The organism is Streptomyces griseicoloratus (genome assembly GCF_014534645.1).
GTDB classification, from domain to species: domain Bacteria; phylum Actinomycetota; class Actinomycetes; order Streptomycetales; family Streptomycetaceae; genus Streptomyces; species Streptomyces griseicoloratus.
This window is the reverse complement of record NZ_JACVQF010000191.1, coordinates 113,285-163,140: the sequence shown is the minus strand read 5'-3', so window position 1 is coordinate 163,140 and position 49,856 is coordinate 113,285. Positions and strand designations below refer to the sequence as shown.

Sequence of the window (49,856 nt, the reverse complement as noted above, 5' to 3'; positions counted from 1 at the left end):
CACCCTCTCGGGCTTTCCTCCGGGCGCTTCCCTTCGGTCTTGCGTTTCCGACTCTATCAGATCCTTTTCGGATCCGATTCCCTGTCGGCGGGGTTTGTCGTCGGCTTTCTGGCTTCCGCCCGTCGGCCTTTCGACATTCACTACGTTAGCCGATTTCTCCGGCGACTCATAATCGAGTCTCGCGAGTTCGAATTCGGGCATGCGGGCACGCCGAAAACGTTCCCGCTGAGGGGAAGTCGTAGGTAGTGGGTTGGCCGCTTCCGGCTGCAGGCGATTGCCGTACCCGGTTCAAGCGGCTCGGGCTACGTTACGCGTCCCGCAAGTGCGAGTCAACTTCGGCGTCGCCTCGGCGTGTGGGCCCGATACGGGCTCACCGTGGGGTCGTCGGCGACCCAGTAGCGCCACGGGTGGACGCCGCCGTCCCCGGCCACGCCCGTGCGCGGACCGTTGCGTACCTGGTCAGGGGGTACGGGGACTCCGCTGAGGATGCGCAGGGGCGTGGCTCCGGAGGCGCAGGCGTCCGTGCCGTTCAGGGCGCGGTCCACGCCCAGGGCGGTGGCCAGTCGGGCGGGGCCTTTGGCCAGTTCCTTGTCGTTGCGGGCCGAGAGTCGACGGGTGCGGGCCAGTTCGGCGCCCTCGATGATCTCGCCGGCACGGAGCAGGACGGCGCTCGCCCTGCCTTCGGGACCGCACACGAGGTTCATGCAGAACCACATGCCGTAGGTGAAGTAGACGTACACGTGTCCGGGGGGACCGAACATCACGTCGTTGCGGGATGTGCGACCGCGGTAGGCGTGGGAGCCGGGGTCGTTCTCACCGTCGTAGGCCTCGACCTCGGTCAGGCGGAGCGCGATCGGACCGTCCGGGGTGGTGCGCACGAGGATGCGGCCCAGGAGGTCGGGGGCCACCTCGAGGATGGGGCGGTCGAAGAAGTTCCTGGGCAGGGGCGTACGGTCGGGGGTCGCGATCATGCCGTCCGAGCGTAACGCAGGTGGACGGGCGCGCGGGGTGGTCAGGGGGCGCCCGCCTTGCCAGGGTGAGGGGCGCGGAACCGGCCACGGCCGGATCGCGTTTGTAGGGATCAAGGGTTCACACGTCCTGGAGAGGGAGAGACATGGCGTTCAAGAAGCTGCTCGCGAGCCTGGGAGCCGGCGGGGCTTCGGTGGAGACGGTCCTCAACGAGGTCAACGTCGTGCCGGGCGGTGTCGTCCAGGGTGAGGTGCGGATCCAGGGCGGCTCCGTCGACCAGCAGATCGAGGGCCTGTCGGTCGGTCTCCAGGCCAAGGTCGAGGTGGAGAGCGGCGACCAGGAGTACAAGCAGGACATCGAGTTCACGAAGGTGCGGCTCGGCGGTGCCTTCGGGCTGAAGGCCGGTGCCGTGCACGCGGTGCAGTTCGGGCTGGAGATCCCGTGGGAGACGCCGATCACGATGATCGACGGGCAGGCGCTGCGCGGGATGAACATCGGGGTGACCACCGAGCTGGAGATCGCTCGCGCGGTGGACTCCGGTGACCTGGACCCGATCAACGTGCACCCGCTGCCGGCGCAGAAGGCGATCCTGGACGCGTTCATCCAGCTGGGCTTCCGCTTCAAGAGCGCGGACATGGAGCGCGGCCACATCCGGGGCACTCGGCAGAAGCTGCCGTTCTACCAGGAGATCGAGTTCCTCCCGCCGCAGCAGTACCGGGGGCTGAACCAGGTCGAGCTGAGCTTCGTGGCCGACGAGCAGGCGATGGACGTCGTCCTGGAGATGGACAAGAAGCCGGGGCTGTTCAGCGAGGGCAGCGACACGTTCCGGTCGTTCAAGGTGGGGCTGAACGACTACCAGGGGACCGACTGGGCGGCTTACCTCAACCAGTGGCTGTCCGAGGTCGGCAGCAAGCGCAACTGGTTCTAGGCTCGGTCACCACTGCACCGATCGATCAGGAGGTACCGAGGTGACCGAGCTCAAGCGGCGTCCGCTCCCCCATGACTTCCACCCGCCCGTGCCGTCGTTCACGGTCACGAGCGAGGACGTCCAGGAGGGGGCGACGCTCAAGGACGCTCAGGTCTACGCGGCCGGCAACACCTCGCCGCAGCTGCGGTGGGAGGGCTTCCCGGCCGAGACCAGGAGCTTCGCCGTGACGTGCTACGACCCGGACGCCCCGACGGGGAGCGGGTTCTGGCACTGGGTGGTGTTCGACATCCCCGCCTCGGTCACCGAGCTGCCGGCGGGCGCGGGCAGCGGCAAGTTCGAGGGCCTGCCGGAGGGTGCCGTACAGGTGCGCAACGACTACGGCACCAAGGACTTCGGCGGTGCCGCGCCCCCCGCCGGGGACGGGCCGCACCGGTACGTGTTCACGGTGTACGCCGTGGACCAGGAGAAGCTGGGTCCGGACGCGGAGGCCACTCCGGCGTTCGTCGGCTTCAACCTGCGGTTCCACACGATCGCGCGTGCGCAGCTGATCGGTGAGTACGAGGTGCCCGCCGAGGGCTGAGTGTTCCGAGCGTTCACGGAGCGTTTGCCCGCCCCTGGTCATGGAAGTGATCAGAGGCGGGCATTTTTGTTGCCGGGGGGCCACGGGGAGTTCCCCTCGTGGTGGCAGCGGATATTGCGTTGTCCATCCCGGCGTGCCCGGCCAGAGTTGACCCCAGCCCGCCAGGGGGTGGGCCGGTGCACACGGGAGGTGGGCTGGTATGCGGGACACGCTGGTACTGAACGCGAGCTTCGAGCCGTTGTCGACGGTGACGCTGAACCGAGCCGTCGTTCTGGTGCTTCAGGACAAGGCCGTCGTCGAGCAGGCCCACCCCGAACTGCGGATGCGCGGAGCCGCGGTCGACATACCGGCGCCCCGGGTGATCAGGCTCTGCCAGTACGTACGGGTGCCCTTCCGAAGACGTGCCCCGTGGTCGCGGCGGGGGGTGCTGGTCAGGGACCGGCACAGGTGCGCGTACTGCGGCAGGCGGGCGACGACCGTGGACCACGTGGTGCCGCGGTCGCACGGCGGGCAGGACACATGGCTGAACACGGTGGCCTCGTGCGCGGAGGACAACCACCGCAAGGCGAACCGGACTCCGGAGCAGGCGGGGATGCCGCTGCTGCGGGAGCCGTTCGAGCCGACGCCCGCCGACGCGATGCTGCTCGCGCTGGGGCAGGACGACTTCGACGCGCTGCCGGAGTGGCTCGCGCAGTCGGCGGCCTAGCGCCGGTTACGGGAACGGGGCTCACCTCCGCGTGGAGGTGAGCCCCGTTCCCGCGTGATCCGGCTGCTCAGTCGATGGTCGGCTTCTCGCGGCGCTCCTGGGCGGGGACGGTGCCCGCGGTGCTGCCGCCGCTTCCCGAACCGCCGCCCATCGGGCCGAAGTTGCCGATGGCACCGGACAGGCCCTTGAGGGCGTCGCCGATCTCGCTGGGGACGATCCAGAGCTTGTTGGCGTCGCCTTCGGCGATCTTCGGGAGCATCTGGAGGTACTGGTAGGAGAGCAGCTTCTGGTCCGGGTCGCCGGCGTGGATGGACTCGAAGACCGTGCGGATGGCCTGGGCCTCGCCCTCGGCGCGCAGGGCCGCGGCCTTCGCCTCGCCCTCGGCGCGCAGGATCTGGGACTGCTTCTCGCCCTCGGCGCGCAGGATTTCGGACTGCCGGACACCTTCGGCCTGGAGGATCGCGGCGCGCTTGTCGCGGTCGGCGCGCATCTGCTTCTCCATCGAGTCCTGGATGGAGGTGGGCGGTTCGATGGCCTTGAGCTCGACGCGGTTGACGCGGATGCCCCACTTGCCGGTGGCCTCGTCGAGGACGCCGCGCAGGGCCGCGTTGATCTCCTCGCGGGAGGTCAGGGTGCGTTCCAGGTCCATGCCGCCGATGATGTTGCGCAGGGTGGTGACGGTGAGCTGCTCGATGGCCTGGATGTAGCTGGCGACCTCGTAGGTCGCGGCGCGCGCGTCGGTCACCTGGTAGTAGATGACGGTGTCGATGTTGACGACCAGGTTGTCCTGGGTGATGACCGGCTGCGGCGGGAAGGGGACGACCTGTTCGCGGAGGTCGATGCGGTTGCGGATGGTGTCGATGAACGGGACCACGATGTTGAGGCCCGCGTTCAGCGTCCGTGTGTAGCGGCCGAAGCGCTCCACGATGGCGGCGCTCGCCTGGGGGATGACCTGGATGGTCTTGATCAGGGCGATGAAGACCAACACCACCAGGATGATCAAGACGATGATGACCGGTTCCATCGTCGTTCCCGTACCCTTCTCCGCCTCGGCGCTTTCGGCAGAACCTTGATGACTGCAGATCTTACGGATGTTGAAGATCTTGCTGGTCGAGTCTGACAGACCGTCGCGTACCTCGGGGGGCGTTCGCTCCAGTTGCGGCGGACGCGGTCACAGGATGATCGCCGTGGCCCCCTCGATGTCCACGACGTCCACTTCCTGGCCTGGTTCGTAGGCTCGGCCGGCGTCGAGGGCGCGGGCCGACCAGATCTCCCCGGCGAGCTTGATCCGGCCGCCGGAGCCGTCGACGCGCTCCAGGACGACGGCCTGCTTGCCCTTCAACGCATCGACGCCTGTGGCGAGTTGGGGTCGCTGGGCGCGGTGCCGGGCGGCGACGGGCCGTACGACGGCGATGAGGGCGACCGAGACGACGACGAAGACGAGTACCTGGACGACGAGGCCGGCGCCGACCCCGGAGGCGATGGCGGCGGCGACGGCGCCGACGGCGAGCATTCCGAACTCCGGCATCGCGGTCACGACGAGCGGGATTCCGAGCGCTGCCGCGGCGACGAGCCACCACACCCATGCGTCGATGTCGTTCACATGGTCATGGTAGGTCCGTGGGACGTACCGGGGACAGGGCGCACAGGGGGCGGGTCAGGACAGGGGAAGGCCCTGGGCGGTCCAGCGGTCGCCGACCTGCTCGACGACGAGCGGGAGGCCGAAGCAGAGGGAGAGGTTGCGGGAGGTGAGTTCGAGCTCCAGCGGGCCGGCGGCCAGCACCTTGCCCTGACGGATCATCAGGACGTGGGTGAAGCCGGGGGCGATCTCCTCGACGTGGTGGGTGACCATGATCATCGAGGGGGCGATCGGGTCGCGGGCGAGGCGGCCGAGGCGGCGGACGAGGTCCTCGCGGCCGCCGAGGTCGAGGCCGGCGGCGGGCTCGTCCAGGAGCAGCAGCTCGGGGTCGGTCATCAGGGCGCGGGCGATGAGGGTGCGCTTGCGTTCGCCCTCGGAGAGGGTGCCGAACTTCCGGTCGAGGTACTCGGTCATGCCGAGGCGGTCGAGGAAGGCGCGGGCGCGCTGCTCGTCGATGTCCTCGTAGTCCTCGTGCCAGCCGGCCGTCATGCCGTACGCGGCGGTCAGCACGGTCTGCAGGACGGTCTGGCGCTTGGGCAGCTTCTCGGCCATGGCGATGCCGGCCATGCCGATGCGCGGGCGCAGCTCGAAGACGTCGGTTCCGGGCTTGCCGAGGGTCTCGCCGAGGATGGTCGCGGTGCCCTTGCTCGGGTAGACGTAGCTGGACGCGACATTGAGGAGGGTGGTCTTGCCGGCACCGTTGGGTCCCAGGATGACCCAGCGCTCGCCCTCCTTGACCGACCAGGAGACCTGGTCCACCAGAGCCCGGCCCTCGCGGACCACGGATACGTCCTGAAGCTCCAGAACATCGCTCATGAGCGCGTTGTCTCCCCTTGCAGTGTGGCCGGTCTCGGCTGTCGCGTACGCCTGTGGCTCGGGCCGCCGCCGGTGGGCGCAGCCCTCTAGGAAATCTACGCCACCGGTCGGCTCCACCATTCCATCGGTCCGGTCCTTAGGGTGGAGACATGCTCTCGGAACCACGTGCAGGACGCCTTGCCTCCTGGGGAAATGCCCTTATTGCCGGACTTGTCTCGCCTGATGACGCTGTGCTCGCGATCGTCGCCGAGGACGCGGTGCACCGGGTGGAGGGGCTGCCGGACGAGTCGGCGCCGGTCGGTCTCACGCTCGCGCTGGGCCGGCTGCGGGCGCTCGGGGTGACCGGGCTGCGGGTCGCGCTGCCCGCGCCCGGGCATCCGCTGGGGCTGAGCGGGCCGCCGGAGTTCAACGCGCGGGCACTGGAGGCGGAGGAGGCGGTGGTCTGTCACGGCGCCGCGTTCGGGCTGGTGCCGGAGGTCTACGAGGCCGGGCCCGAGGGTGATGTGCACGTCGAGGTCGTCTGGCACTGCCTGCCCGTGCGGGAGGCGCCGCCGGCCGATGTGCCGTCGCTGGGTGAGGCGGAGCGTGAGCTGGCGGAGGCGCTGAGGGAGGCGACCGAGGTGCTGACGCGGCTGGACGTCGCCGGGTCGGGGCCGGTGGCCGAGGCGGCGGTGGCGGCGTACCGGGCGCGGGCCGAGCGGGGGCGGGAGGTGTTGGCGCCGGGGTATCCGCCGCGGGCGGTGCGGGTGCTGGAGCTGGCGCAGCGGGTGGGGGCGTTGATCTCGCTGGCGTACGAGAACGGGCACGGGGGTGCGGTGAGCGCGTCCGAGATGGCGGCGCGGGGGGCTGCGTTGCGGCCGGTGGAGCGGACGGCTCGGCGGGCGCAGGTCGCTGCGTACAACTCCGTTGTGGAGGAGCGGGAGCGGGGGGTGAGGTGACGTCGCCTTGTTCCCTTGGTGTGCGGGGGCGGCGTCGGTGTGGTGACGTCTCTCGGGGTGGGGAACGGCGTTCGTGCTGGCCGGGGGTGGGTGGCGCGGCCCGGCGCTGACGGGGTGCCGCCCGCGCCCACCCGTGCCGCCCCAGGCGGCACGACTGCCCGCGGTGACGACGGGTCGGCCGCCCGCGGTGACGACGGCGCGGCCGCGCGCGGTTACGACGGTGCGGTCGCCCGCGGCTGGGCGGGGCCGGCTGCCTGCGGTGACGACGGCCTGGCCGCCCGCGGTTACGGCGGGGCGGCTGCCTGCGGTGACGACGGGGCGGCTGCCCGCGGTGACGACGGGGCGGCTGCCCGCGGTGGCAATGGCACGGCTGCTCGCGGTTGGGTGAGGTCGGCCGCCCGCGGTTGCGGCGGGCTGGTGGCCCGCGGTGACGGCGGGCCAGCCGCTCGCGGCTGGGCGGGGCGGCTGCTCGCGGTCGCGGGGGCGTGTGCTCGCGGTCGCGGGGGCGTGTGCTCGCGGTGGTGGTGGTGGGGGGGGCTGGTCGCGGTTGCGTGGTGGGGTGTGGGCGGTCTCCCGGGTGGGGGCCCGGGAGGCCGTGGTCACCTAGCGGTCTTCGACCGGGGTCAGTCGTTGATGCCGAGGTTGCCGAAGGCGGGGTTCAGCACACCGATGACGTTCACGCTGTTGCCGACGGCGTTCACCGGGATGTGCACCGGTGCCTGGACGACGTTGCCGGAGGCGACGCCCGGGGAGGCGACGGCCTTGCCGTGGGCGGCGGCGCCGTCGGTGGCGGAGGCCACGCCCGCGCCGACGGCGATCAGCCCGCCGGCCACCATCGTCACGGCCGCTGCCTTCTTCAGGTTCTTCACTTACAAGCCCTCCTTGCGATTGCCGCGGCAGTCGCCGCGGCACGCACTGGAGAACGGCCGGGCACGACGAAGGATGCGCCGTGTGGGGGACATTCCCACGACGGTATGAATCTCCGACCGGAACGGAACCCTCCGGGTTGCCGACGCGTAGCAGTCAGCCGGCCACTCCATGGCGCACGGCCCACAGGGCGGCCTGGGTGCGGTCCGCGAGGTCGAGCTTCATCAGGATGTTGGAGACGTGGGTCTTGACGGTCTTCTCGGAGAGCACCAGCGCACGGGCGATCTCCCGGTTGGAACGGCCGTCCGCTATCAGGCCCAGCACCTCGCGCTCACGTTCGGTGAGGGCGCCTGCTCTCCCCTGGCCGGAGTTGCCCTCCTCCTGCGAGAGCAGGGCACCGGCGACCTCGGGCTGGAGCAGGATGTGCCCGGCGTGGACGGAACGTATGGCACCGGCCAGCGCGTCCGGGTCGACGTCCTTGTACACGTAGCCGGCGGCGCCCGCGCGCAGGGCCGGGACCACCGTGCGCTGCTCTGTGAAGCTGGTGACGATCAGCACACGCGCGGGGTTGTCCAGCTCGCGGAGCCTGCGCAGCGCCTCGACGCCGTCCATGCCCGGCATCTTGACGTCCATGAGGATCACGTCGGGCCGCAGTTCCTCGGCGCGCTCGACTCCCTCGGCGCCGTCCGCGGCCTCGCCCACGACCTCGATGTCGTCCTGCACCTCCAGGAACGTGCGCAGCCCGCGGCGGACGACCTGGTGGTCGTCGACGAGCAGCACCTTGATTGCGTCAGCCACCGGGGACCTCCATCTCGATCGTGGTGCCCTTGCCGGGCGCCGACTCCACCGCCAGCCGGCCACCGACCCCGCCGGCCCGGTCGCGCATCGAGACCAGGCCGAGATGACGTCCCGCGCGGCGCACCGCCCGCGGGTCGAAGCCGCTGCCGTCGTCGGTGACCCGCAGGACGGCTCCGGCGCCGCGCCGGTCGAGCGTCACGTCGACGTGTTCCGCGCCGGAGTGCCGGAGGGCGTTGTGCAGCGCCTCCTGGGCGACGCGCAGCACGGCCTCCTCCTGGGCGGCGGGCAGTGCCCTGACCCGGTGCCCGCTGAAGGTCACCCGCGCGCTGTGGGCGCGGTCGAGGACCTGGATCTGGGTGCGGAGGGTGGCGACGAGGCCGTCCTCGTCGAGGGCGGCGGGGCGCAGCTCGACCACGGCGGCGCGCAGCTCGTCGGCGGCCTCCGCGGCGAGCCCGGCGACCTGCTGCATCTCGCCCTTGGCGCGGGCAGGGTCGCGGTCGATCAGGGCGGCGGCGGCCTGGGCGGTCAGGCGCAGGGAGAACAGCTTCTGGCTGACCGCGTCGTGAAGTTCGTGGGCGAGGCGGGAGCGCTCCTCGGCGATGGTCAGCTCCCGGCTGCGCTCGTACAGGCGGGCGTTGGTGAGGGCGATCGCGGCGTGCTGGGCGAGGATGCCGAGCAGTTCCTCGTCCTCCTCGGTGAAGCCGCAGCCGCCCTCGGGCTTCTGACAGTTCTTGTTCGCGAGGAACAGGGCACCGATGACCTCGTCGCCGTCCCGGATGGGCAGGCCGAGGAAGTCGGCCAGGTCGGGGTGGGCGGACGGCCAGCCCTCGAAGCGGGGGTCCTTGCGGACGTCGGCGAGGCGCTCGGGTTTCGCGTCGTGCAGCATCGCGGCGAGGATGCCGTGCTGGCGGGGCAGGGGGCCGATGGCCTTCCACTGCTCGTCGCTGACGCCGTCGACCACGAACTGGGCGAAGCCGCCGTGGTCGTCGGGGACGCCGAGGGCGGCGTACTGGGCGTCGAGCAGCTCGCGGGCGGAGGCGACGATCGTCTTGAGGACGTCGCGCACCTCCAGGTGCCTGCTCATGGCCAGCAGCGCGGAGCTCACCGCGGCGAGGCCGGACCGGGGGCCGTGACTCATGTCCTCACGGTACCGGCGGGCACCGACAGCGCGGATGGGACCTGTGACGGCCGCCGCCTAGGGCGGTGGGCCTAGGCCGGAGGTCCGGCCCGTGGGACCTAGGGCGAAGGCCCCGCCGGGTTGCGGCCCGTGCCCGAGGCGCCCCGGCCGTCCCTGTTCCTACGTTGAGGCACACGCCGATCAGGAGGCGCGGACGACGAGGGGACGTGTGTCATGCCGGTAGCGATCATCACGGGGGCGTCGAAGGGGCTGGGCCGGGCGCTCGCCGATGCCCTGGCCGCGCGGGGCTGGGACCTGGTGCTCGACGCCAGGACGCCGGAGGTGCTGGGGGAGACGGCGCGGGCCCTGGAGCCGTACGGCACGCGCGTGGCGGCGCTGCCCGGGGATGTCACGGACGCCGGGCACCGGGCCGCGCTGGTGGCGCAGGCGTGGCGGTTCGGCGGTGTCGACCTGCTTGTGAGCAATGCGAGCGCGCTGGGCGCGGAGCCGCTGGTGCGGCTGGAGGAGCTGCCCCTGGAGGGGCTGCGGCGGGCGCTGGAGGTGAACGCGGTGGCGGCGCTGGGCCTGGTGCAGGAGGCGCTGCCGCTGCTGCGTGCGGCCGCCGCGGGCGCCGTGATCGCGGTCAGCTCGGACGCCGCCGCCGAGCCGTACGAGACGTGGGGCGGTTACGGGGCGTCCAAGGCGGCCCTGGACCACCTGGCGGCGGTGCTGGCCGTGGAGGAGCCGGGGCTGCGGGTCTGGGCGGTGGATCCCGGGGACATGGCGACGGACCTGTACGCGGCCGCCGTACCGGACGACGACGGTCCGCGGCCCGCTCCGGACAGTGTCGTCCCGGCGTTCCTGAGGCTGCTGGACGAGCGTCCGGCGAGCGGTCGCTACGGGGCGCCGGCACTGCTGGAGGGACGGCGATGACGTCGTCGGCGACGGGGACCGCCCCGCGCGGGCCGGTCCGGGCGTGGGGGAAGGTGCCGCGGGAGCTGTCGGCGCGGGTGCCGGCCGAGCAGCGGGGTCCCGGGCTGGACCGGAGCGCCGTACGGCTGCTGGTGTCGCGCGGGGTGGAGGTGTCGCACCACACCTTCGGGGAGCTGCCGCGGCTGCTGCGGGCCGGGGATCTGCTGGTGGTCAACACCTCGGCCACGCTCGCGGCGGCCGTCGACGGGCGGATCGGGCACGCGCGCGTGGTGGTGCATTTCTCCACGCGCGGGGACGACGGCCGGTGGGCGGTGGAGCTGCGGGCCCCCGACGGAAGGGGCACCACGCGCGCGCGTGCGGGGGCGTACGCGGGGATGGAGGTGGGGTTGCCCGGCGGCGCGGGGCTGGTGCTGGAGGAGCCGCTGAGCGCGCGCGGTGAGCGGTTGTGGTGGGCGCGGGTGACGGAGGAGGACGTGCCCGCGTTCCTGCGGGTGCACGGCCGGCCGATTCGCTACTCCTATACGGAGCGGGACCAGCCGCTGTCCGTGTACCAGACCGTGTTCGCGTTGCCGTCCGCCGACGGGGCGGGCAGCGCGGAGATGCCGAGTGCGGCGCGGCCCTTCACCGCCGGGCTGGTGGCGGAGCTGGTGAGCCGGGGGGTGCAGTTCGCGCCGGTGTCGCTGCACACAGGGGTGGCCTCGGCGGAGGCGCACGAGCCGCCGTATCCGGAGCGGTTCGCGGTGCCGGAGGCGTCGGCACGGCTGATCAACGCGGCGCGGGCCGGGGACGGCCGGGTACTGGCGGTGGGGACGACCGCCGTACGGGCCGTGGAGTCGGCGGCCGGTGCCGGCGGGGTCGTACGGGCGCGGGAGGGGTGGACCGATCTGGTGGTCACCCCGGAGCGCGGGGTGCGGGTGGTGGACGGGCTGCTGACGGGGTTCCACGAGCCGGAGGCCTCGCATCTGCTGATGCTGGACGCGGTGGCGGGGCGGGCTGCGGTCGACCGCGGTTACGAGGAAGCGGTGCGCCGGCGCTACCTGTGGCACGAGTTCGGGGACGTCCATCTCCTCCTGCGGTAGACGGCCCTCACCCACCGCATTGCTTCAGCAACCACGGGTGAGAAGCCCGGGCGGTCGGTGTGAGCCCGCACATAGGGCCCAGATCACGTACGAAGGGGAGTAGGAGAGCGACTCGTCCGTTTTGACCGGGGCGGATGGTCCATTCTGCCCCGTTTCGCCCTTCCCTGATCCACTACCCGGGATAGTACGTCACACCTTTGCCTCCGGATTTTGCGGCCGCTAAGAATTGCTCTCGTCGCTCAGCGCCGTGGGTTCCAGCCCGCGGCGTTTGTGCAGGAAGCACCCCTGTCCGCACCGGACGCGAGCGACCTCCGCGCTATTCGAAGAGGTCTGTCCCGCATGCTCAAGAACATCCTCACCCGTGCTCATAGTCGTCCCCTGACCCGCACCCACAAGATCGCGGTTGCCGGTGTCGGCACGCTCGGCGCAGCCGCCGTCGCCTTCAGCGCGGTGCCGGCCAGCGGTCAGACGGCCACGAGCGAGGTCGCCGCTCCCACGGCCAAGGTCGCGTACAGCACCGAGCAGATCAAGGACGTCCACGCCGGCGTCACCGACCAGCTCGCCGGTGCCAGCCAGAAGGTCGCCGCCATCGAGGCGAAGAAGCAGGCGGCCGCCGAGGCCGCCGCGAAGCAGAAGGCCGCCACCGCCGCGAAGAAGGCCGCCGCCCAGAAGGCCGCGCAGAAGCGCGAGGCCCAGCAGGCCGCGAGCCGGTCGGCCCAGCGCGCCGAGGTCAAGCAGGTCTCGGTGAAGAGCTACCCCAACAACCTCGACGGCTGGATCCGCGAGTCCCTCGCCATCATGAAGAAGCACGGCATCCCGGGCTCCTACCAGGGCATCCACCGCAACATCATGCGTGAGTCCTCGGGCAACCCGATGGCGATCAACAACTGGGACATCAACGCCCGCAACGGCATCCCGTCCAAGGGCCTGCTGCAGGTGATCCCGCCGACGTTCGAGGCGTACCACGTCCCGGGCACCCCGAAGAACATCTACGACCCGGTCGCCAACATCACCGCCGCCTGCAACTACGCGGCCGACCGCTACGGCTCGATGGACAACGTCAACAGCGCGTACTGAGGCCGGCGCGGACCTCTTCCCTCGCGGACGTACGCGAACGCACGCCGAACGCCGAAGGGCGGCACCCTCCTGACGGGGTGCCGCCCTTCGGGGCCTCACGGCAGCGTCACTTGCGCATGACCTCGGGCTCGTGGCGGCGCAGGAAGCGGGCCACGAAGAAGCCGCAGATCACGCCGAGGGCGATCAGCGCGGCCATGTCCATGCCCCAGGCGCCGACGGAGTGCTCCCACAGCGGGTCCGTCTCGGCGCCCTGCTCGGGCGGGCTGATCTTGTTGAAGTCCAGCGTGGCGCCCGCGGCGGCGACCGCCCACCGCGACGGCATCAGGTACGAGAACTCGTTGACGCCGACCGCACCGTGCAGGGTGAACAGACAGCCCGTGAACACCACCTGGATGATCGCGAACATCACCAGCAGCGGCATGGTCTTCTCGGCGGTCTTCACCAGCGACGAGATGATCAGGCCGAACATCATCGAGGTGAAGCCCAGCGCCATGATCGGCAGGGACATCTCGACCATCACGGCCCCGCCGAGGATCAGGCCCTCCTCCGGGATCTCCCGGCTGGCGAAGCCGATCACGCCGACCATCAGACCCTGCAGCACGGTGATCAGGCCGAGCACGAACACCTTGGACATCAGGTACGCCGAGCGCGACAGGCCGGTCGCGCGCTCCCGCTCGTAGATGACCCGTTCCTTGATCAGCTCACGGACGGAGTTGGCGGCGCCCGCGAAGCAGGCGCCGACCGCGAGGATCAGCAGGACCGTGGTGGCGGTGCCGTTCGGGATGATCCGGCCGGTCTGCGGGTTGGCCGGGTTGGGCAGCAGGCCCTTGTCCGAGTCGATCAGCAGGCTCACCGCGCCCAGCACGGCCGGCAGGATCACCATCAGGGCGAGGAAGCCCTTGTCGGAGGCGATCACCGAGACATAGCGGCGCACCAGCGTGCCGAACTGCGACAGCCAGCCCTGCGGCTTGGGCGGCTTCATCGCCTGCATCGGCGGGATCTGCACGGACTGCGGGGCGACGGCGTCGATGTCCGCGGCGTACATCTGGTAGTGCTGCGAGCCCTTCCAGCGGCCCGCCCAGTCGTAGTCGCGGTAGTTCTCGAAGGCGGAGAAGACATCGGCCCAGGTGTCGTAGCCGAAGAAGTTCAGCGCCTCCTCGGGCGGGCCGAAGTAGGCGACCGAACCGCCCGGGGCCATCACCAGCAGCTTGTCGCACAGGGCCAGCTCGGCCACCGAGTGGGTGACGACGAGGACCGTGCGGCCGTCGTCGGCCAGGCCGCGCAGCAGCTGCATGACGTCGCGGTCCATGCCCGGGTCGAGGCCGCTGGTCGGCTCGTCCAGGAAGATCAGCGACGGCTTGGTCAGCAGCTCCAGGGCGACGGACACGCGCTTGCGCTGGCCGCCGGACAGGGAGGTGACCTTCTTGTCCTTGTGGATGTCGAGCTTGAGCTCGCGCAGCACCTCGTCGATGCGGGCCTCGCGCTCGGCCGCCGTGGTGTCGGCGGGGAAACGGAGCTTGGCCGCGTACTTGAGGGCCTTCTTGACGGTCAGCTCCTTGTGCAGGATGTCGTCCTGCGGGACCAGACCGATGCGCTGACGCAGCTCGGCGAACTGCTTGTAGAGGTTCCGGTTGTCGTACAGCACCTCGCCCTCGTTGGCGGGGCGGTAGCCGGTCAGCGCCTTGAGCAGGGTCGACTTGCCGGAGCCGGACGGGCCGATGACCGCGATCAGCGACTTCTCGGGGACGCCGAAGGAGACGTCCTTGAGGATCTGCTTGCCGCCGTCGACCGTGACGGTCAGGTGGCGGGCGGAGAAGGACACCTCACCGGTGTCGACGAACTCCTCCAGCCGGTCGCCGACGATCCGGAACGTCGAGTGGCCGACGCCCACGATGTCGGTCGGGCCGAGCAGTTGGGAGCCGCCCTTGGGGATCGGCTGGCCGTTGACGTACGTGCCGTTGTGCGAGCCCAGGTCGCGGATCTCCATGCGGCCGTCGGGCGTCGCGTGGAACTCGGCGTGGTTGCGGGAGACCTGGAGGTCGGAGACGACCAGGTCGTTCTCCAGCGCACGGCCGATGCGCATCACGCGGCCGAGCGAGAACTGGTGGAACGTGGTCGGGCTGCGGTCGCCGTAGACCGGCGGCGCCCCCGCCGCGCCGCCGGGTCCCTGCTGGTGGGGGAAGTGCGGCGCGCTCTGCTGCTGCGGCGCGCTCTGCTGCGGTCCGCTCTGCTGCTGCGGCACGCTCTGCTGCGGCTGCTGCCAGCCGGCCTGTGGGGCCTGCTGCTGCGGGACCTGCTGCTGAGGCTGCTGCGGCGGCTGCTGGGCGGGGGCCTGCTGGGCCCAGCCCGGGTTCGCGCTCTGCGCGGCGTACGGCTGCTGCTGGGGCTGGGCCTGCGGCGTGCCGGCGGCGGCCGCGGAGCCGGTGAGGTTCAGCCGCGGTCCGTCGGTCGCGTTGCCCAGGTGCACCGCCATGCCGGGACCCAGCTCCAGCTGGTGGATCCGCCGGCCCTCCACGAACGTGCCGTTGGTGCTGCCGTGGTCCTCGATGACCCAACTGCGGCCGTTGAAACTGACCGTGGCGTGCCGCCAGGAGACCCTGGCGTCGTCGAACACGACCTCTCCCTGAGGATCGCGCCCGAGCGCATAAGACCTGGACGGATCGAGCGTCCAGGTCCGTCCATTACATTCCAGTACGAGTTCCGGCACTCCATGCCCCACTGAGTTGTCCCCCGAGTTACCCCCGTCGCGGGGAGTCTAGGGATGTCGAACATCGGGGGGAACTATTTCAGGCTCGGCCCCCTGACCGAAAGTCGGGCCTTGTGAAGAGTGCGTACGCGCGCACCGACGGTTTCCGTTGACGGGGTTGAAACCTGCCCGGAGAGTGGTAATCCACGCGAGGGGGACATGCGCGGCAACCCTGCCGCGCAGCGGATCGGGGGGTCTGCCATGAGCGCGTCCACGAGCGTCGGGACCGAGGAGTACGGCACGAAGGTGCCGTGGGTGGACGTCGTGCTGTCCGCGATCGCATCGGTGAGCTGGGCGTTGATCGGGATGGCGGGGACGGCGGCGCTCGGGCTGCACCTGCTGGGGGCGGGCGCGGCCGGTTCGCTGGGGCCGATGACCGCGGCGGTCGTGGCCCTCGGTGCGGGAGGGTCGGTCACACCGTCCGGTGACGTGTCGGCGTTCGGGCTGGAGAGCGCCCGGGCGAGCACCGCCATCGAGATCACGCCATTGGGGGTGGGGCTGGTCGGTGCGCTGCTGCTGTCGTTCTTCTTCCTGCGGTCGTTGCGGGCGGCGGGAGTTGTGGTCCCGCCCGCCGAACTCCTCGCGCGTGCGGGCGCGGTGGTCGCCCTCTTCGTGGCGATGCTGGGCGGACTGGCCTGGGCGGGCCACGACGTCATCACCATCGACGGCGGCTCGCTCGGGCTCGACGACCTGCCCGGCGGCGGTGGAGGCGGCGGTGTCGAGATTCCGGGACTCGGCGACATCGGGGACATCGGCGGACTGCTGCCCGACCGGATCGGCGACCTCGTCGACGCCGACGCGGCGGTCGGCTTCACCGTCGACACCGCGCCGACGTTGCTGGGCGGGCTGGGCTGGTCCGCCGGAATTCTGCTGATCGCGCTGCTGGCCTCGCGCCGCACTCCCCTGCCGCGCGGGTGGGAGGTCCTGCACCGGGTGGTGCGGCCCGCGGTGTCCGCGCTGGTCACGGTGCTGGTCACGGCGGTGGCGGCCGGGTACGCGGCGGCGGCGTACGCGGCGATCGGCGACGACCGTCCCGGGCGGATCGCGGGCGCCGCGCTGCTGGGCGCGCCCAACGGGGTCTGGCTCGGCCTGCCGATCGGCCTGTTCGTGCCGTGGGACGGGCGGGCGACGGGCGAGCTGGCCGGGCTCCTTCCGGATCCGCTGGACGAACTGCTGCGCGTGAGCGCCGACGAGCCGGTCACGCTGGGACGGCTGGCGGAGCTGGACGGGCGGGTGTGGCTGCTCGGGGTGGCGGCGGCGCTGTCGATGCTGCTTGCGGGCGTGCTGACGGCCGTGCGGACGCCCGTGGGGGCCGACGAGCGCGCCGTGGGCTTCGCGGGGCGGTGTGCGGTGCGGCTGGGGGTGGCGACCGCGTCGGCGCTGCCGCTGCTGGCCTGGCTGACGGAGGTGTCCGTGGACGCCTCGCTCTCGGTGCTCGGCTTCGACGCCTTCGGGGCCGGGATCGACCTGCGCGGACACCTCGGTACGGCCCTGCTGCTGGGCGCCGTGTGGGGGGCGGGGGCTGGGGCCGCGGGGGCACTGCTGGCGTGGGCGAGCGGGGCGGCGGGCCGGCGGGCGGCGCCGCTGGCACTGGGTGCCGGGGCGCCGGGAGCGCGGCGGGCGCCCGGTGCGGCCGGGAGTGCGCCCGGCGCGGTCGAGGGTGCGGACGGTGCGGTCGAGGATGCGGACGGTACGGTCAGGGGTGCGGACGGTGGGTCGTACGCGGCGCCGTCGTCCGGGCCGTACCTGCCCGGGCGGCCGCACCGGCCGCCCGACCCGGACACCAATCCCTATCTGCGACCGCTGGACGAGCCGCGAGGTCCCGACGACGACGTGTCCGGCGCGCCCACGGTGGCCGGGCCGCTGGAGCCGCCTCCGCGCGGGCCCGGGCGGCCTCCGGGGTCCGGCGAACGGTCCGGGAACCGGCCGCCGTCCCGGTGGGGCGAGCTCCCTCCTCCCCCGCCGCCCCCGCCTCCGGCACCGCCGCGACGGCCGAGGGACGGACAGTGATCCGGCCCGGGTCCGGGCCACATCGCCGCCCGCGATCCGGCCTGCCTCCGAGCCGGGGCGCGGCCTCTCATCCTGATCCGGCCTGCGGGGGAACGGCCCGGGAACCGGCCACCGTACCGGTGGGGAGCTCCCTCCTCCCCCACCACCCCGCCTCCGGCACCGCCGCGACGGCCGGTGGACGGGCAGTGATCCGGCCCGGGTCCAGGTCGTAGCGCGGCCAGTGGTCCGGCTGCCGTCCGAGCTGCGGCGCAAGCGCTGTCCGGGCCGCTGCGCAACCCGTGGGCCGGGCCCGTAGTGCGGCCTTCTCGTCCGGGACGTGCTCCGGGGTGCCCGTGGGCTCCGTGAATCCCGGCCCTTCAGGGAAACGCAAGGTCCGCGTCATCCGTGCGCCACCGAGTGTTCCGTGTCCGCCAGCCGGACCTGGCGGGCGGAAGGCACCGCGTGCCGGATACGGTGGGAACACCATGAGCGCTTCGCAGACTGACGTTCCCACTCTCCTCGTCAAGATCTTCGGCAAGGACCGTCCGGGCATCACGGCCGGCCTGTTCGACACCCTCGCCGCCTACTCCGTCGACGTGGTCGACATCGAGCAGGTCGTCACCCGTGGCCGGATCGTGCTGTGCGCGCTCGTGACCGAGCCGCCCCGGGGGCTGGAGGGCGATCTGCGGGCCACCGTCCACAGCTGGGCGGAGTCGATGAAGCTGCAGGCGGAGATCATCTCCGGCATCGGCGACAACCGGCCGCGCGGTCTCGGCCGCTCCCTGGTCACCGTGCTCGGACACCCGCTGACCGCGGAGGCCACGGCCGCCATAGCGGCCCGGATCACCGAGACCGGCAGCAACATCGACCGTATCTTCCGGCTCGCCAAGTACCCCGTGACCGCCGTCGAGTTCGCGGTGTCCGGCGTGGAGACCGAGCCGCTGCGCACCGCCCTGGCCACCGAGTCCGCGGCGCTCGGCGTCGACGTCGCGGTCGTCTCCGCCGGGCTGCACCGGCGGGCGCAGCGCCTGGTCGTCATGGACGTGGACTCCACGCTCATCCAGGACGAGGTCATCGAGCTCTTCGCCGCGCACGCCGGCTGCGAGGACAAGGTCGCCGAGGTGACGGCGGCCGCGATGCGCGGAGAGCTGGACTTCGAGCAGTCGCTGCACGCGCGCGTGGCGCTGCTGGAGGGGCTGGACGCCTCGGTGGTGGAGAAGGTGCGCAGCGAGGTGCGGCTGACGCCCGGTGCCCGCACCCTGATCCGTACGCTGAAGCGGCTCGGCTACCAGGTGGGGGTGGTCTCCGGCGGGTTCACCCAGGTCACCGACGACCTCAAGGACCGGCTCGGCCTGGACTTCGCCCAGGCCAACACGCTGGAGATAGTCGACGGCAGGCTGACCGGCCGGGTCACCGGGGAGATCGTGGACCGGGCGGGCAAGGCGCGGCTGCTGCGCCGCTTCGCCGCCGAGGCCGGGGTGCCGCTGTCGCAGACCGTGGCGATCGGTGACGGCGCCAATGATCTGGACATGCTGAACGCGGCCGGGCTCGGGGTCGCCTTCAACGCCAAGCCGGTGGTGCGCGAGGCGGCGCACACGGCGGTGAACGTGCCGTTCCTGGACACGGTGCTGTACCTGCTGGGCATCACCCGCGAGGAGGTCGAGGCGGCGGACACGCTGGACCAGCACCTCGGCCGGGACGTCGAGCTGCACTGAGCGTCGGTCGGGCGTCGGTCCTCCGCACGGCGAGGGCCCGGTACCGCCTGGGTGCCGGGCCCTGTCGCGTGGGTCGGGGTCAGTCGGTCGGCACCCAGTAGTCGACGAGCGAGGCGGCCCCGGGCTCCACGTCCTTCCAGGTGCCGGTGAACGTCAGGACGGCGAAGGCGGCGGCCGGGAAGCCGCGCCGGCCCATCAGCTCGCGGGCCTCGTCCTCGGCCGACCCGGCCAGGACGTCGGCGAGCCCCTGCATCCCCGGGTTGTGGCCGATCACCAGGACGTTGTGCAGGTCGTCGGGGGTCTCGTTGAGCACGGCGATCAGTTCGCCGGGCGATGCCTCGTAGATCCGCTCCTCATAGACGGTTTTCGGCCGCTGCGGGAACTCCTGAACGGCGAGCTTCCAGGTCTCGCGGGTCCGGGTCGCGGTGGAGCACAGGGCCAGGTCGAAGGGGATGCCGGTGTCGGCCAGCCGGCGTCCGGCCTCAGCGGCCTCCTTGCGGCCCCGGTCGGCGAGCGGCCGCTCGTGGTCGGACACCTGGGGCCAGTCGGCTTTCGCATGCCGGAAGAGGACAATCCTGCGGGGTTCTGCGACGCTCATGCAACCCAGCTTCGCATGAAACAGGCCATGGGGCGCAGGGAGTTGACATGCGCGTTCGGGCCGCCGGGAAGCGCGGTCGGGGCGTCCCGTCGGGCCTCGCGCCCCCGGGCCTCGCCGGGCTAGCCCGCGGTCAGCTGCCGCACCCGCTCCAGGAACCGGGTCAGCCCGGGGTCGCCCGCGGCCGCGTGGGCGTCCGCGGGGTGGAGTATCAGCAGGAGCAGGGTGACGAAGGCGAGCGTGGGGAGGGCGAGGGCCCACCAGGGCAGCCGGAAGTCGACGCCGCCCCGGGTCGCCGGGTGGGGCCGGGTGTGCGTTCGGGCCGGCATGTGCGCCTCCGCTGGTCTTCGGGTCCCTGTCCGTGCTCCGCGATCCGCCCGTCGCGGTCACATCTCGACGTTAGGGAATCCGCGGGCCTCAACCCATCCGGAGGTCCACCCACTTGACCCTGAGCCTCACCCCCTAGGGGACAGGGGGGACAACCCCACCATCGGCCCGGACGGGCCGGGCCGTGGTGGGGTCAGGGCGCGGCGATCGTGGCGATGACGCCGATGATCACGAAGATCGCGAGGAAGCCGCCGAAGACGAGCAGCATCTTCTTCTGGCCTTGCTGGGGGTTCGGGTCCAGGACTGGCATACGGAAAGTCTCGCATCCCCCGCGCGGGCCGGGGTCAGCGGGCCGCCTCCTCCTCCACGGTGCGGTTGCGCCCGGCCAGGACGCCCACCACCATCTGCGGCACCATCAGGGCGCTCATCAGCGCGATCGGCAGTCCCCAGCCGCCGCTGTGCTGGTAGAGCACGCCGACCAGGAGCGGGCCCGGGATGGAGATCAGATAGCCGGTGCTCTGTGCGAAGGCGGACAGCTGGGCGACGCCGGCGCCGGTCCTGGCCCGCATGCCGACCATGGTGAGGGCGAGCGGGAAGGCGCAGTTGGAGACGCCGAGCAGCAGGGCCCAGGCCCATGCGCCACCGGCCGGGGCGAAGTACAGGCCGGCGTACCCGGCGAGGCCGCACACGCCCAGCACCAGCACGATGGGGCCCTGGTTGGGCAGCCGGGTGGCCACGCGCGGGATGACGAAGGCCAGCGGGACGCCCATCACCATGGTGACGGCCAGCAGCAGTCCGGCGGTGCCGGCGGCCACGCCCGCGTCCCGGAAGATCTGCGCCATCCAGCCCATGGTGATGTAGGCGGCGGTGGCCTGGAGGCCGAAGAAGACGGCGAGCGCCCAGGCCGTACGGCTGCGGGTGATCCGCAGCGCGGGCTGCTCGGCCGGCCGGTTCTTGGCCGCGGCCGCGCTCTCGGCGGGGGCGGTGGAGGCGTCGCCGCCGGGCGCCGGCACGGACGGCGACGCGGACGCGGCTCCCCGGTCCTTCACGAAGGGGATCCACGGCAGGACGGCCGCCGCCCCCAGCGCGGCCCACACGGCGAGGCCGGGCTGCCAGTCGCCGCCCAGCGCGTTCGTCACCGGCACGGTCGCCGCGGCGGCGATCGAGGTGCCGAAGGCGAGGGCCATCGAGTACACGCCGGTCATGGAGCCGACCCGCTCGGGGAACCAGCGCTTGACGATGACCGGCATCAGGACGTTGCTGACCGCGATGCCCATGAGCGCGAGGGCGGTGGCGGCCAGGAAGCCCGCCGTGCCACCGGCGAACGGACGTATCAGCAGGCCCGCCGTGATGGCGGCCATGCCCGCGCACACCACCGCCCCGGGTCCGAAGCGGCGGGCGAGCCGCGGGGCGGTGACGCCGAAGACGGCGAAGCAGAGCGGGGGCACGGAGGTGAGCAGTCCGGCGACGCTGCCGCTCATGCCGAGCCCGTCGCGGACCTCCTCCAGGAGCGCGCCGAGGCTGGTGATGGCCGGGCGGAGGTTGAGGGCGGCCAGGACGATACCGAGGACGAGCAAACGTGTCGTCCATGCCGTCCACGCGCGCGTGTCGGACGGCTGCCCGGACTCCCCGGGTTCGGGTGCCCGGGCGTCGCGCGCGGCCGGGTTGCTGACGGTCGTGGAGTTCAGCGTCCGGGTTTCCTCACTAGCCATGAGGCCCATCATAGAATCATGGGATGATTGGCTGTCCACTGTGCGGTTGCCCGCCGCCGGAATCCGTGTGCAAAGGTGAGCCATGCCCCTGAGCCATCCCCACCGCTCGGCGCTTTCCGAGCAGGTCATCGCCGCGCTGCGGCAGCAGATCACCTCGGGCGAGTGGCCGGTCGGCTCCCGCATTCCGACCGAGCCCGAGCTGGTCGAGCAGCTGGGCGTCGCGCGGAACACGGTCCGCGAGGCGGTCCGCGCGCTGGCGCACAACGGGCTGCTGGACATCCGCCAGGGTTCGGGCACCTACGTCGTGGCGACCAGCGAGCTGGCGGGCGTCATGCACCGCCGCTTCGCCGACGCCGACCCCCGGCACATCGCCGAGCTGCGCTCCACGCTGGAGTCGGCCGCCGCGCGCATGGCCGCCGAGCGGCGCACGGAGAAGGACCTCAAGCAGCTCGACGCACTGCTGGTACGCCGCGAGGAGGCGTGGGAGTCGGGCGACACGGAGGCGTTCGTGACGGCGGACGCGACGTTCCACCTGGCCGTGGTGGCCGCCTCGCACAACGACGTGATGACCGCGATGTACGCCGACCTGGGCGAGGTGATGCGGGACTGGCTGCGGGAGGACGTCGGCGAGGAGCTGACGCCGGAGACGCACATGGACCACACGCGGCTGGTCGACGCGATCCGCACGGGTGACGCCGAGACGGCCCAGGAGGAGGCGGCGGGTTATCCGTTCCTGTGCCGGCCCGGCCGGTTCAGCTCACCCGACCGTGGCTGACCCAGGCCGACGCGACCTCTTTCCAGCAGCGTCCGGTCAGCCGTACGGTCTGCGCGGGCAGGGCCTCCACCGCGGCGCCGTCGGTGTCGAGGTCCCACCAGCGGGCGCATTCGACGTGCAGGCTCACCCGGTCGGTCTCCGGGTACGGGTTGTGGCAGTACGCAGTCACCCGGGAGCCGTCGACGCGGACGCGGCACGCGGCGCCGAAGTCCTCCGCCGGCGTGTCCGCGGTCGCCACGCGCGCGTGGGACATCGCCTCGTACGGCAGGAGCAGCACGCACACGACGGCGAGGGGCGCTGCGGCCAGGACGCGGGAGAAGCGCACAAGGGACCTCCTCGCCGTGCTGGGGAGGGAAGCGCGTGGTGAACTCGTTCTCCAGCGTGCGTGGCCGGGGTCCGCGCCGCGCGGCCGGCTGGGCCGGACGGGTGACATGCGCCGGACGGGTGACATGCGCCGGAGGGGTGACATGCGCCGGAGGGGTGACATGCCGAGGGCCCGCGTCCCGAAGGACACGGGCCCCGGCGGGCGCTCGGTCAGGCGCCGATGGCGTGCAGACCGCCGTCGACGTGGATGATCTCGCCCGTGGTCTTCGGGAACCAGTCGCTCAGCAGCGCGACGATGCCGCGGCCGGCCGGCTCCGGGTCCTTGAGGTCCCACTCCAGCGGCGAGCGGCTGTCCCACACGGAGGCCAGCTCGCTGAAGCCCGGGATGGACTTGGCGGCCATGGAGCCGATGGGGCCCGCGGAGATGAGGTTGCAGCGGATGTTCTGCTTGCCCAGGTCGCGCGCCATGTAGCGGTTGGTGGCCTCCAGGGCGGCCTTGGCCGGGCCCATCCAGTCGTACTGCGGCCAGGCGTACTGCGCGTCGAAGGTCAGGCCGACGACGGAGCCGCCGTTCTGCATCAGCGGCAGGCACGCCATGGTCAGCGACTTCAGGGAGTACGCCGAGACGTGCATGGCCGTGGCGACCGACTCGAACGGCGTGTTCAGGAAGTTGCCGCCGAGCGCGTCCTGCGGCGCGAAGCCGATGGAGTGCACGACGCCGTCGAGGCCGCCGAGCTCCTCGCCGACGATGTCCGCGAGGCGGCCGAGGTGCTCGTCGTTGGTGACGTCGAGCTCGATGACCTTGGTGGGCTTGGGCAGCTTCCGGGCGATGCGCTCGGTCAGCGTGGGCCGCGGGAACGCGGTCAGGATGATCTCGGCGCCCTGCTCCTGGGCCAGCTTGGCGGCGTGGAAGGCGATGGAGGACTCCATCAGCACACCGGTGATCAGGACGCGCTTGCCCTCGAGGATTCCACTCATGGTGTTCAGTGACCCATTCCCAGTCCGCCGTCAACGGGGATGACGGCTCCAGTGATGTACGAGGCGTCGTCCGAGGCGAGGAACCGCACCGTCGCGGCGATCTCCTCCGGCTGCGCGTACCGGGCGAGCGGCACCTGCGACACGATGTTCGCCCGCTGCTCGTCGGTGAGCGCCTTCGTCATGTCGGTGTCGACGAAGCCGGGTGCGACGACGTTGAAGGTGATGTTGCGCGAGCCCAGTTCGCGGGCGAGGGAACGCGCGAAGCCGACCAGGGCCGCCTTGGAGGCCGCGTAGTTCGCCTGCCCGGCGGAGCCGAGCAGCCCGACCACCGACGAGATCAGCACGACACGGCCCTTCTTGGCGCGCAGCATGCCGCGGTTGGCGCGCTTGACGACGCGGAAGGTGCCGGTGAGGTTGGTGTCGACGACCGAGGTGAAGTCCTCCTCGGACATGCGCATCAGGAGCTGGTCCTTGGTCACGCCGGCGTTGGCGATGAGGACCTCGACCGGGCCGTGCTCGGCCTCGATCTCCTTGTAGGCCTGCTCCACCTGCTCGGAGTCGGTGATGTCGCACTTGACGGCGAGGCAGCCCAGTTCCGTCAGGGCGGCCGGCGGCTCCCCCGAGCGGTACGTGATCGCGACCTTGTCGCCGGCTTCGGCGAATGCGCGGGCGATGGCGAGGCCGATGCCCCGGTTGCCTCCGGTGACGAGAACCGAGCGGCTCAACGGATCACCCTTTCCCTAGCGGTCTGGTACTCCGCCCGAACACCCGGATGACCGGCGAAGATGAACAGGCGGCTTCCTCGAAAACCTATCGGTCCCCACCCGTCCTCGGACAATCGGGCACCCACAGTGGCTTACGGAGCTGACTGTCGGGTCCCTACAGAAAGTGGCGGACGCCGGTCGCAAAAGTGTGGTCCGCGGAGGGACGGCGCGACATGATCGGGGCAACCACCGGCCGTGGCCACCACCACCGGCCACGTCGACAGAAAGAGACGCAGGTGCCTCATACGATCGACGAAGCCTTCACAGCCCTTCCCCTGCGCGCCCTCGCCGACGCCGCCCTCGCACGCGCGCGGGCGCTCGGTGCCGAGCACGCGGACTTCCGGCTGGAGCGGGTGCGCAGCGCCTCCTGGCGGCTGCGGGACGCCAAGCCCGCCGGGTCGTCGGACACCACCGACCTCGGGTACGCGGTGCGCGTGGTGCACGGCGGCACCTGGGGCTTCGCGTCAGGTGTGGACCTCACCCTCGACGCCGCCGCCAAGGTCGCCTCGCAGGCGGTGGCGATGGCGAAGCTGTCCGCGCAGGTGATCAAGGCGGCCGGGTCGAAGGAGCGCGTGGAGCTCGCCGCCGAGCCCGTGCACGCCGACCGTACGTGGGTCTCGTCGTACGAGATCGATCCGTTCACCGTGCCGGACGCGGAGAAGGCCGGGCTGCTGGCCGACTTCAGCGAGCGGCTGCTGGCGGCCGACGGGGTCGATCACGTCGACGCCTCGCTGCTCACCGTGCACGAGAACAAGTTCTACGCCGACACCGCGGGGACCGTGACCACGCAGCAGCGGGTGCGGCTGCATCCGGTGCTCACGGCGGTGTCGGTGGACGATTCCAGCGGCGAGTTCGACTCCATGCGTACGCTCGCGCCGCCCGTGGGGCGCGGCTGGGAGTACCTGACCGGCACCGGCTGGGACTGGGACGCCGAGCTGGCCGAGATCCCGGAGCTGCTGGCCGAGAAGATGCGCGCGCCGAGCGTCGAGCCGGGCCTGTACGACCTGGTCGTCGACCCGTCCAACCTGTGGCTGACCATCCACGAGTCGATCGGCCACGCCACCGAGCTGGACCGGGCGCTCGGCTACGAGGCCGCCTACGCCGGCACCTCCTTCGCCACCTTCGACCAGCTCGGCAAGCTGCGCTACGGCTCGGAGCTGATGAACGTCACCGGGGACCGCACCGCCGAGCACGGCCTGGCCACCGTCGGCTACGACGACGAGGGCGTCGAGGCCCAGTCGTGGGACCTGGTCAAGGACGGCACGCTGGTGGGCTACCAGCTCGACCGGCGCATCGCGCGCCTCACCGGGTTCGAGCGGTCCAACGGGTGCGCCTACGCCGACTCCCCCGCCCACGTGCCCGTGCAGCGCATGGCCAACGTGTCGCTGCGGCCGGATCCCGGCGGGCTGTCCACCGAGGATCTGATCGGGGGCGTGGACCGGGGCATCTACGTCGTAGGCGACCGTTCCTGGTCAATCGATATGCAAAGGTACAACTTCCAATTCACCGGGCAGCGGTTCTTCCGGATCGAGAACGGGCGGCTCGCCGGGCAGCTGAAGGATGTCGCCTACCAGGCGACCACCACCGACTTCTGGGGGTCCATGGCGGCCGTCGGCGGGCCGCAGACCTATGTCCTCGGCGGTGCCTTCAACTGCGGCAAGGCCCAGCCGGGACAGGTCGCGTCCGTGTCGCACGGCTGCCCGTCCGCCCTGTTCAAGGGAGTCACCATCCTCAACACCACCCAGGAGGCCGGTCGATGAGCGCGCCTACGGCCAAGCCGCACGAGATCGTCGAGCGGGCGCTGGAGCTGTCCCGGGCGGACGGGTGCGTCGTCATCGCCGACGAGCACTCCACCGCCAACCTGCGCTGGGCGGGCAACGCGCTCACCACCAACGGCGTCACCCGCGGGCGCACGCTCACGGTCGTCGCCACCGTCGACGGCCGGGAGGGCACGGCGTCCGGGGTGGTGTCGCGCTCGGCGGTGACCGCCGAGGAGCTGGAGCCCCTGGTGCGTGCCGCCGAGGCGGCAGCGCGCGGCGCCGGGCCCGCGGAGGACGCGCAGCCGCTGGTCACCGGCGTACCGGTGTCGCCCGACTTCACCGACGCGCCCGCCGAGACGTCGTCGGCCGTCTTCGCCGACTTCGCGCCCGCCCTCGGTGAGGCGTTCGCACGCGCGCGTGCGGGCGGCCGCGAGTTGTACGGCTTCGCCAATCACGAGCTGGTCTCGACCTACCTCGGTACGTCGACGGGGCTGCGGCTGCGCCACGACCAGCCCACCGGGACGCTGGAGCTGAACGCCAAGTCGCCGGACCGCACCCGGTCGGCCTGGGCGGGGCGCGCCACGCGGGACTTCAAGGACGTCGACCCGGCGGCGCTGGACGCGGAGCTGGCCGTACGGCTGGGCTGGGCCGAGCGGCGCGTGGAGCTGCCCGCCGGCCGGTACGAGACGCTGCTTCCGCCGACCGCGGTCGCGGACCTGCTGATCTACCAGCTGTGGTCGGCCTCGGGGCGGGACGCGGCCGAGGGGCGCACGGTGTTCTCGAAGCCGGGCGGCGGCACGCGCGTCGGCGAGCGGCTCGGCGAGCTGCCGCTGACCCTGCGCAGCGATCCGAACGAGCCCGGCCTGGAGACCCCGCCCTTCGTGATCGCGCACTCCTCCGGCGCCGATCAGTCGGTGTTCGACAACGGGCTGCCGGTGGCGGCCACCGACTGGATCCGCGAGGGCGAGCTGACCCATCTGACGACCACCCGGCACAGCGCCGGCCTGACGGGGCTGCCGGTGGCACCGGTGATCGGCAATCTGATCCTGGAGGGCGGCGACGACCGCTCCCTGGAGGAGATGGTCGCGGACACCGGCCGCGGGCTGCTGCTGACCTGCCTGTGGTACATCCGCGAGGTCGACCCGGCGACGCTGCTGCTCACCGGGCTCACCCGGGACGGGGTCTACCTGGTCGAGAACGGCGAGGTGACCGGCGAGGTGAACAACTTCCGGTTCAACGAGTCGCCGGTGGACCTGCTGGGCCGCGCCACGGAGGCCGGGCGTACGGAGAGGACGCTGCCGAGGGAGTGGAGCGACTGGTTCACCAGGGCGGCGATGCCGGCGCTGCGCGTTCCGGATTTCAATATGAGCTCTGTCAGCCAGGGCGTATAACCTCGTAGGCGTCGCAGTCGGCCGTCACCCGACCGGCCGAAGACCATCGGGCACCATCACCTAGGAGACACGAGAACCGTGACGGACATCGTCGACGAGCTGAAGTGGCGTGGGCTGTTCGCCCAGTCCACTGACGAGGACGCTTTGCGCAAGGCGCTCGCGGACGGTCCCGTCACGTTCTATTGCGGCTTCGACCCGACCGCGCCGTCGCTGCACGTGGGGCACCTGGTGCAGGTGCTCACCGTGCGCCGGCTGCAGATGGCCGGTCACCGGCCGCTGGCGCTGGTCGGCGGGGCCACGGGCCAGATCGGCGACCCGCGCCCGACCGCGGAGCGCACGCTGAACTCGCCGGAGACGGTCGCCGGCTGGGTCGAGCGGCTGCGCGGCCAGATCGAGCCGTTCCTGTCCTTCGAGGGCGAGAACGCGGCCGTGATGGTCAACAACCTCGACTGGACGCAGAACCTCTCCGCGATCGAGTTCCTGCGGGACATCGGCAAGCACTTCCGCGTCAACAAGATGCTGACGAAGGACTCCGTCGCGCGGCGCCTGGAGTCCTCCGAGGGCATCAGCTACACGGAGTTCAGCTACCAGCTGCTGCAGGCGATGGACTTCCTCCAGCTCTACCGGCGCTACGGCTGCACGATGCAGCAGGGCGGCAGCGACCAGTGGGGCAACCTCACGGCCGGCCTGGACCTGCTCCACCGGCTGGAGCCGGACGCCTCCGTCCACGCCTACGCGACGCCGCTGATGACGAAGGCGGACGGCACCAAGTTCGGCAAGACCGAGGGCGGCGCCGTGTGGCTCGACCCGGAGATGACGACGCCGTACGCGTTCTACCAGTTCTGGCTGAACGTGGACGACCGGGACATCTCGGGTTACATGCGGATTCTGTCCTTCAAGTCCCGCGAGGAGCTGGAGGAGCTGGAGCGGCAGACGCAGGAGCGTCCGCAGGCCCGGGCGGCGCAGCGCGCGCTGGCCGAGGAGCTGACGACGCTGGTGCACGGCGCCGACCAGACGGCCGCCGTGATCGCCGCGTCCAAGGCGCTGTTCGGCCAGGGCGACCTGGCGGAGCTGGACGACAGGACGCTGGCCGCGGCCCTGTCGGAGGTGCCGCACATCCGGGTCGCCGAGCTGGGCCCGGTCGTCGACCTGTTCGCCGAGGTCGGCCTGGTCGCCAGCAAGTCCGCCGCGCGCCGCACGGTCAAGGAGGGCGGCGCCTACGTGAACAACGCCAAGGTCACCGGCGAGGACGCGGTCCCCGCCAAGGAGGACCTGCTGCACGGGCGCTGGCTGGTGCTGCGCCGCGGCAAGAAGAACCTGGCCGCGGTGGAGGTCAGGGGCGCCTGAGCGCGCTCACGAGGGGGCGGTTCCCGGCGCCGGGGCGTGTCGGGAACCGCCCCCTCGACGCATGTCCCGCCGGTCAGATCCGCTGCCGTCGCCGATTGCCCCGTACCGCCATGTAGGCCGCGTCGCCGAGGGCCACGATGATGATCGCGGCCACGAGCTGGAAGAGGTGCCGCCACCAGTCGATGCCGGAGGTCGCCGCGACGCCGACCGCCCGGGCGATCGCGTTGCCGGCGATGGCGCCGAGCATGCCGAAGATGGTGGTCAGCCACAGGGGACTGTGCTGCTTGCCCGGAATGACCGCCTTGGCGATCAGGCCCAGCACGAATCCGACGATGATCGCCCACAACCAGCCCATGGATGCCTCCTCGTACGGCTCTACGTGAGCATTACGGCCAGTGTCCGGCGCTACCACGTACGGCGCATCCCGGCTACGGCCGTACGGGTGACGGCCCTACGGGGTGCGGCGCACGCCGTCCGCGCAGGCCGGGGGTGCCCCGGTCTCGTGGCCGTCGCAGGTGCGGCGTAACGTGGGAGCTGTCCGGGACCGGTGTTCCCCGAACGGCCGCGGACGGGAACGGGGCGGGGAGAGTCCGATGCGGGCGGATGGTGGAACGTGATGCGGAAGCGGAGTGCCGGCGGCAGCGCCCAGGTGTTCCGGATCACCGGAGCCCGGGCGGGCCTGCAGGAGGACGTGCGCGGGCGGCAGCGCCGCTACGTCATCTCGATGTCGATCCGCACGCTGGCGGTGATCCTCGCGGCCTGCCTGTGGAACGTGGAGCAGCACGTCGCGATCGTGGCCCTGGTGCTCGGGGCGGTCCTGCCGTACATCGCGGTGGTGATCGCCAACGCCGGGCGGGAGAACGCGCCGTCGCTGCCGTCGACGTTCGTGACGGCGCCGACGCCGCCGATGATCATGCCGCCGCGTCCGGACGACGGCTCGGCGGAATCCGTCCCGGAAGACGCCGTGACCGATCCGGTGGCCGGCGCGCGAAGCGAGTCGCACGACCGGCCGTGACCGGTGGGGACCGGCCGCGGGCGGACGGCGCCCGTGCGTCAGCTCAAGAAAAGCTCAGATCAATCATGTTGTTCCGGTGCCGGGCGGCGGGTGAGCCGTGACATACTTCGTACGCGCTCCGCATCCCCCGTCGGAGCGACGGACCGACGCCGGGCAGCTCCCCCCGTGGCTGCTCGGCGTCGCCTTTTTCCGTGGTCTTTCCGTAGTTGTGAGACGAACCTGTGAGTGACGAGACGACCCCGATCTGCTCCGCCAAGGGCTGCCGGACCGCCGCCGTGTGGGTGCTGGCCTGGAACAACCCGAAGATCCACACTCCGGAGCGCCGCAAGACGTGGCTCGCGTGCGAGGAGCACCGGGAGCATCTGTCCCAGTTCCTCGGAGTGCGGGGGTTCCTGAAGGACGTGGTGAGGTTCGAGGACTGGCGGGCGGCCGAGGGCGCCCGGGACCGGTCCTAGGCGCAGGGCCCGAAGCGGGCTAGCCGCCGATCGCCGACATCGGGCGGTCGGGCTGGACGAACGACGGGTCGTCGAGGCCGGCCCCGGCCTTCTTGCCCCACATGGCCAGGCGCCAGATGCGGGCGATCTCCTCGTCGGGGGCGCCGGAGCGCAGGGCGGCGCGCAGGTCGGTCTCCTCGCGGGCGAACAGGCAGGTGCGCACCTGGCCGTCGGCGGTCAGGCGGGTGCGGTCGCAGGCGGCGCAGAACGGGCGGGTGACGGAGGCGATGACCCCGACGCGGTGCGGGCCGCCGTCCACGATCCAGCGCTCGGCCGGGGCGGAGCCGCGCTCCTCGGCGCCCTCGGGGGTCAGCTCGAAGCGGGTGCGCAGGGAGGCGAGGATGTCGCCGGCGGTGACCATGCCGTCGCGCTTCCAGCCGTGCTGGGCGTCCAGCGGCATCTGCTCGATGAAGCGCAGCTCGTAGTCGTGCTCGACGGCCCAGGCCAGCAGGTCGGGGGCCTCGTCGTCGTTGAGCCCCGGCATCAGGACGGAGTTGACCTTCACCGGGGTCAGGCCGGCCTCGCGGGCGGCGTGGAGTCCTTCGAGGACGTCCTTGTGGCGGTCCCGGCGGGTGAGGGTCTTGAAGACGTCCGGGCGGAGCGTGTCGAGGGAGACGTTCACCCGGTCCAGGCCGGCGGCCTTCAGGGCCGGTGCCGTGCGCTTCAGGCCGATGCCGTTGGTGGTCAGGGACGTCTGCGGGCGCGGGTCGAGGGCGGCGACGCGCTCCACGATGCCGACCAGGCCGGGCCGCAGCAGCGGCTCGCCGCCGGTGAAGCGGACCTCCGTGACGCCCAGGGAGGTGACGGCGATGTCGATGAGGCGGACGATCTCGTCGTCCGTCAGCAGGTCGGGCTTGGCCAGCCACTGCAGGCCCTCCTCGGGCATGCAGTAGGTGCAGCGCAGGTTGCACCGGTCGGTCAGCGAGACCCTCAGGTCGGTGGCCACTCGGCCGTAGGTGTCGATGAGCACGTGGCCCCCTCCCTCGACGCGGATCGGCGGAGTACTCATCTCCACCGACATCTGTGAGCCTACGTGACGCCGCCGACATCGACAGCGGCCCGATCCCACGACGTGGGGCGCGGCCGCGTCGTAGGGATCTACGAGCGGCCGCGTCCGGGGGTGGCTCAGTGGGCTCCGGTGCCGGTCAGGGACCGGACCTCCAGCTCCGCGTACTTCGCCGCGTCGGGCTCCTCCTTGGACAGGACCGTGCCGAGCCAGCCCATGAGGAAGCCGAACGGGATCGAGATGATGCCCGGGTTCTTCAGCGGGAACCAGGCGAAGTCGACGTCGGGGAACATCGCCTTGGGGTCGCCGGAGACGACGGGCGAGAACAGCACCAGGCCGACGGCGACGATCAGACCGCCGTAGATCGACCACAGGGCGCCCTGGGTGGTGAACCGCTTCCAGAACAGGCTGTACAGGATGGTCGGCAGGTTGGCGGAGGCCGCGACCGCGAAGGCCAGGGCGACCAGGCCGGCCACGTTCAGGTCGCGGGCGAGGGCGCCGAGGGCGATGGAGACGACGCCGATGAAGACGGTCGCCCAGCGGGCGGCCTTCATCTCCTCCTTCTCGGTGGCCCGGCCCTTGCGGATGACGTTGGCGTAGATGTCGTGCGCGAAGGAGGAGGACGAGGCGAGGGTGAGGCCGGCGACCACGGCGAGGATCGTCGCGAACGCCACGGCCGAGATGGTGGCGAGCAGGATCGCGCCCCAGGCCGAGTCGACGCCGCCGATGTGCAGGGCGAGCAGCGGGGCCGCCGTGTTGCCGGACGGGTTGGACTCGATGATCTCCTTCTGCGAGATGAGCGCCGCCGCGCCGAAGCCGAGGGCGATGGTCATCAGGTAGAAGGCCCCGATGATGCCGATCGCCCAGTTCACGGACTTACGGGCGGCCTTGGCGTTGGGCACGGTGTAGAAGCGGATCAGGATGTGCGGCAGGCCGGCGGTGCCGAGCACCAGGGCGATGCCGAGCGAGATGAAGTCCAGCTTGGAGGTGCCGGTCGCGCCGTACTGCAGGCCGGGCTCCAGGAAGGCGGCGCCCTTGCCGCTGTTCTCGGCGGCCGTGCCGAGCAGGTCGGAGATGTTGAAGTCGAACTTCAGCAGCACCAGGAAGGTGATCAGCAGGGTGCCGCCGATCAGCAGGACGGCCTTGACCATCTGGACCCAGGTGGTGCCCTTCATGCCGCCGATGGAGACGTACACGATCATCAGGACGCCGACGAGGGCGACGATGAGGATCTTGCCGGCGTCGGAGGTGATGCCGAGCAGCAGGGACACGAGGACGCCCGCGCCCGCCATCTGGGCCAGCAGGTAGAAGATCGAGACGACGATCGTGGAGGTGCCGGCGGCGGTGCGCACGGGGCGCTGGCGCATGCGGTAGGCGAGGACGTCGCCCATCGTGTAGCGGCCGGAGTTCCTCAGCGGCTCGGCGACCAGGAGCAGGGCCACGAGCCAGGCGACCAGGAAGCCGATGGAGTACAGGAAGCCGTCGTAGCCGAAGATGGCAATCGCGCCCGCGATGCCGAGGAAGGACGCGGCCGACATGTAGTCGCCGGAGACGGCGAGTCCGTTCTGGAAGGCGCTGAACTGGCGGCCGCCCGCGTAGAAGTCGGCGGCGTCCTTGGTCTGGCGGCCCGCCCAGACGGTGATGACCAGCGTGGCGACGACGAAGACCGCGAAGAGCGTGATGATGAGCGGCCGGTGCTCGCTGGCCTCGTTGGCCGCGAGATCGGCGGCGAGGACACTGTGCTGAACGGGGCTCATGCGCCGCCCTCCATCCGGGACTTGATGGCCTCGGCCTTGGGGTCGAGCTTCGCGGCGGCGTGCCGCGAGTACCACCAGGCGATGAGGAACGTGGTGACGAACTGGGCGAGGCCGAAGACGAACGCGACGTTGATGTTGCCGAACAGCTCGGTGCCCATGAAGCCGCCCGCGTAGTTCGAGAGCAGCACGTACAGCAGGTACCAGGCGACGAAGGCGATCGTCAGCGGGAAGGCGAAGGAGCGGAAGGAGCGGCGCAGTTCACCGAACTCCGCGCTCTGCTGCACCTCGGAGAACTCCTCGGGCGAGGGGAGTCGGTGTTGCTCTTTCGAGGGGGGCGGTGCGTCGGTGGCCACGGAGTCTCCTCGTACGACGGACATGACGGGCTTGGACCTCGGTGTGACGGGGGCTGAACGTGTTCGTGCTCCCTGCCCAACGACACGGCGGTCCACGGGCACCGGTTCAACGCGTACGACACTTTCCGAAGTCACCTGTGGGAAGTCATTGCTGGCCAGCGACTGCGGGAGATAGCTTCACCCTGCACCACTGAGTCATGTACCTGCCCGAGCACCACCTGTGTCTCGGGCCGGTTTCGTTTCCGGATGATGTGGAGACCCCATGGTTCATCTGCGTTCCAGACGCCGGCTGGCCCTCGCCGTGCCGGTCGTGCTGTCGCTGACCGCGTCGCTCGGCTTCCTGCCGGCGGCCGCATCGGCCGCCGAGCACGCCGGGCAGGCCGAGGCCGCCGCGCAGTCCACGCAGGCGCCGAAGCTGGCGTATGTCGTCAACACGAAGGCGGACACCCGCACGATCGCGTCGGTGAAGAAGGCGATCGCCGCGGCCGGCGGCAGCGTGGTCGCCACGTACGAGAAGATCGGTGTGATCGTCGTGCACTCGGCGAACCCCGACTTCGGCAAGGAGATACGCGCGGCGCGCGGAGTGCAGTCGGCGGGTGCGACCCGCACCGCGCCGCTGACCGCCGCGGGGACGACCGACGAGGGCGCCGCGGAGATCCTGTCCGCCGCGCAGGCCGCGCGGACCGCGAAGGCGTCCGAGGCCGCGGGCGCCGGCGAGCCCCTGGAAGCGGACCAGTGGGACCTGCGCGCGATCGGCGCCGACAAGGCCGCTGAGATCAACCCGGGCAGCAGCAAGGTGACCGTCGCCGTGATCGACACCGGCGTCGACGACACCCACCCCGACCTCGCCCCGAACTTCTCCGCGTCGCAGTCCGCCAACTGCGTCGGCGGCAAGGCGGACACCAGCGAGGGCGCCTGGCGGCCGTACACCGCCGAGGACTACCACGGCACGCACGTGGCCGGTGAGATCGCCGCCGCCCGCAACGGCATCGGCGTCGCCGGCGTGGCGCCGGGCGTGAAGGTCTCCGGCATCAAGGTGAGCGACCCGGACAACGGCCTCTTCTACCCGGAGAGCGTCGTCTGCGCCTTCGTGTTCGCCGCCGACCACGGCGTCGAGATCACCAACAACAGCTACTACGTGGACCCGTGGCTGTACAACTGCATGGACGACCCCGACCAGCGGGCCATCGTCGACGCGGTCAACCGGGCCCAGCTGTACGCCCAGAAGAAGGGCACCCTGCACCTCGCCTCGGCGGGCAACTCCAACCACGACCTGGACTCGGACGCGATCGTCGACGACTCCAGCCCCGACGACTCCACGCCGGTCGAGCGCACCATCGACCCGCACGAGTGCTTCGACGTGCCGACCCAGCTGCCGGGTGTCGTCACGGTCAGCGCGACGGGTGTGCAGAACCTCAAGTCGTACTACTCCTCGTACGGCAAGGGTGTCGTGGACGTCGCGGCGCCGGGCGGCGACCGCCTCTACCAGATCCCCGACACGCCGTCGAAGAACGGCCGCATCCTGTCCACCATGCCGAACAACCAGTACGGCTTCCTTCAGGGCACGTCGATGGCCTCGCCGCACGCCGCGGGCGTCGCCGCGCTGCTGAAGTCGAAGTACCCGCACGCCGGTCCGGCCGAGCTGCAGGCCCTGCTGAAGGCCCAGGCGAACAACCCGGGCTGCCCGGCCTCCTACGACCAGGACGGCGACGGCACGCAGGACGCGGTGTGCGAGGGCGGCAAGCGCCTCAACGGCTTCTACGGGGCCGGGATCGTCGACGCGCTGCGCGCGGTGAAGTGACCTCGCGCCGGAACCGCACTCCGGCACCCTCACTTCGGCACCCGCACCCCCGTACTTCGGCATCTCGAACGAAACTGGAGACACAGCACATGACAGCGCCTCATCCGCGTCACCGCCGCGCCTTCGCCGTCTCGGCCGGTATGGCCATGGCGACGGCCCTCGCGTTCCTGCCCAACGTGCAGGCCACCGCCGCCGAGGCCCCGTCGGCCACGGCGGAGGCGACCGCGCTCAGCTACGTCGTCAACGTCCAGCCCGGCCACGCCCCCTCGGCGCACGTGAAGCGGGCGATAGCCAAGGCCGGCGGCACGATAGTGACGTCGTACGACCGGATCGGCGTGATCGTCGTCCACTCGTCGAACCCGGACTTCGCCAAGACCGTCCGCAAGGTGCGCGGCGTGCAGTCGGCCGGCGCCACCCGGACGGCTCCGCTGCCCTCGGCCGCCACGACCGACGTGGGCACGCCGAAGGTGCTCAGCGCGCGGGAGGCGGCCGCCGCGGAGGCCGCCGAGGGCCAGGACCCGCTCCAGTCCCTGCAGTGGGACCTGCCCGCCATCAAGGCGGACAAGGCGCACGAGAAGTCGCTGGGCAGCGACAAGGTGACCGTCGCGGTCATCGACACCGGCGTGGACGACACCCACCCGGACATCGCGCCGAACTTCGACCGGAACGCGTCCGTCAACTGTGTGTCGGGCAAGCCGGACACCACGGACGGCGCCTGGCGGCCGGGGGCGGCGGAGAGCCCGCACGGCACCCACGTGGCCGGTGAGATCGCGGCCGCCAAGAACGGGGTCGGCATGACGGGCGTCGCGCCCGGCGTGAAGGTCTCGGGCATCAAGGTGTCGAACCCGGACGGCTTCTTCTACACCGAGGCCGTGGTCTGCGGGTTCATGTGGGCGGCCGAGCACGGCGTCGACGTGACCAACAACAGCTACTACACCGACCCGTGGTACTTCAACTGCAAGAACGACCCGGACCAGAAGGCGCTCGTCGAGGCCGTCTCCCGGGCGTCGCGGTACGCGGAGAAGAAGGGCGCGGTCAACGTCGCCGCGGCCGGCAACGAGAACTACGACCTCGCGGCCGACGAGATCACCGACCCGGTCTCCCCCAACGACTCCACGCCTTCGGACCGGGTCGTCGACCCGTCGGAGTGCTACGACATCCCGACCCAGCTGCCGGGGGTCGTCACGGTCGCGGCGACCGGAGCGAAGGGCCTGAAGTCGTCCTTCTCCAACCACGGCCTGGGCGTCGTCGACATCGCCGCGCCCGGCGGCGACTCGACGGCCTACCAGACGCCGGCACCGCCCGCCACCAGCGGCCTGATCCTGGGCACGCTGCCCGGCGGCAAGTGGGGCTACATGGCCGGTACGTCGATGGCCTCGCCGCACGTCGCGGGTGTCGCCGCGCTCATCAAGTCCACGCACCCGCACGCCTCCCCGGCGCTGGTGAAGGCCCTGCTGTACGCCGAGGCCGACGCCACGCCGTGCACCAAGCCGTACGACATCGACGGCGACGGCAAGGTCGACGCGGTGTGCGAGGGCTCGAAGAACCGCAACGGCTTCTACGGCTGGGGCATGGCGGACGCGCTGGACGCCGTGACCCGGTAGCCGGCCCGGCAGGTTCTCATATCGATCCAGTCGATACTGCATAGTGCAGTCATGACTGACATCGCGTTCGCCTGGTCCGCGTTGGGCGGTGATCCCGCCCTTCTCGGGCAGGTGACGACGACCGTGCGGGAGGGTGCCCTTGAGGGGCGCCTTCCCGCACGGGAACTCGCCCGGGCCTGCGTCGGCGCGTGTGCGCTGGCCGCCGCCGAGTCGGCGGCGCGGCGGGCCGGGCTCTCGCGGGTGCCCGCGGTGCGGGTGGACGACGGGGCCGTCGCCGCGGCGTTCACCAGTGAGCGGCATCTGCGGATCGACGGACGGGAGCCGGTGTCGTTCGCGCCGCTGTCCCGTTTCTGGCGGACCGCCGACGGGTGGGTGCGGACGCACGCGAACTATCCGCACCACCGGGAGCGGCTGCTCGCCGCCCTGGGCGTGCCGGGGGATCCCGCCCTCGTGGCGGCGGCGCTCGCGGAACGGTCCGCCCTGGAGGCCGAGGAGGCGGTGTACGCCGCCGGGGGTCTGGCCGTCGCGCTGCGCACGCCGCGGGAGTGGGCGGAGCACGAGCAGGGCGTGGCGGTGGCCCGTCGGCCGTTGGTGGAGCGTGAGCGGCTGGACTCGGCACCCGCGCGCGTCTGGGCGCCGGCGCCCGTCTCGTCGCCGGCTGCGGGGCTGCGCGTCCTGGATCTGACCCGGGTCATCGCCGGACCGGTCGCCACCCGTACGCTCGCGCTGCTCGGCGCGGACGTGCTGCGGGTCGACCCGCCCGGTCTGCCCGAACTGCCCGACCAGCAGGCCGACACGGGGTTCGGGAAGCGGTCGGCGAGGCTGGACCTGACGGCCGACCGGGAGACCTTCGAGGAGCTGCTCGCCGCGGCGGACGTCGTCGTCACCGGGTACCGGCCGGGCTCCCTGGACCGGTTCGGGCTGTCCCCGGAGGCGCTGGCGGAACGGCGGCCCGGGCTGGTCGTGGCGCAGTTGTCGGCGTGGGGCGCGTACGGGCCGTGGGGCGGGCGGCGCGGGTTCGACAGCCTGGTGCAGGCGGCCACGGGGATCGCGGCGGTCGAGGGGTCGGCGGACCGGCCGGGGGCGCTGCCCGCGCAGGCCCTCGACCACGGCACGGGCTACTTGCTGGCGGCGGGCGTGCTGCGGTCCCTGACCGAGCAGTCGGCCGAGGGCGGCACCCGATGCGTACGCCTGTCCCTCGCCCGCACGGCCACTTGGCTGACGACCGGTATCGGGCCGGGGGGCGCGGAGGGAGCGGGCGACGCGGCTGACGTGCGCGACGCGGAGAGGGCATGCCGCGGGGGCGGCCTGAGCGGCACGTTCAGCGCGGGCAGCGCGAATGGTGCGGGCAGCGCTCGCCGCGCGGGCGGCGCAGGAGGCGCGAAGACCCCGAGCGGCGAAAGCCACGTGCCCGACGCGAACGGCGCGGAGGGCGTGGGCTGTACGGACGACGCGGACGCCGTGGACGGCCGGAGCCGTGCGGGCAGCGCAGATGGCGTGGAGACCCTGCGCGGCGTCAGCCGCGTGAGCGGCGCGCACAGCGCGAACGACGCGGACGGCGGGAGCCGTGTGGGCGGCGGGAGCGGGGATGTGTATGAGGGGCCCGGGGCTTGGCTGGCCGAGAGGGGGAGTCGGGTCGGGTGGTTGCGGTATGTGTTGTCGCCGGTTTGCTTCGTCGGCGGTCCGGTCGACTGGGAGCGGCCGCCGGGGCCCTGGGGTGCGGATGCCGCGCGGTGGGTGTGAGGGGTTTTCCGACGGTTCGTGGGTCTTCTGCGGCGTTCCGCGAACCGCGGGGGCGGCCGAAAACGTCCTCATGTGCGGAATGCCGTGCCGCCAGTTGTTTTCCGGAACTTGCCCGCTTCTGGGGGAGCTGGTGAAGATCTTGAGGTGACCTTGATGAGACCCCCGTCCCGGAGCGCCGACACCGGGAGGCACGCACGCCCGGCCGGTACCGGCCGGGCCGGTGCCGTCCTGGTGCTGGTGGCGCTGGCCGCACTGATACCCGTGTTCGGCCCGTCCCCCGCACTGCACGGCACCGGCGAGGCCGCCCCGCCCGGCAGCGGGGGCATCGGTCTCCTGCGCACGGTGCTGTTCGCGGCCCTGAGCATCCCCGTCGGCGAACTGTTCGTCGACCGGCTGGCCCGCTCCCTCCCCGGCGCCCCGGCGGACCGCCCCCGCAGCTGGTCCCCGTACGCGGGCGCGGTCGGCTTCGTCGCCGCGCTGGGCCTCGCGTCGGTCGTGGCCACCGGCAACCTGGTGCCGGGCAGCCCGGCCGACATCGACGTCGGCGGCCTCTACGAGTCCCGGGACGGCAAGCTCGCGCTCCTGGAGGTCAACGCGTTCCTCGCGGCCGCCCTGTGCGCCGCCTCACGCCGGCCGGCCACCCAGGTCTGGCCGCTGGCCGCCGTCGTCGTCGCGGAGGCACTGCGCGCACATCCCCCGACCGAGTACAGCCCGCTGATCGGCTCCGGGCTGACCCTCGTCCATCTCACGTGCGCGTCGCTGTGGGCCGGCGGGCTGCTGTACGCGCTGCGGGTGCTGGCGCTGTGGCGGGGCGCGGAGGCCGGGCCGGCCCTGCTGGGGCTCTACGCGCGCGTGGCGGCCGTCCTGCTCGCCGCCATCACGGCCACGGGGGTGTGCAGTTCGCTGCGCCGGATGCCGCCGGGCACGATCGCGGACCAGCTGACCGGCACGGCGTACGGGCGGGTCCTGCTCGCCAAGGTCGTCCTGGTGGCGGCGGTCGCCGCCCTCGCCCTGTGGGCCAGGGTCCGGCTGAGCCGCGCCGCGGACCCGCTGACCGCCTGCTCCCCGGCGCGCGCGGAGATCATCGTCCTGGGCGTGGTGGTCGCGGTGTCGGGACTGCTGACGGCGCTTCCGCTGCCGATCCGCTGGTAACCCCGCTGCCCGGCCCTGCCCCGCGTGCCGGTGACGCCCGGCGCGGCCGCCGTCGTGCGTGGGTTGCGTCACACGCGGACGGTGTCACCGGGGGCACCCGCAGGCGCCGTCCCGGCGCCCCTCGGCGGTCCCGCCGCCCGCCGGGACGGGAACCTTCCGTCCCCGGGCGGGACTTGACGCGGGAACCGGTCCGGGGCGCGCGACGGGGCACCTGCGCGGTCCGGGTGTCAGTCGTGGCCCGTATCCTCATGGACCATGCTCGAAGACCGCACGACCGCAGCGTCGTCCGCCACAGCGTGGCCGGCCGCGTATCCGCAGGGATACGCGGTCGTTGACGTGGAGACCACCGGCCTGGCCCGCGACGACCGCATCATCTCCGCGGCCGTCTACCGCCTGGACGCGCGCGGCGAGGTCGAGGACCACTGGTACACGCTGGTCAATCCGGAGCGGGACCCGGGCCCGGTGTGGATACACGGTCTGACGAGCGAGATGCTCGAAGGGGCGCCCCTCTTCCGGGACATCGCCGCGGAGTTCGCGGCCCGGCTCGACGGGCGGGTGCTCGTCGCGCACAACGCCGTCTTCGACTGGCAGATGATCGCCCGGGAGTACGCGCGCGCGAAGAGCGAGGCCCCCGTGCGCCAACGGCTGTGCACCATCGCGCTCTCCAAGGAGCTGGGCCTGCCGCTGCCCAACCACAAGCTGGAGTCGCTGGCCGCGCACTTCGGCGTCGTACAGCGGCGGGCGCACCACGCGCTGGACGACGCTCGGGTGCTGGCCGAGGCGTTCCGGCCGAGTCTCGCCGCCGCCGCGGCGGGCGGCGTACGGCTGCCGCTGCACGAGTGCCGGCCGCTGACGGAGTGGTCGGACCGGCCCGCACCCCGGATCGGACAGCAGGCGGGCTACGGCGGCTACCGGCAGGGCACTTGGCGCCCCTCCCGCAAAAGGCCCGCATGCCCCTATCCCAACCCGGGTCGTTACGAAGAGGGCAAAAGACTCAAGCAGGGCATGCGGGTCGCCTTCTCGGGTGACACGTCGGTCGAGCGGGAGCTGCTGGAGGACCGGGCGACGGAGGCCGGGCTGCACGTCGCGACGAGCCTGTCCCGGCTGACCAGCCTGCTGGTCACCAACGACCCGGACTCCGGCACGTCGAAGGTGGTCAAGGCCCGGCAGTACGGGACGCCGGTGGTGGACGAGGCGGCGTTTGGACAGTTGCTCGCGGACGTCGAACCCGCGGACGGCTGACCCGTACGGCGGACGGCCGGACCGGCGGCCGCCTCCGCACGGGAGCCCCCGCACGGGCGCCTGACACCGGACGGGTGATTGCCGGGCGACTCGCCCGGCGCCCGCTCGCCCGGGCCACGGCGACGGCTCACGCTGTGGCGCATGGCGACATGCGAAGTTTGCGGCAACAACTACGGAATGACCTTCGAGGTCCACGCCCAGGGCGCGGTGCACGTCTTCGACTGCTTCTCCTGCGCGATCCACCGGATGGCCCCCATCTGCGAGCACTGCCGGGTGCAGATCATCGGGCAGGGCGTGGAGGCCGAGGGCCACTGGTACTGCGGCGCGCACTGCGCCCGCGCCGAGGGGAAGGCCGGGATCGTCGACAAGGTCTAGGCGGGCCCGTCCGGCGGCATGCGGCAGCACCCCCTTCATCGCACCCCACGACCGGGTTGTACCGTCGTGGGGTGTACCGCTTCCTGTTGTCCCGCCAGTGGGTGATCCTCACGCTGATCGCCCTCCTGCTCATCCCCACGATGATCAGGCTGGGCTTCTGGCAGATGCACCGCTACGAGGAACGGACCGCCCGGAACGACCTGGTCGCCGACGCGCTCGGCGCCGAGCCGGTGCCCGTGGAGCGGCTGACCGCCCCCGGCAAGAAGATCACCACCGACGAGCGGTACCGCACGGTGACCGCGAAGGGCCGTTTCGACACCGACGACGAGGTCGTCGTCCGCCGCCGCACCAACGCCGACGACGCGGTCGGCTACCACGTGCTCACCCCGTTCGTCCTCGACGACGGCAAGGTCCTGCTCGTCAACCGGGGCTGGATCCCCGCGGACAGCCCCAGCCAGACCGACTTCCCCGAGATCCCCGCACCGCCCCGCGGCGAGATCACCGTCACCGGACGGATGATGCCCGACGAGACGACGGCGGCGAGCGGCATCAAGGACCTCGAGGGCCTGCCGGACCGGCAGGTCATGCTCATCAACAGCGAGCAGCAGGCCGAGCGCCTGGGCGCCCCGGTGCTCGGCGGGTACGTCGTCCTGACGGCGCCGGAGCCGGCGAGCGGCACCCCGCAGCTGATCGGCAGGCCCGGCAACGAGGACGCCGCGCTCAACTTCGCGTACGCCATCCAGTGGTGGCTGTTCTCCGCCGCCGTACCCGTCGGCTGGTGGTTCCTGGTCCGCCGCGAGGCCCGCGAGCGGACGGCGGCCGGGGACGGCGCCCCGGAGCCGGCCGAGGCGGAACCGGCGGCCGTGTAGCCGTCGGTCCCGGCCCGAATGCTCCGTCGCCCGCCGGGAAGACGGTAACCCGTGCATCCCCGTATCGAGGACTACGCGCTGATCGGCGACCAGCAGACCGCGGCCCTGGTCGGCGCGGACGGCTCCGTGGACTGGCTGTGCCTGCCCCGCTTCGACTCCGCCGCCTGTTTCGCCAGACTCCTCGGCGACGAGGACAACGGCCAGTGGCGCATCGCCCCCAAGGGCGCCGGGCGCTGCACACGGCGGGCGTACCGCCCGGACACCCTCGTCCTGGACACCGAGTGGGAGACCGGGGACGGTGCGGTACGGGTCACCGACTTCATGCCCCAGCGGGACCGCGCCCCGGACCTGGTACGCATCGTGGAGGGGCTCAGCGGCGAGGTCACCCTGCACGGAGTGCTGCGGCTGCGCTTCGACCACGGTTCCATCGTCCCGTGGGTGCGCCGCACCGACGGCCACCGGGTGGCGGTCGCCGGGCCGGACTCGGCGTGGCTGCGCAGCGAGCCCGAGGTGCGCACCTGGGGCGAGGACTTCGGGACGCACTCCGAGTTCACCGTGGCCGCGGGCGAGAAGGTCGCGTTCGTCCTCACCTGGCACCCGTCGCACGAGCCGCGCCCTCCGCTGATCGACCCCTACGAGTCGCTGCGGCACAGCGTCGAGGACTGGCAGGCGTGGGCCGCCCACTGCCGCTACGACGGCCCGCACCGGGACGCCGTCGTCCGCTCCCTGATCACCCTCAAGGCGCTCACCTACAAGCCCACCGGCGGCATCGTCGCCGCCCCCACCACCTCGCTGCCCGAGGAGCCGGGCGGCGTGCGCAACTGGGACTACCGCTACTGCTGGCTGCGCGACTCCACCCTCACCCTGGGCGCGCTGCTGTCGGCCGGGTACCTGGAGGAGGCGGAGGCATGGCGCGACTGGCTGCTGCGCGCGGTCGCCGGCAGCCCGGCGGACCTGCAGATCATGTACGGCCTGGCCGGCGAGCGGCGGCTGCCGGAGTCCGAGCTGCCGTGGCTGTCCGGCTTCGCCGGGTCCACCCCCGTACGGATCGGCAACGACGCCGTGAACCAGCTCCAGCTGGACGTGTACGGCGAGGTCATGGACTCGCTGTCGCTGGCGAGGCTGGCCGGGATGCACCCCCAGCCGCAGATGTGGGAGCTGCAGTGCGCCCTGATGGACTTCCTGAAGACGGCGTGGCGGCAGCCGGACGAGGGGCTGTGGGAGGTGCGCGGCGGGCGCCGGCAGTTCGTGCACTCGAAGGTGATGACCTGGGTGGCCCTCGACCGGGCCGTGCACACGCTGGAGGAGCACCCGGAGCTGGGCGGGGGTGACCCGGACGGCTGGCGGGCGCTGCGCGAGGAGGTGCACCGCGAGGTGTGCGAGCGCGGTTACGACCCCGGGCGCAACACCTTCACCCAGTCGTACGGCTCCCGCGAGCTGGACGCCTCACTGCTGCTCATCCCGCGCGTGGGCTTCCTGCCGCCGGACGACCCGCGCGTCGTCGGCACCGTCGACGCCATCGGCAAGGAGCTGACCCGGGGCGGACTGGTGCGCCGCTACAGCACCGAGGGCTCGTCCGTCGACGGGCTGCCGGGCGGCGAGGGCACGTTCCTGGTGTGCTCCTTCTGGTACGCCGACGCGCTGCACGCGACCGGCCGGACGAAGGAGGCCCGGGAGCTGTTCGAGCGGCTGGTGGGGCTCGCCAACGACGTGGGGCTGCTGGCCGAGGAGTACGACCCGGGGGCGGGCCGCCAGCTCGGCAACTTCCCGCAGGCGTTCAGTCACATCGGCCTGGTGAACACCGCCCTCGCCCTGTTCGGGTGCGACGGGGCAGGATAGGGCCATGGATCTTGGACTGAAGGACCGGGTGTACGTCGTCACCGGAGCCACCCGTGGCCTGGGCAACGCCGCCGCGCGCGAACTGGTCGCCGACGGCGCGAAGGTCGTCGTCACGGGACGGGACGAGAAGGGCGCCGCCGACGCCGCGTCCGAGCTGGGCCCGAACGCCGTCGGGGTCGCCGCCGACAACGCGGACCCCGAGGCCGCGGGCCGGCTGATCGCGGCCGCCCGGGACCGTTTCGGCCGCTTCGACGGCGTGCTGATCAGCGTCGGCGGCCCGCCGCCCGGCTTCGTCGCCGACAACACCGACGCGCAGTGGCAGTCCGCGTTCGAGTCGGTGTTCCTCGGTGCGGTGCGGCTCGCCCGTACCGCCGCCGGGGAGCTGGAGCAGGGCGGGGTCATCGGTTTCGTGCTGTCGGGTTCGGTGCACGAGCCCATCCCGGGCCTGACCATCTCCAACGGCCTGCGGCCGGGGCTCGCCGGCTTCGCCAAGTCCCTGGCCGACGAGCTGGGCCCGCGCGGCATCCGCGTCGTCGGTCTGCTGCCCGGCCGCATCGACACCGACCGCGTGCGCGAACTGGACGGGCTGTCGGCCGACCCGGAGGCGACCAGGACGGCGTCGGAGTCCCGCATTCCGCTGCGCCGCTACGGCACGCCGGACGAGTTCGGCCGCGCGGCGGCGTTCCTGCTGTCCCCCGCGGCCTCGTACCTGACGGGGATCATGCTGCCGGTGGACGGCGGGGTGCGGCACGGGTTCTAGACGCGGGGGCGGCACGGGTTCTGGAGGCGGCGGCACGGGTTCCGCACGCCGTGGGACCCGTGCCGTCCGCTCCTCGGGCGGGGATCAGGTGACCCGCTCGGCCCGGTGTCTGACGCCCCGGAGCCGCACCTCGGCCGGCAGGGCGGCGAGGCCCGCCGAGTCCCGGGCGTGGGCGAGGGCGCGGGTGGTGAGCTCGTTGAGCGCCGTACCGGGGTCGACGTGGGGTTCCAGCCGCAGCCCCACCCGGGTCCGCGGGGCACGGCGCCGTCCGGTGAGCCGTACCTTCGCCGCTTCGACGCCGTCCACCCGGTCCGCCTCCTGGGTGAGGACGCTCTCCAGGGCCCGGCCGCGCAGCAGCGCGCCCTCGCCGTCGCCGGTGTCGACGAGGACCTCGGCGAGCCGTCGCCGGCGCAGCACCGCCACCAGCCACCACAGGGCGAGCAGCAGCAGGACGGCCAGTGCGGCGATGACGGCCGGCCACCACCAGCCGGCGTCCCGCCACCGGGTCCGCTCGGCGTCGCCGAGCAGCACGTCGTGGCGGCCGTCGTGGATCCACCAGGAGGGTGCGGGGGTGCCGAGGCCGATGGCCAGCACCGAGCCGCCGAGGGCGAGCAGGACGAGGCCCACCAGCCCGAGCAGCACACGGTTGACGGTCCTGAGCACCGCCCTCACCCCTTCCGGCCCGGCCGTGCCACCCGGACGGACACGGCGGGCGGCCGGGCCAGCCCCAGTCCGCGCACCGCCTCGTCCAGCACGGTGTCCAGATCGGCGCGTACGTCGTCCAGTTCGCGGAAGTGCGCCACCGCGCGCACACGGGCCTTCGCGCGCCGCATGCGCACCCGCACCGACTGCACCCCGGAGACCTCCATGGCCCGGTCCCGCAGCACCATGGCGGCGGCGGCCCGGTGCAGTCCGGCGCGCACGTCGGGGTGGGTGCGCCGCATCGGCAGCAGTGTGCGCAGGCCGGGCGTGAGGGCCAGCAGGAACAGCCAGAGCCCGAGGGCCGCCGCGACGCCCGCGCCGGCCAGCACCCAGGTGTCGTCGAGGGGCCGCCGGGCGAGCTGCCCGGCCAGTTCCCGGCGCCAGGCGAGGGAGGAGCGGCCGGCCCGCACGGCGGCGACGTCGTAGAGGAAGGCGCCCGCGACGACCAGGAGGAGCAGCGCGACCAGACCGGCCGGTACGCGGCGCGCCGACCAGAAGCGGCCGGCCCGCCCGCGGGGGCCGTCGAGCAGGGGCACGGGCGGCTCGCCGGGGGTCCCGGGGCCGGTCTCCCGCTCCATCACCGGCGACCGCCGGGTCCCGCCCGCGGTCTCCTGGGGCTCGCTCATCGCGTCCTCCCCTGCTTCGCGCCGTACTCCGCCGCCAAGTGCAGCCGCTCCACCTGGACGACGACCTCCGGCACCGCCATGCCCGCCAATGCGCTTACCCGGTGGACGACCCGGTGACGCACCTGCCGGCAGCGGGCGCCGATGTCGCAGGGGTAGTCGAGTTCCAGGTGGACGCGGACGCGGGCGGTGTCGTGGTGGACGACGACGGTGGCGTGCGGGCGTGCCGCGTCCGGCGGCAGGCCGCCCACCGCCTCCCGTGCCGCCTGGGCGGCGACCTTGGCGACCACCCGGTCGGCGATCCGCGTGGCGCCGCGCTCGCCCGGCGGCACCACGGTCGGGGTTTCGCGGAGCTCGTCGGCTCCACCGCTCACGCCGGTCACCGCCGCCGGTCGCCGCGGGTGTGGAAGAAGTCGCCGAGTTCCCAGTCCCCCTCCAGGAACCGGCCGACGACGAACCCGACGGCGCCCAGGGCCGCCACCAGCAGGAAGGCCCCGAACCCGCCGAAATACCCGGCGAAGCCCAGCGCCATACCGGCGATCATGCCGGCCAGGGCCATGCTCATGGTGCGCTCCCGTCCGTCTCCGTCTCCGTCTCCGTCACGTCACTGGATCCGCGGCTCCGGCTCCTCTTCCTCCTCGTCGGGGAGCTTGACGTCACTCACCGCGATGTTGACCTCGACCACCTCCAGGCCGGTCATCCGCTCGACCGCCGCCACCACGTTCTCCCGTACGTCACGGGCGACGTCGGCGATCGACACGCCGTACTCGACGACGATCTCCAGATCGAGCGCCGTCTGCTTCTCGCCGACCTCGGCCTTGACCCCGCGCGTCACCGACTTCGCGCCACCGGGCACCCGCTCGCGCATGGCTCCGAAGGTGCGCGACAGTCCGCTGCCCATCGCGTAGACGCCGACGACGTCACGCGCGGCCATTCCGGTGATCTTCTCGACGACGCCGTCGGCGATGGTGGTCCGCCCCCGGGTCCCGGGGTCTCCCCCACCGCGTCGGGTCGGCTGTCCCTTGCCCAGAACCGGGCTCTCCGTCGTGTCCTGTCCCTGCCGATTCCGCTCCGCCATCTCACTCATCGCCGTACGTCCCTCTCGGTCGTCGTCCTGCGACCACCGTAAGCCGGGTTGCGCCGTCACGCGCCGGGGATGCGGCAGGCTGGAGGAATGACGACGGCGGACCGGTGGACGCAGACGGTGCGGAGGCAACTGGGGCTCGGCAGGCTGCTGCCGCTGGGCGGACCGGGGGACGGGGCGTGGATCGCCGAGCGGGCGGCGCGTGCGGCGCTGTTGAGCGCCGCCCGCGAGGTCGGGGGTGTGTCGATGGGCCGTTTGCGCATCGCGCCCGCCGCCCCGGAGGCGGAGGAGGCTCCCGCCGTTCCGCCGCCGCCGAGTGCCCTGCCGCCGGGTCCGCTGCGCGTGACGGCCGACTTCGCGGCCACCGCGTCGGAGCCGCTGCCGGCGACGGCGGGGCGGCTGCGCGCCGCCCTGGCGGCGGCCGCGACGCGCGGGCTCGGCCTGACGGTCACGGAAGTCGACCTGCGGGTGTCGGACCTGCTGGACGCCGACGCGGAGCCGGCCCCCGTGCGGGACTCGGAAGCGGTCCGGGCCGTGGCACCGGGCGGTGGCGACGAGGGCCGCGCGGCCGAGGCCGCGCTGGCGGTCGCGGGGGTGGCCCGGCTCACGGACGTGCTGGGCCACCCGGTCCACATCACGGAGCTTCCGGGGGAGGCGGCCCTGCCACGCCGGCATGTCCGGCTGGAACTCGCGGTGGGCGCGGGCCACCGGACCGTGGAGGTGGCCCGGCAGGTCCGCACGGCGGTGTCGGACGCCCTGCCGGACCACCCGTCGGTGGCGGTACTGGTGACGGCGATCATCTGACCGGCGCGGGTCCGTCCCCACGGTTCACCTCGCGCCGACCCGGCCCGGCCCGGCACGCCGTCCGCGATACCGCCCTCGGACCGCGTGGGACCTGCCCATTCCACGGCAGCTCCGCGTCCGGCCAGGCACACGCCCGTCCGCAAAGCCGCCCCGGCGGCAACGACCGCCGGCGGCCGCGCACCGCCGCCGGTGCCCGGACCGGCGACCCGGACGCTGTGCCCGCGTCCGTCCGTCAGGGGGAATCGGTTGCGCCCGACAGCAGACGGCAGCCGCGCACCATCGGCACCGGCGCACGCCCCTTCGGACGGAAGCTCCCGCACCCGGGCGGATCCGCACCCGCCCGCGAAGCCCCGGCAACGGCGGTCGCCTCGGCGGACGTTCCTCGTGCCCGGGTCGGCGCGTGCGCCGGTCGTGGGGTGTGGGGGCGCGGCGGTCAGCTCTTCGGGGCCGGGGTTTCTACTCGCCGAGTCCGGCCAGGTCCCGCAGTCGGCGGGCCTGGGCGGCCCGTTCGGCGGACCGCTGGGACTCGTAGTCCCGGTTCTGGGCACCCTGGAGCAGCGCCTTGGTCTCGATCACCGCGTCGCGCGGCGCGGCCAGGACCGCCGACGCCAGGTCGTGCACGGCGCCGTCGAGCTGGCCGGCGGGCACGGCGAGGTTCGCCAGGCCGGTGCTCACCGCCTCCTCGGCCATGACGAAACGTCCGGTCGCGCAGATCTCCAGCGCGCGGGCGTAGCCGACCAGGGAGACCAGCGGGTGCGTGCCGGTCAGGTCGGGTACGAGGCCGAGGCTGGTCTCACGCATGGCGAACTGCACGTCGTCCGCGACCACACGCAGGTCACAGGCGAGGGCAAGCTGGAAGCCGGCCCCGATGGCGTGCCCCTGCACGGCGGCGATCGACACGATGTCGCTGCGCCGCCACCAGGTGAACGCCTCCTGGTACTCGGCGATGGTCGCGTCCAGCTCGGCGTCACCGCCCCGCGCGAGGTCGATGAACGACGGTTCGCCGTCGAAGCCCTCGGGCGTGAACGCCTGCCGGTCGAGCCCGGCCGAGAAGGACTTGCCCTCGGCCCGCAGCACGACGATCCGGACGGAGCCCGGCAGCAGCCGCCCGGCCTCGGTGAGTGCCCGCCACAGGGCGGGGCTCTGCGCGTTGCGCTTGGCCGGGTTGGTCAGCGTCACCGTGGCGATCGCGTCGTCCACGGTGAGCCGCACGCCGTCCTTGTCGAGTACGGGGTCGAGGTCTTGAGCGGGCGTGGCCATGGGGCGCCTCCGGTGGGTGCGGTCGTCCTCCGTGCCGTACGCCGGCGTGAACGCCGTCCTGCGGCACAGCTAAGTGACTGCACAGTAACCACCCGACCGGTCGGCCGACCGACCGGGTGGCCACCATCGGAGCCGAGGGGCCGCCCGGGGTCAGGCCGAAGAGGCCTTCTTGCCCCGCGTCGCCCCGCCACGCCCTCGGAGCGTGACGCCCGACTCGCTGAGCATGCGGTGCACGAAGCCATACGAGCGGCCGGTCTCCTCGGCCAACGCCCGGATGCTCGCACCGGCGTCGTACTTCTTCTTCAGGTCTGCCGCGAGCTTGTCGCGCGCGGCGCCGGTCACCCGGCTGCCCTTCTTCAGAGTCTCGGCCACCCGTGCCTCCTCATGGGAAGTGCGCTCTGGTCTCCTCATGATCACCCCTCCCGGGCCTCATGGCCACCCATTCGGCAAGGTCCGTGAGACAAGGTTGTGACGACGGGAGCGGGTCCCCACATACGGAACAT

At 72.3% G+C, this 49,856-nt stretch carries 52 protein-coding genes; 25 read left to right on the top strand and 27 right to left on the bottom strand.

The annotated features are described in order from the left end of the window. A partial coding sequence (locus H0H10_RS39985) for a hypothetical protein (RefSeq protein ID WP_223180022.1) occupies positions 1–201 on the bottom strand: 201 nt, incomplete at its 3' end. Between the two features lie 128 nt (positions 202–329). Next, positions 330–971, bottom strand: coding sequence for a DNA-3-methyladenine glycosylase (locus H0H10_RS17855; RefSeq protein WP_188181986.1), 642 nt, complete (start codon positions 969–971; stop codon positions 330–332). A 143-nt stretch (positions 972–1,114) separates the two neighbouring features. On the opposite strand from H0H10_RS17855, the gene H0H10_RS17850 reads away from it, so the two are divergent. The 3 genes from H0H10_RS17850 (at position 1,115) to H0H10_RS17840 (ending at position 3,183) form a co-directional block, all read left to right on the top strand. Beyond that, positions 1,115–1,897 (top strand): sporulation protein, encoded by a 783-nt coding sequence (locus H0H10_RS17850; protein ID WP_188181985.1) that lies wholly within the window; start codon positions 1,115–1,117, stop codon positions 1,895–1,897. Positions 1,898–1,937: 40 nt separating this feature from the next. Beyond that, positions 1,938–2,477: a YbhB/YbcL family Raf kinase inhibitor-like protein gene (locus H0H10_RS17845; protein ID WP_188181984.1), complete on the top strand. Its 540-nt coding sequence runs from the start codon at positions 1,938–1,940 to the stop codon at positions 2,475–2,477. A 199-nt stretch (positions 2,478–2,676) separates the two neighbouring features. Then, entirely contained in the window at positions 2,677–3,183 is a 507-nt protein-coding gene (locus tag H0H10_RS17840) for an HNH endonuclease (protein WP_188181983.1), read from the top strand. Between the two features lie 67 nt (positions 3,184–3,250). Here the strand turns inward: H0H10_RS17840 and H0H10_RS17835 are convergent, their stop codons facing one another. The 3 genes from H0H10_RS17835 to H0H10_RS17825 all read right to left on the bottom strand — a co-directional run bounded on the left by H0H10_RS17835 (position 3,251) and on the right by H0H10_RS17825 (position 5,638). Continuing rightward, positions 3,251–4,207 carry an SPFH domain-containing protein gene (locus H0H10_RS17835; protein ID WP_188181982.1) on the bottom strand — a complete coding sequence of 319 codons (957 nt, stop codon included), beginning with the start codon at positions 4,205–4,207 and terminating at the stop codon, positions 3,251–3,253. A gap of 147 nt (positions 4,208–4,354) precedes the next feature. Next, on the bottom strand, positions 4,355–4,786 hold the full coding sequence (locus H0H10_RS17830; protein ID WP_188181981.1) for an NfeD family protein: 432 nt from the start codon (positions 4,784–4,786) through the stop codon (positions 4,355–4,357). 54 nt (positions 4,787–4,840) lie between these two features. Then, entirely contained in the window at positions 4,841–5,638 is a 798-nt protein-coding gene (locus H0H10_RS17825; protein ID WP_188181980.1) for an ABC transporter ATP-binding protein, read from the bottom strand. Positions 5,639–5,787: 149 nt separating this feature from the next. Between H0H10_RS17825 and H0H10_RS17820 the strand changes: the two genes are divergently transcribed. Next, a complete protein-coding gene (locus tag H0H10_RS17820; protein ID WP_188181979.1) occupies positions 5,788–6,576 on the top strand; it encodes an Rv1486c family protein in 789 nt (262 codons plus the stop codon). A gap of 623 nt (positions 6,577–7,199) precedes the next feature. On the opposite strand, the gene chpE is transcribed toward H0H10_RS17820, so the two are convergent. The 3 genes from chpE to H0H10_RS17805 all read right to left on the bottom strand — a co-directional run bounded on the left by chpE (position 7,200) and on the right by H0H10_RS17805 (position 9,379). Then, positions 7,200–7,445, bottom strand: coding sequence for a chaplin ChpE (gene chpE / locus H0H10_RS17815; RefSeq protein WP_188181978.1), 246 nt, complete (start codon positions 7,443–7,445; stop codon positions 7,200–7,202). Between the two features lie 154 nt (positions 7,446–7,599). After that, on the bottom strand, positions 7,600–8,241 hold the full coding sequence (locus tag H0H10_RS17810; protein ID WP_188181977.1) for a response regulator: 642 nt from the start codon (positions 8,239–8,241) through the stop codon (positions 7,600–7,602). Beyond that, positions 8,234–9,379 carry a GAF domain-containing sensor histidine kinase gene (locus H0H10_RS17805; RefSeq protein WP_188181976.1) on the bottom strand — a complete coding sequence of 382 codons (1,146 nt, stop codon included), beginning with the start codon at positions 9,377–9,379 and terminating at the stop codon, positions 8,234–8,236. The genes H0H10_RS17810 and H0H10_RS17805 overlap by 8 nt, the downstream gene beginning before the upstream one ends. Positions 9,380–9,592: 213 nt before the next feature. On the opposite strand from H0H10_RS17805, the gene H0H10_RS17800 reads away from it, so the two are divergent. From H0H10_RS17800 to H0H10_RS17790, 3 genes are all read left to right on the top strand, one after another. Then, positions 9,593–10,291, top strand: coding sequence for an SDR family NAD(P)-dependent oxidoreductase (locus H0H10_RS17800; RefSeq protein ID WP_188181975.1), 699 nt, complete (start codon positions 9,593–9,595; stop codon positions 10,289–10,291). Next, complete coding sequence (locus tag H0H10_RS17795) at positions 10,288–11,370, top strand: S-adenosylmethionine:tRNA ribosyltransferase-isomerase (RefSeq protein WP_188181974.1); 1,083 nt, start codon at positions 10,288–10,290, stop codon at positions 11,368–11,370. Before H0H10_RS17800 ends, H0H10_RS17795 begins: the two co-directional genes overlap by 4 nt. 339 nt (positions 11,371–11,709) lie before the next feature. Then, the gene (locus H0H10_RS17790; protein ID WP_188181973.1) at positions 11,710–12,447 is read left to right on the top strand and encodes a transglycosylase SLT domain-containing protein; all 738 of its coding nucleotides are present in this window, start codon (positions 11,710–11,712) and stop codon (positions 12,445–12,447) included. Positions 12,448–12,553: 106 nt separating this feature from the next. Here the strand turns inward: H0H10_RS17790 and H0H10_RS17785 are convergent, their stop codons facing one another. Further along, a complete protein-coding gene (locus H0H10_RS17785; RefSeq protein WP_188181972.1) occupies positions 12,554–15,154 on the bottom strand; it encodes an ABC transporter ATP-binding protein/permease in 2,601 nt (866 codons plus the stop codon). Between the two features lie 240 nt (positions 15,155–15,394). On the opposite strand from H0H10_RS17785, the gene H0H10_RS17780 reads away from it, so the two are divergent. Beyond that, on the top strand, positions 15,395–17,203 hold the full coding sequence (locus H0H10_RS17780) for a streptophobe family protein (RefSeq protein ID WP_188181971.1): 1,809 nt from the start codon (positions 15,395–15,397) through the stop codon (positions 17,201–17,203). Between the two features lie 464 nt (positions 17,204–17,667). Next, entirely contained in the window at positions 17,668–18,897 is a 1,230-nt protein-coding gene (gene serB / locus H0H10_RS17775) for a phosphoserine phosphatase SerB (protein ID WP_188181970.1), read from the top strand. A 79-nt stretch (positions 18,898–18,976) separates the two neighbouring features. On the opposite strand, the gene H0H10_RS17770 is transcribed toward serB, so the two are convergent. The 4 genes from H0H10_RS17770 to H0H10_RS17760 all read right to left on the bottom strand — a co-directional run bounded on the left by H0H10_RS17770 (position 18,977) and on the right by H0H10_RS17760 (position 21,531). Then, positions 18,977–19,495, bottom strand: a complete 519-nt coding sequence (locus H0H10_RS17770; protein WP_188181969.1) for a SixA phosphatase family protein — start codon at positions 19,493–19,495, stop codon at positions 18,977–18,979. Positions 19,496–19,614: 119 nt separating this feature from the next. After that, the gene (locus H0H10_RS17765; RefSeq protein ID WP_188181968.1) at positions 19,615–19,821 is read right to left on the bottom strand and encodes a hypothetical protein; all 207 of its coding nucleotides are present in this window, start codon (positions 19,819–19,821) and stop codon (positions 19,615–19,617) included. A gap of 191 nt (positions 19,822–20,012) precedes the next feature. Further along, positions 20,013–20,129: an SGM_5486 family transporter-associated protein gene (locus H0H10_RS40540; RefSeq protein WP_262506272.1), complete on the bottom strand. Its 117-nt coding sequence runs from the start codon at positions 20,127–20,129 to the stop codon at positions 20,013–20,015. A 34-nt stretch (positions 20,130–20,163) separates the two neighbouring features. Continuing rightward, the gene (locus H0H10_RS17760; protein WP_373566850.1) at positions 20,164–21,531 is read right to left on the bottom strand and encodes a CynX/NimT family MFS transporter; all 1,368 of its coding nucleotides are present in this window, start codon (positions 21,529–21,531) and stop codon (positions 20,164–20,166) included. 82 nt (positions 21,532–21,613) lie between these two features. Here H0H10_RS17760 and H0H10_RS17755 point away from each other — a divergent pair, with 82 nt between their 5' ends. Next, positions 21,614–22,306, top strand: a complete 693-nt coding sequence (locus H0H10_RS17755) for a FadR/GntR family transcriptional regulator (protein ID WP_188181966.1) — start codon at positions 21,614–21,616, stop codon at positions 22,304–22,306. On the opposite strand, the gene H0H10_RS17750 is transcribed toward H0H10_RS17755, so the two are convergent. From H0H10_RS17750 to fabG, 3 genes are all read right to left on the bottom strand, one after another. After that, positions 22,284–22,631, bottom strand: a complete 348-nt coding sequence (locus H0H10_RS17750) for a hypothetical protein (RefSeq protein ID WP_188181965.1) — start codon at positions 22,629–22,631, stop codon at positions 22,284–22,286. The genes H0H10_RS17755 and H0H10_RS17750 overlap by 23 nt on opposite strands. A gap of 209 nt (positions 22,632–22,840) precedes the next feature. Beyond that, complete coding sequence (gene fabI, locus H0H10_RS17745) at positions 22,841–23,608, bottom strand: enoyl-ACP reductase FabI (RefSeq protein ID WP_188181964.1); 768 nt, start codon at positions 23,606–23,608, stop codon at positions 22,841–22,843. 5 nt (positions 23,609–23,613) lie between these two features. Next, positions 23,614–24,333 carry a 3-oxoacyl-[acyl-carrier-protein] reductase gene (fabG, locus tag H0H10_RS17740; protein WP_188181963.1) on the bottom strand — a complete coding sequence of 240 codons (720 nt, stop codon included), beginning with the start codon at positions 24,331–24,333 and terminating at the stop codon, positions 23,614–23,616. A gap of 275 nt (positions 24,334–24,608) precedes the next feature. Here fabG and H0H10_RS17735 point away from each other — a divergent pair, with 275 nt between their 5' ends. The 3 genes from H0H10_RS17735 to tyrS all read left to right on the top strand — a co-directional run bounded on the left by H0H10_RS17735 (position 24,609) and on the right by tyrS (position 28,870). Then, a complete protein-coding gene (locus H0H10_RS17735) occupies positions 24,609–26,132 on the top strand; it encodes a TldD/PmbA family protein (RefSeq protein ID WP_188181962.1) in 1,524 nt (507 codons plus the stop codon). After that, a complete protein-coding gene (locus tag H0H10_RS17730; protein ID WP_188181961.1) occupies positions 26,129–27,523 on the top strand; it encodes a metallopeptidase TldD-related protein in 1,395 nt (464 codons plus the stop codon). Before H0H10_RS17735 ends, H0H10_RS17730 begins: the two co-directional genes overlap by 4 nt. A gap of 78 nt (positions 27,524–27,601) precedes the next feature. Then, complete coding sequence (tyrS, locus tag H0H10_RS17725) at positions 27,602–28,870, top strand: tyrosine--tRNA ligase (protein ID WP_188181960.1); 1,269 nt, start codon at positions 27,602–27,604, stop codon at positions 28,868–28,870. Between the two features lie 73 nt (positions 28,871–28,943). Here tyrS and H0H10_RS17720 read toward each other — a convergent pair whose 3' ends face one another. Beyond that, positions 28,944–29,225 (bottom strand): GlsB/YeaQ/YmgE family stress response membrane protein, encoded by a 282-nt coding sequence (locus tag H0H10_RS17720; protein WP_188181959.1) that lies wholly within the window; start codon positions 29,223–29,225, stop codon positions 28,944–28,946. Between the two features lie 261 nt (positions 29,226–29,486). Between H0H10_RS17720 and H0H10_RS17715 the strand changes: the two genes are divergently transcribed. Then, positions 29,487–29,885: a DUF3099 domain-containing protein gene (locus H0H10_RS17715; RefSeq protein WP_188181958.1), complete on the top strand. Its 399-nt coding sequence runs from the start codon at positions 29,487–29,489 to the stop codon at positions 29,883–29,885. Between the two features lie 221 nt (positions 29,886–30,106). Then, entirely contained in the window at positions 30,107–30,340 is a 234-nt protein-coding gene (locus tag H0H10_RS17710) for a hypothetical protein (protein WP_188181957.1), read from the top strand. A gap of 19 nt (positions 30,341–30,359) precedes the next feature. Here H0H10_RS17710 and moaA read toward each other — a convergent pair whose 3' ends face one another. The 3 genes from moaA to H0H10_RS17695 form a co-directional block, all read right to left on the bottom strand. Then, positions 30,360–31,349 carry a GTP 3',8-cyclase MoaA gene (gene moaA / locus H0H10_RS17705; RefSeq protein WP_309141824.1) on the bottom strand — a complete coding sequence of 330 codons (990 nt, stop codon included), beginning with the start codon at positions 31,347–31,349 and terminating at the stop codon, positions 30,360–30,362. 155 nt (positions 31,350–31,504) lie between these two features. Further along, positions 31,505–33,142, bottom strand: coding sequence for a monocarboxylic acid transporter (locus H0H10_RS17700; RefSeq protein ID WP_188181955.1), 1,638 nt, complete (start codon positions 33,140–33,142; stop codon positions 31,505–31,507). Continuing rightward, positions 33,139–33,495: a DUF485 domain-containing protein gene (locus tag H0H10_RS17695; protein WP_188181954.1), complete on the bottom strand. Its 357-nt coding sequence runs from the start codon at positions 33,493–33,495 to the stop codon at positions 33,139–33,141. The genes H0H10_RS17700 and H0H10_RS17695 overlap by 4 nt, the downstream gene beginning before the upstream one ends. Before the next feature lie 262 nt (positions 33,496–33,757). On the opposite strand from H0H10_RS17695, the gene H0H10_RS17690 reads away from it, so the two are divergent. The 9 genes from H0H10_RS17690 to H0H10_RS17650 all read left to right on the top strand — a co-directional run bounded on the left by H0H10_RS17690 (position 33,758) and on the right by H0H10_RS17650 (position 44,880). Then, complete coding sequence (locus tag H0H10_RS17690) at positions 33,758–35,296, top strand: S8 family peptidase (protein ID WP_188181953.1); 1,539 nt, start codon at positions 33,758–33,760, stop codon at positions 35,294–35,296. Between the two features lie 89 nt (positions 35,297–35,385). After that, positions 35,386–36,900 carry a S8 family serine peptidase gene (locus tag H0H10_RS17685; RefSeq protein WP_188181952.1) on the top strand — a complete coding sequence of 505 codons (1,515 nt, stop codon included), beginning with the start codon at positions 35,386–35,388 and terminating at the stop codon, positions 36,898–36,900. Positions 36,901–36,951: 51 nt separating this feature from the next. Then, a complete protein-coding gene (locus tag H0H10_RS17680; protein ID WP_373566849.1) occupies positions 36,952–38,643 on the top strand; it encodes a CoA transferase in 1,692 nt (563 codons plus the stop codon). Positions 38,644–38,787: 144 nt separating this feature from the next. After that, on the top strand, positions 38,788–39,795 hold the full coding sequence (locus H0H10_RS17675; protein ID WP_309141823.1) for a CopD family protein: 1,008 nt from the start codon (positions 38,788–38,790) through the stop codon (positions 39,793–39,795). A 255-nt stretch (positions 39,796–40,050) separates the two neighbouring features. Further along, complete coding sequence (locus tag H0H10_RS17670) at positions 40,051–41,037, top strand: DEDDh family exonuclease (protein WP_188181950.1); 987 nt, start codon at positions 40,051–40,053, stop codon at positions 41,035–41,037. Positions 41,038–41,178: 141 nt separating this feature from the next. Next, positions 41,179–41,412 carry a metallothionein gene (locus H0H10_RS17665; RefSeq protein ID WP_188181949.1) on the top strand — a complete coding sequence of 78 codons (234 nt, stop codon included), beginning with the start codon at positions 41,179–41,181 and terminating at the stop codon, positions 41,410–41,412. A 71-nt stretch (positions 41,413–41,483) separates the two neighbouring features. After that, complete coding sequence (locus H0H10_RS17660; protein ID WP_188181948.1) at positions 41,484–42,281, top strand: SURF1 family cytochrome oxidase biogenesis protein; 798 nt, start codon at positions 41,484–41,486, stop codon at positions 42,279–42,281. A gap of 51 nt (positions 42,282–42,332) precedes the next feature. Further along, positions 42,333–44,120, top strand: a complete 1,788-nt coding sequence (locus H0H10_RS17655) for a glycoside hydrolase family 15 protein (RefSeq protein WP_188181947.1) — start codon at positions 42,333–42,335, stop codon at positions 44,118–44,120. 4 nt (positions 44,121–44,124) lie between these two features. Beyond that, positions 44,125–44,880 carry an SDR family oxidoreductase gene (locus H0H10_RS17650; protein ID WP_188181946.1) on the top strand — a complete coding sequence of 252 codons (756 nt, stop codon included), beginning with the start codon at positions 44,125–44,127 and terminating at the stop codon, positions 44,878–44,880. 84 nt (positions 44,881–44,964) lie between these two features. Here H0H10_RS17650 and amaP read toward each other — a convergent pair whose 3' ends face one another. From amaP to H0H10_RS17625, 5 genes are read right to left on the bottom strand one after another with little or no spacing between them, the layout of a single operon-like run. Then, positions 44,965–45,552: an alkaline shock response membrane anchor protein AmaP gene (gene amaP, locus H0H10_RS17645; protein ID WP_188181945.1), complete on the bottom strand. Its 588-nt coding sequence runs from the start codon at positions 45,550–45,552 to the stop codon at positions 44,965–44,967. Further along, on the bottom strand, positions 45,549–46,208 hold the full coding sequence (locus H0H10_RS17640) for a DUF6286 domain-containing protein (RefSeq protein ID WP_188181944.1): 660 nt from the start codon (positions 46,206–46,208) through the stop codon (positions 45,549–45,551). Before H0H10_RS17640 ends, amaP begins: the two co-directional genes overlap by 4 nt. Then, on the bottom strand, positions 46,205–46,588 hold the full coding sequence (locus H0H10_RS17635) for a hypothetical protein (RefSeq protein ID WP_188181943.1): 384 nt from the start codon (positions 46,586–46,588) through the stop codon (positions 46,205–46,207). Before H0H10_RS17635 ends, H0H10_RS17640 begins: the two co-directional genes overlap by 4 nt. Further along, positions 46,585–46,770, bottom strand: coding sequence for a hypothetical protein (locus H0H10_RS17630; protein ID WP_188181942.1), 186 nt, complete (start codon positions 46,768–46,770; stop codon positions 46,585–46,587). The genes H0H10_RS17635 and H0H10_RS17630 overlap by 4 nt, the downstream gene beginning before the upstream one ends. Positions 46,771–46,809: 39 nt before the next feature. Further along, a complete protein-coding gene (locus H0H10_RS17625) occupies positions 46,810–47,292 on the bottom strand; it encodes an Asp23/Gls24 family envelope stress response protein (RefSeq protein WP_188181941.1) in 483 nt (160 codons plus the stop codon). An 87-nt stretch (positions 47,293–47,379) separates the two neighbouring features. Here H0H10_RS17625 and H0H10_RS17620 point away from each other — a divergent pair, with 87 nt between their 5' ends. Further along, positions 47,380–48,093: a nucleopolyhedrovirus P10 family protein gene (locus H0H10_RS17620; RefSeq protein ID WP_188181940.1), complete on the top strand. Its 714-nt coding sequence runs from the start codon at positions 47,380–47,382 to the stop codon at positions 48,091–48,093. A 456-nt stretch (positions 48,094–48,549) separates the two neighbouring features. Here H0H10_RS17620 and H0H10_RS17615 read toward each other — a convergent pair whose 3' ends face one another. After that, complete coding sequence (locus H0H10_RS17615; RefSeq protein ID WP_188181939.1) at positions 48,550–49,353, bottom strand: enoyl-CoA hydratase/isomerase family protein; 804 nt, start codon at positions 49,351–49,353, stop codon at positions 48,550–48,552. A gap of 150 nt (positions 49,354–49,503) precedes the next feature. Then, on the bottom strand, positions 49,504–49,725 hold the full coding sequence (locus H0H10_RS17610) for a helix-turn-helix domain-containing protein (protein WP_030404458.1): 222 nt from the start codon (positions 49,723–49,725) through the stop codon (positions 49,504–49,506). Between the last annotated feature and the right edge of the window lie 131 nt (positions 49,726–49,856).

Excerpts from the sequence above, each read along its gene's own strand:
- H0H10_RS17650 (WP_188181946.1), top strand. The coding sequence starts at position 44,125 with ATGGATCTTGGACTGAAGGACCGGGTGTACGTCGTCACCGGAGCCACC.
- fabI (WP_188181964.1), bottom strand. The coding sequence starts at position 23,608 with ATGAGTGGAATCCTCGAGGGCAAGCGCGTCCTGATCACCGGTGTGCTG.
- H0H10_RS17620 (WP_188181940.1), top strand. The coding sequence starts at position 47,380 with ATGACGACGGCGGACCGGTGGACGCAGACGGTGCGGAGGCAACTGGGG.
- H0H10_RS17850 (WP_188181985.1), top strand. The coding sequence starts at position 1,115 with ATGGCGTTCAAGAAGCTGCTCGCGAGCCTGGGAGCCGGCGGGGCTTCG.
- H0H10_RS17715 (WP_188181958.1), top strand. The coding sequence starts at position 29,487 with ATGCGGAAGCGGAGTGCCGGCGGCAGCGCCCAGGTGTTCCGGATCACC.
- H0H10_RS17755 (WP_188181966.1), top strand. The coding sequence starts at position 21,614 with ATGCCCCTGAGCCATCCCCACCGCTCGGCGCTTTCCGAGCAGGTCATC.
- H0H10_RS17630 (WP_188181942.1), bottom strand. The coding sequence starts at position 46,770 with ATGAGCATGGCCCTGGCCGGCATGATCGCCGGTATGGCGCTGGGCTTC.
- H0H10_RS17825 (WP_188181980.1), bottom strand. The coding sequence starts at position 5,638 with ATGAGCGATGTTCTGGAGCTTCAGGACGTATCCGTGGTCCGCGAGGGC.
- H0H10_RS40540 (WP_262506272.1), bottom strand. The coding sequence starts at position 20,129 with ATGCCAGTCCTGGACCCGAACCCCCAGCAAGGCCAGAAGAAGATGCTG.
- H0H10_RS17640 (WP_188181944.1), bottom strand. The coding sequence starts at position 46,208 with ATGAGCGAGCCCCAGGAGACCGCGGGCGGGACCCGGCGGTCGCCGGTG.
- H0H10_RS17670 (WP_188181950.1), top strand. The coding sequence starts at position 40,051 with ATGCTCGAAGACCGCACGACCGCAGCGTCGTCCGCCACAGCGTGGCCG.
- H0H10_RS17855 (WP_188181986.1), bottom strand. The coding sequence starts at position 971 with ATGATCGCGACCCCCGACCGTACGCCCCTGCCCAGGAACTTCTTCGAC.
- H0H10_RS17685 (WP_188181952.1), top strand. The coding sequence starts at position 35,386 with ATGACAGCGCCTCATCCGCGTCACCGCCGCGCCTTCGCCGTCTCGGCC.
- H0H10_RS17835 (WP_188181982.1), bottom strand. The coding sequence starts at position 4,207 with ATGGAACCGGTCATCATCGTCTTGATCATCCTGGTGGTGTTGGTCTTC.
- H0H10_RS17730 (WP_188181961.1), top strand. The coding sequence starts at position 26,129 with ATGAGCGCGCCTACGGCCAAGCCGCACGAGATCGTCGAGCGGGCGCTG.
- H0H10_RS17790 (WP_188181973.1), top strand. The coding sequence starts at position 11,710 with ATGCTCAAGAACATCCTCACCCGTGCTCATAGTCGTCCCCTGACCCGC.
- H0H10_RS17780 (WP_188181971.1), top strand. The coding sequence starts at position 15,395 with ATGAGCGCGTCCACGAGCGTCGGGACCGAGGAGTACGGCACGAAGGTG.
- H0H10_RS17800 (WP_188181975.1), top strand. The coding sequence starts at position 9,593 with ATGCCGGTAGCGATCATCACGGGGGCGTCGAAGGGGCTGGGCCGGGCG.
- H0H10_RS17720 (WP_188181959.1), bottom strand. The coding sequence starts at position 29,225 with ATGGGCTGGTTGTGGGCGATCATCGTCGGATTCGTGCTGGGCCTGATC.
- H0H10_RS17770 (WP_188181969.1), bottom strand. The coding sequence starts at position 19,495 with ATGAGCGTCGCAGAACCCCGCAGGATTGTCCTCTTCCGGCATGCGAAA.
- H0H10_RS17625 (WP_188181941.1), bottom strand. The coding sequence starts at position 47,292 with ATGAGTGAGATGGCGGAGCGGAATCGGCAGGGACAGGACACGACGGAG.
- H0H10_RS17840 (WP_188181983.1), top strand. The coding sequence starts at position 2,677 with ATGCGGGACACGCTGGTACTGAACGCGAGCTTCGAGCCGTTGTCGACG.
- H0H10_RS17820 (WP_188181979.1), top strand. The coding sequence starts at position 5,788 with ATGCTCTCGGAACCACGTGCAGGACGCCTTGCCTCCTGGGGAAATGCC.
- H0H10_RS17760 (WP_373566850.1), bottom strand. The coding sequence starts at position 21,531 with ATGGCTAGTGAGGAAACCCGGACGCTGAACTCCACGACCGTCAGCAAC.
- serB (WP_188181970.1), top strand. The coding sequence starts at position 17,668 with ATGAGCGCTTCGCAGACTGACGTTCCCACTCTCCTCGTCAAGATCTTC.
- H0H10_RS17805 (WP_188181976.1), bottom strand. The coding sequence starts at position 9,379 with ATGAGTCACGGCCCCCGGTCCGGCCTCGCCGCGGTGAGCTCCGCGCTG.
- H0H10_RS17690 (WP_188181953.1), top strand. The coding sequence starts at position 33,758 with ATGGTTCATCTGCGTTCCAGACGCCGGCTGGCCCTCGCCGTGCCGGTC.
- H0H10_RS17665 (WP_188181949.1), top strand. The coding sequence starts at position 41,179 with ATGGCGACATGCGAAGTTTGCGGCAACAACTACGGAATGACCTTCGAG.
- H0H10_RS17765 (WP_188181968.1), bottom strand. The coding sequence starts at position 19,821 with ATGCCGGCCCGAACGCACACCCGGCCCCACCCGGCGACCCGGGGCGGC.
- H0H10_RS17615 (WP_188181939.1), bottom strand. The coding sequence starts at position 49,353 with ATGGCCACGCCCGCTCAAGACCTCGACCCCGTACTCGACAAGGACGGC.
- H0H10_RS17700 (WP_188181955.1), bottom strand. The coding sequence starts at position 33,142 with ATGAGCCCCGTTCAGCACAGTGTCCTCGCCGCCGATCTCGCGGCCAAC.
- H0H10_RS17680 (WP_373566849.1), top strand. The coding sequence starts at position 36,952 with ATGACTGACATCGCGTTCGCCTGGTCCGCGTTGGGCGGTGATCCCGCC.
- H0H10_RS17795 (WP_188181974.1), top strand. The coding sequence starts at position 10,288 with ATGACGTCGTCGGCGACGGGGACCGCCCCGCGCGGGCCGGTCCGGGCG.